We start from the raw sequence: 51463 nt of genomic DNA, 5'->3' as shown, positions 1-51463 counted from the left end.
TGACCACGCCAATGGTTCAAGCATGGAGGTCTCTCACCTATATTGTAGAACTCGTCCAGTCCTCCACCGTAGGTGGAGGTTTATCTAGGATGTAATGAAAAGACCCGGGCGCTCGCCGCACCCGGGTCTGTCGTTTCTCCCGGCCGCGTTCCTACTGGAACAGCGAGTCGTACTTCTTCAGCTTGGCAACGTAGTCGTCATAGGCCTTGTCGGCATCGATGCCGGTGGAGGCGACGGCCTTCTTCCACTCGTCGAGCATCGGCGCGGCGGCCTCCTTCCACAGCGCGACCTCCTCGTCGGTCGGCTTGTAGAGCGTGTGCTCGCCGGACTCGATCATCTTCTCCCTGCCCGCTGCTTCGTTGTCGGCCCAGCCGGTGGAGAACTTTTCCGACCATTCCGGCGTGCAATGCTCGTCGATCACTTTTCTGTCCTCGGGCGCGAGCCCGTCATAGACACCCCGGTTGATCACCAGCGTCTGCAGGGACTCGTAGAACGGCATGTCGAGGTGATATTTCGTCTCCTTGTCGATGCCGAAGATGTAGATCGAGTTCCACGGGAAGGTGATGGCGTCCGCGGCGCCCTTGGACAACGCCTCGCGCGCCTCCGGCGCCGAAACCTGAACGCTCGCCCCGCCCAGAAGATGCACGAACCGCGCGATGGTGGCGTTGGCCGGGCGCACGTTCATGCCCTTCACGTCGGCCGGCACGTGAACCGGCGTCTTGGAATGGATCGTGCCGGGGTCATGCGGGTTCATCACGCACAGCTTGACCTCGGGCATCTCCTTTTCGGCGTAGTCGAGATACCACTCGTGCATCGCCCGCGCGCCCGCCTTGGCGTTGTTGGCGAGGAACGGCACCTCGATCAGCGAGGCGATCGGGAAGCGGCCGGCATTGTAGCCGGGATTGACGTAGCCGATGTCGGTGATGCCGTCGCGGGTCATGTCGTAGTGGTCGGGCGCGGCTCCCAGCTGCTGGGCCGGATAGATGGTGATGTGGATCCGCCCGTTCGAGGCCTCCTCCACCGCCTTCACCCACGGCTCGATACCGTATTTCTGGATCGGATGGCTGGCCGGCACCCAGTGCGCGAGGCGAAGTTCCACCGCCGACGCCGTCGAAAGCGTTGCCAGCGACGTCGCCGCCGCCAGAACGGCAGGCAGAATCATCCTGTTGATCTTCTTCACGAACGTTCCCTCCTCCAGGGTATCTTGCTCTTTTGCGAGCGCAATTATGCTTTGTTAATTAACGTAACAATGGTTTTGGACAGCAGCAAGCGGGAAAATGGCCAGCATATTCCGCAGCGAAAGGCGGTCTTCATCCGCCGGGATCGCCGCCCCCGCATCCTCCCTCCCGCACTGCAAATATGCCCGTTCTTTAATCGTCCGCGGTCCGAATATTGGGCTGGCCATGGGCACCGCACCTGGCCTAGGCTTTACCAAAAGTCACAATGGAAGATGCGCCAGGCTTCCGGCGGACCCGAAGAAACAGGCCCATCGCAAGAAACAACCAGGAAAGGTTGAAGCGGGACAAGCCCGAGTTCGCACGCACGAAATCTGCCCCACTCACGACCCCATGACCAAGCCCCGCCGCCATCAGGCCGCCGGATGTTTTGGAATTTCTACCAGCGCGTGTGGACACGAATAGGATACAGCCCGCCTCAAGAAAAACTCCGGTGCCAGTCGCTGCCATAGAAACGAGACAGATATCCAAGACATTCGGATCCGGAGACAGGGAGGTTCGCGCGCTCGACCACGTCTCCCTCGAAATCCGCGAGAACGAGTTTTTCACCCTCCTGGGCCCGTCCGGCTGCGGCAAGACCACGCTGCTGCGGCTCATCGCCGGCTTCGAGGCGCCCACATCGGGCCAGCTCCTTCTCTACGGCGACGACATTTCCAACGAGCCGCCCTACCGCCGCTCGGTCAACACCGTCTTTCAGAGCTATGCGCTCTTCCCCCACCTCACCGTCGCCCAGAACATCGCCTTCGGCCTTGAGATGCTGGGAAAGCCGAAGGCCGAGATTTCCCGAACGGTCGACGAGATGCTCGCGATGGTGCGCATGGAGGCGATGGCGCATCGCAAGACCAGCGAGATTTCCGGCGGCCAGCAGCAGCGCGTGGCGCTTGCCCGCGCGCTTGCCCCGCACCCGAAGGTGCTGCTGCTCGACGAGCCGCTCTCCGCGCTCGACCTGAAACTTCGCAAGGAAATGCAGCGCGAGCTGAAGCGCCTGCAGATCGAGACCGGCATCACCTTCGTCTTCGTCACCCACGACCAGGAAGAAGCGCTGACCATGTCGGACCGCATCGCGGTGATGAGCGCGGGAAAGCCGCTGCAGATCGGCACCCCGCGCGAGATCTACGACCGGCCGGCGAACCGCTTCGTGGCAAGCTTCATCGGCGAATCCAACTTCCTCAGCGCAACCATCACCGCCGCGACCGGCGATGTCGCCCGCGTGCGGATCGGCGGCGGGATCGACATGGAGGCGGCATTGCCCGCCGAGGCGCCGCGCTCGGGCAAGGTGACGGTGGCGATCCGGCCGGAACAGGTGCGCCTTGTGGAGGCGGACGCCGCCGATGCCCTGCCCGCCACGGTGACAGATACGGTCTATTTCGGCACCGACACGCACACACATCTTCTGCTCGATAGCGGCGAGACGGTCGTCGCCCGTTTCCAGAGCACGCTTGCCCATTCGGAGGAACGCGCCAACGGAACGCGCGTCGGCGTCCAGTTCTGGGAAGGCTCGGTGCAGGTGCTGAGGGAGACGGCATGAGCGCGGTCGAGATCTCACCGGCCGCCGGCACGGATCAGGAGGCGCGTGCGGAAGCCGCGCGCACACGCCGGAACTGGCTGCTGTCGCTGCCCGCCGTCATCCTGCTGCTGTTCGCCGCCTCCGGCCCGCTGGTGATCGTGCTCATCTATTCATTCCTGACGCCGGGCGACTACAGCGGCGTCAAGTGGATCCCGACCTTCGACGCCTGGACGAGCATCCTGTTTTCCCGGGACATCTTCGACGATACGCTGCGGCTGGCCGACGCCCATCTGACGATCTTCTGGCGCTCCGCAAGCCTGTCGCTGCTGACGACGCTGATCACCTTCCTGCTCGGTTTCCCGACCGCCTACTTCATCGCCACCCGCCCGCCCCGCCAGCGCGGCCTGTGGCTCTTTCTCATCACCATCCCGTTCTGGACCAACCTCCTCATCCGCACCTTCGCGATCATGGAGGTGATCCGCAACGAAGGCCTCCTGAACAAGCTTTTGATGATGACCGGCCTGATTTCCGAGCCGCTGCAGATCCTCTATTCCGATACCGCCGTGCTGATCGGCATGGCCTATGTCTACCTGCCGCTGATGGTGCTGCCGCTCTATGCGGCTCTGGAACGCTTCGACTTCCGGCTGGTGGAGGCGGGCTACGACCTCTACGCCGGCCGCTGGATGGTGCTGCGCAAGGTGATCCTGCCGCTGGTGAAGCCCGGCATCGTGGCCGGTTCCATCCTGGTCTTCATGCCCTCACTCGGCGCCTACGTGACGCCCCGGGTTCTCGGCGGCGGCAAGCACATGATGATCGGCAGCTTCATCGAGCTGCAGTTCGGGCAGGGCCGCAACTGGCCGCTCGGCGCCTCGCTGTCGATGCTTTTACTGCTGATCGTCGGCATCGGCCTGTTCTTCTACGTGCGCGCCATGTCGAAGGAGAAGGCCCATGACTGATACCACCGCACCCAGACCGCGCCGCAAGGCCTTTTCCGTGCGCACGATGCCGGGCTTTTCCTCCATCGCCATCGTCTGCTTCCTGGCGCTCTACGCACCGATCGTGGTGATCGTGGTCTATTCGTTCAACAGCGGGAACTCGATCGCGCTGTGGGAAGGCCTGTCGCTGAAATGGTACGCGACCGCGTGGCAGAACGATGCCGTGCAGGAGGCGACCATCCGCTCGGTGATCATCGCCGCGTTCGCGTCCGTGATTTCCACGGTCGTCGCCACCATGGCCGCACTTGGAACCACCCACGGCGGCGACTTTCGCGGCCGCACGGTCATCTACCTGCTGATCAACCAGCCGCTGATGGTGCCGGAGATCGTCACCGCAGTGGCGCTGCTGATCTTCTTCTCGATGATCCGCATCGCCACCGGCTACTCCGGGCTCGCCTACCTGATCGCGGCGCATGCCGCCTTCTGCGTGCCCTTCGCCTACCTGCCGATCCGCGCCCGGCTGGAGGGCATGGACACGATGCTCGAGCTCGCCGCCGCCGATCTCTACGCAACGCCATGGAGAGCGTTCCGGCGCGTGACGCTGCCATTGATGGCGCCGGGCATCGTTGCCGGCGCCATGCTTGCCTTCGTGATCTCGCTCGACGACGTGATCATCACCGAATTCGTCAAGGCCGCCGGCCAAGACACGCTGCCCACCTACATGCTGGGCCAGCTTCGCCGGGCGATCACGCCGGAGGTCAACGCCATCTCGACCATCCTGCTGGCGATAACGGTGATCCTGCTCACCCTGTTCTTCATCCTGACCAGAAAGAGAAGCCCGAAAGCCTGACGACACCTGAAACCACAACAGGCATCAAACAGAGGAAGACCCGACATGCGCTCTCCGACCCTGCTGATCGCCGCCGGAGCATTGCTCGCGGCAACAGGCCTCGCCCACGCCGAGGGCGAGCTCAACATCTTCAATTGGGGCGATTACACGTCCCCTGAGCTGATCAAGAAGTTCGAGGAAAAATACGACGTCAAGGTCACGGTCACCGACTACGATTCCAACACCACGGCGCTGACCAAGGTGTCGGCCGGCGGCCACGGTTTCGATATCGTCGTGCCGTCCGCCAACTACGTGCCGATCTTCGTCGGCGAGGGCCTGCTTCTGGAGGCGCGGCCCGACCAGATGGAGAATTTCAAGAACGTCTCCAAGCGCTGGCGCGACGTGCCTTGGGATCCGGGCCGCCACTACACCGTGCCGTGGCAATGGGGCACCACGGGCGTGGCGGTCAACAAGACGGCCTATTCCGGCAACGTGAACACGTCGGCAATCTTCATGGACCCGCCGGAGGAACTCGTCGGCAAGGTCAACGTCATTCCGGAAATGTCGGACGTGATGGCCATGGCGGTGTGGTACGCTGGCGGCGGCGTCTGTACCCAGGACAAGACGGTGCTGAAGAAGGTGCGCGACCTGCTGGTCGCCGCCAAGCCGAAGTGGATGTCGATGGACTACGGCATGAGCGACAAGCTGTCGAACAACGACGTGCTCGCCTCGGTCAACTGGTCCGGCTCCACTTTCCGCGCGCGCCTCAATAACCCGGACGTCGTCTACGGCTACCCGCAGGAAGGCTATCCGGTGTGGATGGATTCCGTCGCCATCCTCAAGGACGCCAAGAACGTGGACAACGCCAAGCTGTTCATGAACTTCATCATGGAGCCTGAGAACGCGGCGATGATCTCGGCCTTCGCGCGCTACGCCAACGGCATCGACGGCTCGCAGGAATTCATGCCGGAGAACATGAGAACGGCGCCGGAAGTGAATGTGCCGGAGGAATTTGCGGCCGCCGGCCAGTTCCTGCCGACCTGTCCGCCCGCCGTACAGAAGATGTACACCGCGATCTGGACCGAAGTGATGAAGTGAGGGCTGAGAGTGCGGGCGCCGCAAGGCCCCGCATTCGATTTCGCCGTCGTCAGTGCGCTGATTGCCCGCGCGACAGACCAGAGGACCCTCCGGTCCGGTGCTCGGCCTCTCCAGCGTCATCCTCGGCCTCTCCAGCGTCATCCCGGGCGCGCTGCGACGTGAAACGTTGCTGCGCAGAACCGGGATCCCGGGCGGTCGGCATTGTGCCTCGATCCCGGATCTGCGAAGCGGCATTGCGCGCCGCATGGCGTCCGGGATGACACCGGATAGGTTCGTCAACCGATGATGGCGCCTAACCCGCCGCAACCATCTCCCGCACCGCCGCCGCGCTCTCCTGCTCAAGCGCCTTTTTCGCCAGAGCCTCGCAATCGGCCCGGCTCAAGCCCTTCAGCGTCAGCTTGAACTCCGCCACATCGGCGGCCGCCATGGAGAACTCGTCGAGGCCGAAGCCGAGCAGGATCGGCACGGCCAGCGGATCGCCGGCCATCGCCCCGCACATGCCGATCCAGATGCCGGCCTCGTGGGCGGCCGCGATCGACTTGGCGATCATCGACAGCACCGCCGGGTCGAACGGATCGCACAGCTTCTGCACCTTCGGATTGGCCCGGTCCGAGGCCATCACGTATTGCGTCAGATCGTTGGTGCCGATGGAGAAGAAATCGACGTGCGAAGCAAGCAGCGACGCGCGTTCGGCGGCCGCAGGCACCTCGATCATGATGCCGACCTCGATTGTCTCGTCGAACGCCTGACCGCGCTCCTTGAGCACGTCCATGACTTTGCGAACCGCAACCTTGCCGGCAGTCACCTCCTCGAGCGTGGAGACGAGTGGGAACATGATGCGGACCGGCCCGTGCGCACTCGCCCTGAGGATCGCGGCGAGCTGGGTCTCGAACAGATCCGGCTCGGCGAGCGAGTAGCGGATGCCGCGCCAACCGAGATTGGGGTTCTCCTCCTCCGGCCTGTCCATGTAGGCCACCGGCTTGTCGCCGCCGATATCGACCGTGCGCACGGTTAGAGCGCCGCCGTTCAAGCCTTCGACCATCTGACGGTAGATGTCGTACTGCTCGTCTTCGGACGGGGCCGCCTCGCGGCGCATGAACAGGAACTCAGTGCGCAGCAGCCCGACTTCCTCCGCCCCGCTTTGCGCCACCGCCGCCACTTCCTCCAGCGAGGCGAGATTGGCAGCCGCGCGAACGCGTACGCCGTCCTTCGTCACCGCAGGATCGTTCTTGACGGCCTGCGCCTCCGCGCGGCGCTTTTCAAGCCGCACACGCTCGGCCTCGATCTCATCAAGCAGCGCCTTGTCGGGCGCGACCGTCAGCTCCGCCTTGCCGCCGTCGAGCAGCACGTCGGTGCCTTCCGCGATGCCGGTAAGATCGACCCCAAGCCCGAAGACGACCGGGACCGGCAGGCCGCTTGCCAGAATGCCGGCATGCGAGGTCTTGCCGCCGTAGGCGGACGCGATGCCAAGCACCGTGTCGAGATCGAGCGTGAGGACGTCGGAGGGACGAAGATCGTCGAAGGCGAGGATTGCCGCCTCCGTTGCGCCCGCCACTTCGCCCGCATCGCCGGAAAGATGGCGCAGGACACGCAATCCGACGTCGATGACATCCTCGCCGCGCGCCTTGAGGATCGGATCGGCAAGCCCGCGGTAGGATTTCGACAGGTCCGCCACCGCATCGCGCCACAAGGAGCCGGCCGACACGCCGCGCTCGCGGATGCCCGTCTCCACCGGCTCGGTCAGTGCCGGGTCGTGCAGAAAGGCGATGTGGGCATCGAAGATCTTGCGGTCATAGGCTGCGATGCCGTCACCCTTGGCGTCAAGCGCCGCGCGAAGCTCCGTCTCGGACGCGGCAAGCGCCGCGCGGAAACGGTCGACCTCGCCGTCCCTGTCATCGACCTCCGTCGCCTCGACCTCGTCGGGCAGCGCCCGTCGGATCTGGCGGATCGGACCGTGGGCGAAGCCCTTGGCGATGGCCGCGCCCTTGAGCGTGCCGGAGGTGACGGCTTTCGCCTGAGGCGCGGCCTCGGCTTCCTGCTCCGGTTCGCCTTCCGGCACATCGGGCGCGCGTTCCGCCTCGCCGAAATTGGAGGCGACAAGATCCTCGATCGCGGCGAAGAGATCGTCGGCAACTGCCGGCTCTGCGGAAAGCCGGATCACGTCGTTGCCGCCGACCTCCGACAGCATGACGCCATTGATCGACTTGGCGTTGGCGGCCGGTTTCTTCTTGGTGAGATTGGTGATGCGAACCGGGCCGTCAAACCGGTTCACCGTCTGGACGAACAGCGCGGCCGGCCGGGCATGCAGGCCATGCACCGTCTTGATGCGGAATTCGCGCGCGGCGCCCTCTTCCGTGGCACCGTCGCTTGCGGCGCCAGCACCGCCCGCGCCATCCACGAAAGGACGCGCGGCTTCGCGCGCCTCCGCGATGGCCGCATCCATGTCGCCGCCCGAGGCGATCTGCACGGTCGCGGCCAGCACGCCCTCGACCAGCGGGGCGTCGCACAGCCGGACGTTCTTCCGCTCATCATCGTCGAGCAGGTCGAGCGCCATTTCCGCGTTGAGCTTGGCCGAGCCGAGGTCGGAGAAGACGAGGACGCCCTTGTCGCTCATCACCTCCTGGATCGCTTCCATGATGCGGATGGCGTCGGTGCCCAAAGGCGCTTCCGGGTCGTCTATGCCGCCGGCCGACGCGATGGGCACAGGTTCCTGGCTCATCGCGTCGGCAAGCTCCTTCAGACCGTCGGAGAGCTGCTTGGAGTGCGAGACGATCACGATACCGATCATCAGGCAGCCTCACTCACGGCGTCTTCGAGCGCCTTGACGATCATGTAGCTCGACGTGGCACCGGGGTCCTGATGATCCCTGGAACGTTCGCCGAGATAGCTGGCGCGCCCCTTCTTGGCGATCATCGGGATGGTGTCCTTCATGCCCTGCTCGGCCGCTTCCACGGCGGCCTTCAGCCCGGCGTCGAGGTCGCCGGCCTTGCGGAAAGCCTCCGCCGCCGGCACCAGCGCATCCAGCATGGTCTTCTCGCCGGCCTCTGCCTTGCCGCGCATCTTCACGCCCGCGACCGCGTCTTCGAAGAACTGAGCCAGTTCCTCGAAGGAAATCTCGGACTTGCCCATGAGCGGCTTGGAGCCTTGAAGGAACATCGTGCCGTAGAGCGGTCCGGCGGCGCCGCCGACCTTGGAGATCAAGGCCATCGACACCGCCTTCAGAAGCGCACCGATGTCATCGCCCTCGGGCAACTTCTCGACCACCGCCTTGAAGCCGCGGTCCATGTTGTTGCCGTGGTCGGCATCGCCGATGGCCTTGTCGAGTTCCGTCAGATAGGTGCGGTTCTCGGCCATCACCGCGGCCGTCTTTTCGATCCACTTGCGAACGGTGGCACCAGTGAGCATTTCCGTCATGCTAGTCAGACTCCCCAACGAAGCGCCGGCGTCTTGACGGGAGCGTCGTAGAGGCGAAGCAGTTCGTCATCCACCTTCTGAAGGGTGATCGACATGCCCGCCATCTCCAGCGACGTGATGTAGTTGCCGACCAGATTGCGGACAATCTTCACGCCATGGCTCCCGGCCACTTCGGCCAGCTTGTTGTACACGGTGTAGAGTTCGGACACGGGCGTGCCGCCCATGCCGTTGACGAGGGCGATGACCTCGTCGCCTTTCTGGAAGGTGATGTCGGTGAGCTCGGTGTCCACCCAGTCGCCCTTCTCCACATCCCATTCCGACAGCTTGCGGGTATAGGCCTCATCCTCGAAGATGTGCCGGCACAAGGTTTCGGTGATCTCGTCGGCCGACTTGATCTTGGTGCGTTCCACGCCGGGCTCGCCGTGGATGCCGATGCCGATCTCGATCTCGTCCTCGGCCAGTTCGAAGCTCGGCGTGCCGTTCTGCGGCGTCGTACACGGCGTCAGCGCCATGCCCATGGACTTGCCGTGGATGTTCACTTTCTTGCAAAGCGCGGTGAGCTTGTCGAGGTCGTAGCCCTCCAGCGAGGCCGCGCCGCAGATCTTCTCGGCCAGCACGGTGGTGCCGAGGCCGCGACGCCCGGCGGTGTAGAGCGAATCCTTCAGCGCCACATCGTCATCGATGATGATGTTGCGCACCTCAATGCCCTCGTCGCGCAGCATGTCGGCGGCCATCTGGAAGTTCAGCACGTCGCCGGTGTAGTTCTTGACGATCTGCAGGATGCCCTTGCCGCCGTTGATCGCCTTGCCGGCCTCGTACATCTGGTCGGGCGTGGGCGAGGTGAAGACGGGACCCGGGCAGGCCGCATCCAACATGCCCTGGCCTACGAAACCGCCATGCAGCGGCTCGTGGCCGGAACCGCCGCCGGACATGACGGCGACGCGATCCTTCACGCCGCCCGCCACGCAGACGAAATTCGGATCGAAATGAACCTCGATCTCGGGATGGGCGGCGCCAAATCCCTTCAGTTGTTCGACAACCACGTCCTCGGCATTGTTGATGAGCTTTTTCATCGAGGCTTCTCCTAATCAGACGTTTCGTCCGTGTCGTAAGCTTCGAACACGAACTTGTAATAGCCGCGGTAGAACGCACCGGCGACGAGACCGCCGATGATCGTGGAGACGGTGGGGATCCACCAGCCGCCGCGCGGTCCGGGCAGGGCCATCTCTCCCCAGCCGAAGAAGTAGGACATCACCCGCGGACCGAGATCGCGCGCCGGGTTCATCGCCGTCATGGAGATCGGAGCCTCGTAGGCGACGAGAGCGGCGACCAGCAGGCCGATGAAGAAGGGAGCGAGGTTGGCCGAAGGCGCGGCGGTGTTGTGGGGATCGGTCAGGTAGAGAACCCCGAAGACCAGAATGGCGGTGGTGAAGGCTTCCGACAGGAACCATTTCGTGAGCGACACCTGCGCGAAGGCCTCCGGGGTCGTTCCGAAGAACGCCGGATTCGGTGCGTACGTTCCAAAGCCCATGCCCGAAAGCTGGCTTCCCGGCGCACCGCGCACGAGTTCCTTGCCCGTTTCGAAAACCGCGATGATATCCGCGTAGAACCAGTAGATCGCCGCGGCCGCCAGCATGGCGCCGATGAACTGGGCGATGATGTAGGGCGCGACCTTGGACCAGGGAAAGCCCATGAAGACCGCCAGGGTGATGGTGACGGCGGGATTGATGTGGCCGCCGGTCACCTTCGCCGATACGTAGACGCCGAAGGCGACGCCCAGGGCGAACATCATGGATACCGGCCACAGGCTGAGACCTCCCGTCCAGACTGAAACCGCAACAGACCCGACGCCAAAGAGGACGAGGATGAACGTGCCGAGTCCTTCGGCCGCCATCTCGCTGATTATTCCTCGTTTCATTATGGTTCTCCTCACACTTGTCGGCAGCGGCCCGCGGGTGGGTGGGTGCAGTTCGGACCCGGATGTCGGCGAGGTGGAGCAAATGCGGAGCCGGGCATTGGGCTCAGGCAGTTGCAGAACTTCGACGCAAACCGATTGAAGCTACCGACACGGAAGGGAGCCCAACACAACTCGCAGCCTTCGGCAAAATGCCTATGTGCGGCATTCTGTCGCATAGCCTGAAATTCGCTTGTTTTCTGCCGTTCCTAACGCGCCCCAAATATATTGACGCTAAGGCAGAACCCGCACTACAAATTCCGGTTTATGAATTGTTGCAGTGCATTATCACGATTTTCGAGATGCCCCGCGAATGACTGGACACATGTGGGCGTGGGGTTGTGGGTGTGGGGCGCCCCGCCATACAGACAACATCAGTCGTACCGCACCCGGCGGACACGCCGCTTTCCGTTGGCAGCAGTTGCCCCCCGCGCGACGCAGAGAAACGTTAGCCATCCAGATCTGACATCCATACGACAAACCTGATTCTGAAGATGAATAATAATATTCAGATCTACCTTCATTTACACGAATATCCGGCCTGACCGGACCATGATTTACATCTGGACGCGACGCGTCGTCCCACAAATTTCAAGAATTTAATTTCATCGTTTCACCCCATACATTTACGACAATATGTCGGTATCATTTACAGGAATATTCCGGCATCGCTGTTGAATTTGAAAAGCGCGCTGGTATTCTCTGACCACCCTCGGTTCAGGAACGCACTGCGGAATCTCTCCGCGGCCCGGGTTTGCCGCCTTGCCGCGAATGGCAGGACGCAAGCCCGCCAGCGCTCATCATGACCGGGACCGGCCCGTTCCGACCGACATCGCGTCGGCTCGCGAACATCCCTTCAGCGCACCGGAGCGCGCACGAGACGTGCGTATCTGGAGCCTTTCGGCCGGGCGGCAAGACGTGAAGACATCCCGATTTGACCGCCGGTCCCGCCGGCGGTGCGGGGACATACGCGCCAAGTGCTTTGCGGCGGGCGCCAATACAGGTTCAAAGAGGAGACCTTCCACATGCGCACAGCGTACGCATCGCGAAACGCCGAACTTGAATTGGACGAACAGGCCTACGGTCAGGATCCGACCGCCGATCGCGAGACCGACCTCTATCGCGGCGAGTACATCATGTCCTTCGTGGAAAAGTGGGACGAGCTGATCGACTGGGATGCCCGTGCGGAGAGCGAGGGGCAGTTCTTCATCGACGTGCTGCGCGCCCGCGGCAAGGAGACCGTGCTGGACGTGGCCACCGGCACCGGCTTCCATTCCGTCCGCCTCACCCGCTCCGGTTTCAACGTGACCTCGGCCGACGGTTCGGCCGCGATGCTCGCCAAGGCCTTCGAGAACGGCCAGAAGCGCGGCATGATCCTGAAGACGGTGCAGGCGGACTGGCGCTGGCTGAACCGCGACATTCAGGGCAAGTACGACGCCATCATCTGTCTGGGCAATTCCTTCACCCACCTGCACGAGGAAAAGGACCGCCGCCGGGCGCTGGCCGAATTCTACGCCGCGCTGAAGCATGACGGCATCCTGATCATCGACCAGCGCAACTACGACGCCATGCTCGATCACGGCTTCACCTCCAAGCACAGATATTACTATGCCGGCGACAAGGTGAAGGCGGAACCGGACTACATCGACGAGGGGCTGGCCCGCTTCAAGTACAGCTTCCCGGACGGGGCCGAGTTCACGCTCAACATGTGCCCGATCCGCAAGAACTATATGCGCAAGCTGCTGTCGCAGGCCGGGTTCGAGCGCGTACGCACCTACGGCGATTTCCAGGAAACCTATGCGGAGGAAGATCCGGATTTCTTCATCCACATCGCGGAGAAATCGAGCCTCCACATGGTCCGCTGGGGCGGCGGCGGTCCGGCGGATGGCGAGAACGACATCCGCGAGGTGGCCGAGAGCTATTACGACAGCGACGATGCCGACACCTTCTACAGCCTCGTCTGGGGCGGTCAGGACCTGCATGTCGGTATCTACGACACCACCAGGAACATCCGTGAGGCCTCCGACCTGACCATCGACGAAATGGTCGGGATGCTGCCGAACCTCGGCAAGGACGCGAAGATCCTCGATATAGGTTCCGGCTACGGCGGGGCGATGCGCAAGGTGGTGGGCGAGAACGGCGGCTCCGCCACCTGCCTTAACATCTCCGAGGTCCAGAACGACACCAACCGGCACCGCAACCGCCAGAAGGGCTTCGCCGACCGGATCAGCGTCGTGCACGGCGTCTTCGAGGACATTCCCGAAAAGCCCGCCACCTTCGACGTGGTGTGGAGCCAGGACGCGATCCTGCATTCCGACCAGCGCCAACAGGTGCTCGCCGAGGTCTTCCGGGTGCTGAAGCCCGGCGGATATTTCATCTTCACCGACCCGATGCAGGCCGACGACGCGGACCCCAAGGCGTTGCAGCCAGTCTACGACCGCCTCCAGCTCAACAGCCTGGGCTCGCCACGTTTCTACCGCGAGGCGGCCGAAGCGCTGGGCTTCGAGACGGTGACGCAACGCGACATGGTCGACCAGCTCCGCACCCACTATTTCCGGGTGCGCGAGGAACTCATGGCCAATTACGACAAGCTGCGCGCCGAGGGCGCATCGGCCGAGTACCTCGACAAGATGGCCGACGGCCTGCAAGCTTGGGTGGATGCCGCCGACGCCGGCAACCTCGCCTGGGGCATCCAGCTCTTCCGCAAACCCGAATAATCCGCCACCACCCGAGGGGAGCCAGACATGTACGGCTCCCCTTATCCGTTCACTCGCCCGCCGGCGAGCGACCGCATGCACGCGTGAAGCGCGGCAGCGGACAAGACCAATCAACCGAGGGAGTTCGCCACATGGCGCAGAAATCCTGGCTCTTCACGAGTGAATCCGTTTCCGAAGGTCACCCGGACAAGGTGTGCGACCGCATCTCCGACACCGTTCTCGACGCTTTTCTCGCCGCCGATCCGCATGCGCGGGTGGCCTGCGAGACGCTGACCACCACCAACCACGTCTCCATCGCCGGCGAGGTTCGCGGGCCTGAAACCGTGCTGAAGACCGTCGACGATCTGGTCCGAGAGGCGGTGCGCGACATCGGCTACGAGCAGGACGGCTTCAACTGGAAGACGCTTGAGATCGTCAACCGGCTGCACCAGCAGTCGGCCGATATCGCCATGGGCGTCGACGAGGGCGAAAAGGGCGAGGAAGGCGCAGGCGACCAGGGCATCATGTTCGGCTATGCCTGCAACGAGACCGAAGAACTGATGCCGGCCCCGATCCAGACCGCGCACCGGATCCTCAGGCTGATGGCCGAAGACCGCAAATCCGGCAAGGAGCCGCGGCTCGGCCCCGATTCCAAGAGCCAGGTGACGCTGAAATACGAGAACGGCCGCCCCGTCGGCGTCGATGCGGTGGTGGTCTCCACCCAGCACGGCGAAGACGTGGACCAGGAGACCGTGCGCAACATCGTGCTGCCCTACATCCACACGGCGTTTCCCGAAGGCTGGAGCGTTCCGGAAGACCGCATCTACATCAATCCGACCGGGCGCTTCGTGATCGGCGGACCGGATGGCGATGCGGGCCTCACGGGCCGCAAGATCATCGTCGACACCTACGGCGGCGCGGCTCCGCATGGCGGCGGCGCGTTTTCCGGCAAGGATCCCACCAAGGTCGACCGTTCGGCCGCCTACATCGCGCGCTATCTGGCGAAAAACGTCGTGGCCGGCGGCCTCGCGGATCGCTGCCTGATCCAGCTCGCCTACGCCATCGGCATGCCGGAGCCGGTGGCCGTCTATGTCGACACGCAGGGCACCGGCAAGGTGGACGAGGCCGAGCTTGCCCGTGTGCTGCGCGAGACGGTTCGCCTGACGCCGCGCGGCATCCGCGAGCAGCTGGGTCTCTTGAAGCCGATCTACGCCCGCACCGCCGCCTACGGCCATTTCGGCCGCGCGCCCGATGCCGACGGCGGCTTCGGCTGGGAGCGCACGGACATTGCGGACGACCTCGCCCGACACTTCGGCGAACGCCGCGACGCGGCCGAGTAGCCCGCGATCGACCTTCCCCGACACAAGGGCCGCGCCGGCACGCATCGCCGGACGCGGCCTTTCGCGCGTTCACAGCTCCGCGGTCCGAGCCGTGCGCATGGCAGGAAAGACAAGGAAAACTTTAGAATGAAGGGCAGGGAAAGATGGTGGGCCCGGCAGGACTCGAACCTGCAACCAGACCGTTATGAGCGGTCGGCTCTAACCATTGAGCTACAGGCCCCCCGGAACGCCTCGCGGAAGGACGTTCCCGACGACGTCGCCGCGCCAATGACACGGGTGCGACGTCTTCCCGTTTCCTATACCAAGCGCCGTCATCGGCACAAGGGCTGCGATCGGGTAACCCACGGCACAAATTTTCTGTGTGTGCATCGTTGCCCCCTGGCGGACACTCCGCAAATGCCGCAAGGGTGCCGCAATCGGAGGCAATGACTTGACCTCACATGCCGTTACCACACAACCGGCCTCAACCAGTCGAAATCCGGAAGGAAACACCATGACGCCGTCGCTCCGCTCCACCACCGCCGCCATGCTGGTCGCCGCACTTTGTACGGTGACCGCGACGATCTTTGCCCAGGGCCCGGCTCTCGCCCAGGAAAATGACAAGGTCGCGACCATGACGCTGACCGGCACTGGCGATGTTACCGCCACACCGGATATGGCCGTGGTGACGTCCGGCGTCGTCTCCCAGGCGAAAACCGCGCGCGAAGCCCTGACGGCCAACACCGACGCGATGACCGGCCTGATCGGCGAAATCAAGTCCGCCGGGATCGAAGCCCGCGACATCCAGACCAACGGCTTCTCAATTTCGCCGCGCTATGCCGAACGGCGCGATGGCAACGGCAACTGGCAGGAAGACCGCAAGATCGTCGGCTATCAGGTCAATAACGGCGTCAGCGTGCGGGTGCGCGATCTTTCCAAGCTCGGTGCCCTGCTCGACGCCATGGTGACCAAGGGCGCCAACAATGTCGGAGGCATCCACTTCATCGTTTCCAACGCAGACGAGCGCCGCGACGAGGCGCGCACCGCCGCTGTCACCGACGTGAAGCGCAAGGCCGAACTCTACGCCAAAGCAGCCGGCGTCAAGCTCGGCCGCATCCTCTCCATTTCCGAAGGCGACACCTACCGCCCGCAGCCGATGATGATGGTCCGTTCGATGAAGGCGGAAGACGCGTCCGTTCCGATGGAAGCAGGTGAGGAGACACTGAGCGTCAACGTCACCATTACCTGGCAGCTGGAGCAGTAAGGTCCACGGGAAACCGCAAGGACAAGGAAAAAGGGGGGACCGCCGGCCGACGGTTCCCCCTGGGATGTGGCGCTTTGCCGGCCGGGCCGGGCCGGGCAGGCCGCTCAACCCGCCGTCAGATCAATGATTTCGGCTTTCGGTGCGGAACCGCCGGGCTTTGTACGGTCGGCGAAGATCAGTACGTCGCCATCGGCGCGCGCGGAGGCGACCAGAGCGGGGTCGACATCCGCAAACACCCACTGCGCGGCATCCATTTCGCCCACGGCGAGAAGCCCTGTTTCGGCAAACCCGATATCGGGGGGACAGACCACACGGGCCGCCCCGCGACTGACATCGACGGCGACCGACCATGGGGCCTTGCCCGATGTCGGCGCGGTCACGACATAACACTGGTTTTCAAGCGCCCGCGCGGCGGCACCGATAGCCACCCGGCTTGCTCCCATCACCCCTTCCGTCGTGCTCGGCGCCAGGATCAGCCAGGCGCCCGCCTCGGCCTGGGCACGCGCGATCGCAGGAAATTCCACGTCGTAGCAGATATCGATGGCGATGCGGCCGAGCGCCGTCTCGAACACCCGGATCGGCCCGCCGCCGACGAACCCCCAGCGCTCGCCCTCGAACCGGGTCATGACGATCTTCGCCTGTTCGCCACACGCGCCAGCCGGCGTGAACAGACGAGCGACGTTGCGTACCATTCCCGCCGCATCGCGCTCGGGAAAACTCGGCGCCAGAATATGCACGCCGGATTTCACGGCGAGCGCGCGCCAGTGGGCGATGAAATCGGGAAGGATCCCCCCCATCGCGTCCACCGAGGCGTCGATGTTCCCGGCAACCTCCTTGCCGAACAGCGAGGCGAGCTCCATCGATCCGTATTCCGGAAAGACCAGCAGTTGAGCGCGCTCCGACAGAGCCTGTTCAACCCAGTCCGTCGTTTTCGTCTTCCAGTCATCCAGGCTGTCGAGCCAGTCGATCGGGTATTGTGCGGCGGCGACGCGCATCCGCTTATCCTCCTGAATGTCTGAAAAGACCTTTGAACCTTGGCAAGCCCGGGTGAGCCGGGGCCAAGCTGGGAAAGGAAAGTTCTTCCCCAATAACACAGCGCCCACCCTTGCGAAAATACCCAAGGAGAGACAGTGACGCCGGCCCGGACACGCCGATATGCCCCCGCCGCTCCGGCGCAACTCTGCGTTCGCAGACGCGCGAAACCCGGAAACTGCGCCCGCTGCCGCAGCTTTGCCCCATTGTATCCCTATGGGCGGAGCTTTCCCGGCGCACAGAGACGCCCTATCGGGGACACAGTATGAAACAGCACCTGATCTTCGCGGCCGTCGCGTTTTTCGGCGCCTGTTCGCTCGCGCAGGCCGATCCCTCCGCCTGCGGCAAGGCCGCCTGGTACGAATACACGACCCGCACCGCCAGCGGCGAGATGGCCAATCCCAATGCCATGACCGCCGCCCATCGCACCCTGCCCTTTGGCACGAAGGTGAAGGTCACCAATCTGAGAAACGGCAAGAGCGTGACCGTGCGCATCAATGACCGCGGCCCCTATACGAAAGGGCGCGTCATCGACCTGACCCGGGCCGCCGCGCGAAAGCTGGGCTACATCAACGCCGGCACCGCTCCCGTTTCGCTGATCCTGGCCGACGATCCCGCCGGCAAACCCGTGCCGGGTTGCCCGCGCTGAAGCTTTGCAACGACACCGGGTCGCATTTCCGTTTGCTGCTACGTTTCGCGGCGGGATCAGGTCGATCCACCGCTGAGAAACGCCAGCCGGTTCTTCAAGTTCCTCAACACCAAGCGCGGTTTTGGCTTCATCGCGCCTGATGCCGTCCCGAAAGGCAGAAAGCTCCTGCCCGGATAGGAGACGGCGTCTCAGTCCTGCAGGAACGGATTGCTGGCCCGCTCTTCGCCGATGGTGGAATGTGGGCCGTGACCGCACAGAAAGGCGACGTCATCGCCCAGCGGAAACAGCTTTTCCTTGATGGAGCGCATCAGCGTGGCGTGATCGCCGCCCGGCAGATCCGTGCGCCCCACCGATCCCTTGAACAGCACGTCGCCGACGATGGCGAAACGCGACGGGGCGTGGAAAAAGACGACATGCCCGGGTGCATGGCCGGGGCAATGCAGCACCTGAAAAGCGACCCCGGCGATATCGACCGTATCCCCCTCGTTCAACCAGCGATCGGGGGTCATGGTGCGCACGTCGGGCAGGCCGAATTGCAGAGCCTGGTCCTTCACCCGCTCGATCAACGGCTTGTCCGCCTCGTGCGGCCCCTCGATCGGCACGCCGAGCGTCTCGGCCAGTTCAGCGGCCCCGCCGATATGGTCGATATGGCCGTGGGTGATCAGGATACGTTCGACCTTGATGCCTTCTTCCTTCAACGCCTCGAGAATGGCTTCGACATCCCCACCCGGGTCGATCACGACACCGGCCTTGGTCTCGTCGTCCCAAAGGAGCGTGCAGTTCTGGGCGAAGGGCGTGACGGGAACGATTGCCGCCTTGAGCTGGGTCATGAGGTCCTGCCGGCTTGAGAAAAGGCTGATCAGGCAGACCTGAAGCGGTTTCCGGTCGGTCATGCAGAACCGCCTGAACGACAGGAAACCGCTCCAGATCAATACGCCAGGCTATTCGTATCGATCAGATTGATTCAATTCGATCAGGATAGGCTCTAGAACACTCCGCGCCCCGGTGGAACCACCCGACGGCAAAAAGACGCGCCCCGGTTCGTGACGGATCGGCTCTGGTCGTGCGGACGCCCCCCGGCGACCTGCGGCAATATCAGCCGCCCAGCCCGCGCAGCACCTGGCGATATCCCTGCTGGCTGAGGCTGATGGTTTCCTGCACTTTTTCCACCCCCCGGCGTGCGTCGCGGTAGCCCTGCCTAATGTCACTTTCCAACCGATCCAACCGCGGAACGATCCGGTAGGCATCCTGACGCGCCTCATCGTAGGTCTCCGCCGGAAGCCCCGTGCCCATTCCCATGAGGAGGCCGACAATCACCGCCACCCCCAACTGATCATCAAATGCCCGCATAACCGGCCACCATTGGAATAAAAGTTAACAAATAATAAGCATTAATGGACCCTTACCGAACCCGTTCAAATTTGTCTCGTTGTTTCCAGATGTATACTTAACGCGCCATCCGGTGCCGTTGCGCACGATGCTTGCGAAACGCGCCGAAATCCAATCGCATATTTCCGCGCCGGGGCGCGGAGGCCGGAAAACGATTAGGGGTCAAACTATTGTTTTTAACCGATCAAACAATAATTCGCCCAAAATCAAGTCCAGCATGTCGCAATGGCGCTGAAATTGTCGCAATTGCTGAGCTATGACTTGCCCTGAGATCGAACTTAATCTTAAATGGCCGCGGTCAGGTGCGGACGTGGAATACGGAGCGCGATTGGAGGCCGAAACGGCGCGTGATGCGTTGCCGGTTCCCGGTCCATCTGCCCGGCCAGGCAGGACGTTTCCGGACAGGGTACCCCAACGGTACTCACTGGGAGGCATGGTCGTTTGCGTTGCGACTTGCGGCTTGATCGGCGCCAGTGCCGAAAAGCGCATGTCCCGACGATGCGTCAATTCGACGACGCGATGGTGAAGGGTCGAAAGTGACTGGGAAGAGGCAGCAATACAATGGCTGATTGGCGCAGCCGCAAGGGTGGCGATCCGGACATGGAAGATGAGCCGGAACGCCGCAACAAGGGACGTCGCGGGCACGGCCGCGGATCTCGCGGCTTTGACAGCCGACCGGAATTTGGCGGTCCGGATGACATGGGATACCCGGCCGATTTCGCGGGCCCCATCTTTGGTAGCGAACCAAGCGAACGAGACCACGCACCGCGCAACGACTTTGGTCGTGACCGGAGCGATGGTGGCGGGTTTGGTGATCGGCGTGGCTATGGCGGCGGCGAGAGAAGTGGCGATCGCGGCGGTTTCGCACCCGGTGGTGGCGAACGCGGCTTCGGCGGCGGACGGCCCGCCGATGATCGGCCGAGCGGCGGCTTCCGTCCGCGTCCGGACGGTCCGCGGCCCGAACGCCCGCCGGTCGATCAGGGCGCGGCCGAACGGGGACCGCGACAGAACGGAACGGTCAAGTTCTTCAAGAGCGACAAGGGCTTTGGCTTCATCACCCCGGACGAAGGCACCATCGACGTCTTTGTCCATATTTCCGCGGTCGAACGATCCGGCCTGACGGTGCTGGAGAGCGGGCAGCGCCTGTCCTTCGAAACCGAACCGGACCGGCGCGGAAAGGGCCCGAAGGCCGTCGAGCTTCGCATCGAGGAAGGCGAGGCCTGATTTTCGCCCGGGCCTTCGGCTTGGGCGGATCGCCGGGAACCGGCACACGCCCGACCGGCAAAGCGACATGCTGAAGCAAGAGATAACGGGAACGGCGCGTTCGGGGTGACCCGGACGCGCCGTTTTCCTTTCGCCGGCGCAAGGGCTCGCGCGCCCGGCAGCTCCGACCGAATGCCCTCAACCGGCCTGCATCGAGCGTGAAGAGGCCGGAGGTCTCCTCATTCCTTTCGCAGGCGAATTCCGCTACATGATGAAGCTAGCGCAATCGCGCTGCCGCCGGCACGCCGGCGCAGCAGCTTTCCGACGGATCCTATGAATTATCGCCACGCCTACCATGCCGGCAATTTCGCGGATGTGCTGAAGCACGCCGTCCTCATCGCCATTCTGGAGCACCTGAAGAAGAAGGACAAAGCCTTCCGCGTGCTCGACACCCACGCCGGGATCGGCCTTTACGACCTTGCCGACGTGAAGGCCCACAAGACCGGCGAATGGCGCGACGGGATCGGCCGGATCATCGACATCACGCCCTCGCAGCAGGCAGCTCCCCTGCTCGCGCCCTATCTCGACATCGTGCGCACCGTGAACGGCGAAGGCCCGCTCACCCGCTATCCCGGATCGCCCGAGATCACCCGTCGCCTCCTTCGGCCGCAGGACCGCCTGACGCTCACCGAGCTGCATCGCGAGGATCACGCCGTTCTGGCAGAACGTTACGCGGGAGACCATCAGGTGCGTGTCGTCGAGATCGATGCATGGCTGGCAATGGGCGGCTTCGTCCCGTTCAAGGAAAAACGCGGGATGGTGCTGATCGACCCGGCCTTCGAGGAGCCCGACGAATACCGCACGCTCGCGGCCGGAATTTTCAAGGCGACCCGCCGCTGGATGACCGGCACATACATGGCCTGGTATCCGATCAAGGACCAGAAGGCCATCGACCAGTTCTACCGGATGATGATCGACACCGGCCTGCGCAAGATGCTGCGTACGGAATTCCATGTCGCCCGGCCGACAAAGGACGGGACCTTGAAGGCGTGCGGCCTGCTGATACTCAATCCGCCGTTCACTCTGGAGGCCGAGTTGCGCGGCGCCCTGCCCTGGCTCACCCGCATCCTGGCACAAGGCGCCGGCGCGACCGGTACGGTCGATTGGCTCACGCCCGAATGACGCAGGGCTCCCCGGCAAACGACGCTGCGACCAGGAACAGTGTTCGCGTCCCGAACATTTGGCATGACGTTGGCGTGACGGGCGAGGCTTGACTGAACCCGCGGGCTAACACATCGTACATCGGCACGAATACGGGTGCCGTGCCGGGATTCGATCCTGCGGCATGGCGCTTCTGGTCGTCCGCCCTGCCGATTGCATTTGCGGTACTGAGCAACCCGAAATGGAGGACGCAATGTCCACCCAGCCTCGCCTTCTTGCGCTGGCCGCAACCTTGATGAGCCTCCTTCTCGCCCCCGCCCATGCTGGCGGCCTTCCGTCCACCGCGAACGAGCCCGTGTCCCGGCTGCCGATGTGCGACGCCCCTTCGGTGCAAGGCGCTGTGCGCCATACGATTGCGCGTGGCGAGCCGTACTATCGCGGCGGTATCGCGATCGAGAACATGGATCTCATCGATGAGACCGGCAGCGCGCGCAACGCGCCCAGTCCGGTCAACCGTCGCTACTGCCGTGCCAGAGCCTATCTCTCGAACGGACACCAGTACCCGGTCTATTACATGATAGAGGAACACGGGGGCTTCGTCGGCTTGTCATGGAACGTCGAGGCCTGTCTGCCGGGCTATGACCGTTGGCATGTCTATGACGGAAACTGCCGTGTTGTGCGCCGCTGATCCGCCAGCGAGCAGATCCACCGGGGATATAGCGCTTATCCCCCCGTTCGGCATGTCGTGACACGCCCCAGCAGCGTGCCGGCCATTTCGCGCGCGCAGACACTGGGCGCGCAGGCGTCCCTGCCGCTCCTCATTCACGACCATTCCCCGTCCCGCAGCCGGTTTCCGGAGCCCCCCTTCATGATCCTCCTTCACACCTCCCCCTCTTCCCCCTTCGGACGCAAAGTGAAGCTCGCCGCAAGCGTGCTTGGCCTCGACGCCCTCCTGCTCGCGGAGGAAACCAACACGCAGGAACCGGAAGAGGCATTTCTCAGGCAGAATCCGCTCGGCAAGATTCCGGTGCTGATCACCGAGGACGGTCTCGCCCTTTATGATTCCCGCGTCATCCTCGACTATCTCGACCATCGCGCCGGCGGCGGCAGGATCATTCCCGTCGATGCCGGCCGGTTTGACGTCTTGCGGATGCAGGCTCTTGCCGACGGCCTCGCCGACGCCGCCCTGCTGATGGTTTACGAGAAGCGCTTCCGGCCCGAGGAAATGCAGTACGCCCCATGGCTGGAACGCCAGCAGATGAAGGTCGACCGCGCCCTGGCGATGCTGGAGGCGGCACCGCCGCAGCTGACGGCCACGCTCGATGCCGGCGCCATCGCGCTCGCCTGCGCGCTCGGCTACCTCGACCTGCGTTTCGACGGCGCATGGCGCGCCACACACCCGCGCCTCATTGCCTGGCTGGACGATTTCGCGGCACGCCTGCCGGCCTTCGAGCAGACGAAAGTCGCCGCATCCTGAACGACAACGGCCCGGCACCCCAAAGGGCCGGGCCGTCATGTTTCACCTGAGCGCAAGGCGCTGGAAGCGCTTTAGAACTTGTAGCTCATGCCGACCCGGGCGATGTGCTCGCTGAGGTCGGACTTCACCGAGGTCCCGCCGAAATTGTAGGTCTCGTCGCCGAAATCCACATAGAGATATTCGGCACGTGCGGTCAGATGATCGGTGAGAGCGGTTTCAACGCCGCCACCAACGGTCCAGCCAGCCGCCACGTCGCTGTCGTCGGAACCACCACCCGACCACTTGCGGTCAGCCAGCGCGAGACCACCGGTACCGTAAACCATCATGCCGTTGTCGAACGCATAGCCCGCACGGGCACGAACAGTGGACAGCCAGTTCGACGTGGCCTTGACGCCCACTCCGCCGGGAGACGCACTGTCGGACTGATCGGTGTAGGCGATGTCGGCTTCCATGCCCAGCAGCCAGTTCGGCGTGAACATGTAGTTGTAACCGGCATGAACGCCGGCATTCACACCGTTTGAATCGAGATCGAAACTGCCGGTGGCCGGCCCGTTGGCGTCCCGATCGCCCCAACCGTAGCCCAGCGTTCCACCGAAGTAGAAGCCGGTCCAGTAGAACCGCTCCTGTGGCACCGGGGCCGGGGCGGAATAAGCCTCCGGTGCGGCGGGCTCGGGCAAGTCGGCTGCCAGGGCGGGCGCGACCCCACCGCCGATCACCACACCGGCGAGAAGAGTTCCAAGAAGGCGTTTCATGGAGAGTACTCCGAATTTGTACGCGTATACGCGAGGGATTAATGATCGTTTCCGGTTGCGATACGACCCCAACGTGGTCGCGGATTGTGGCGAGAGAAGACGGCAATTGAGGAAAATTCGCGTCAAATCGAAGGTAATTCCGCGCTTGGTTAGGGCTTCGTAAACATTTCGAACCGTAACCGGACACCGCACGCGCGATGTCCCCTCGACCGCAGCTCGCCATGCAGGTAAAACACTTTGAGGCGAGTAGAGGTTCCCTCGCCCCCACCTGGTCCCCGCCGCCCGCAGGACACGTTTTCTTACAGGCTGCCACACTCTGCGAGCCGCGATGAACCGAATACCGTTGTCGATCTTCATCATCACCCGCAACGAGGCCGACCGGATCGGAGCGACACTCGATGCGGTTCGCGACATCTCAGACGATATCGTGGTGGTGGATTCCGGATCCGACGACGACACCCGCGCCATCGCCGAAGCGAGGGGCGCGCGCGTGCTGGTGAACCCGTTCACCGGCTACGGGGCACAAAAGCGTTTCGCCGAAGACCAATGCCGGGAACCGTGGCTCCTCAACATCGACGCGGACGAGATATGCCCGCCGGATCTGGTGGCGGAGATCCGGGCGCTGTTCACGGACGGCGGCCCGTCGCATCAAGCCTATCGCGTTCCCATCGCCGAACAGTTTCCCGGCGAAGGCGCCCCGCATCGCTGGAGCTACACGATCGCACCCGTCCGCCTCTATCACCGCGACGCGGGGCGCTATTGCGCCAGCCCTGTCCACGACCGTGTCGATCTCGCGACAGGCGTCACGCCCGCGCGCCTGCGTCATCGTATCCATCACCGCTCGATCCGCTCGCTCAGCGACGAATTGCGCAAGCTCAATGCCTATTCCGACATGCAGGTCGCGGATCTGGAAGCGCGCGGAAAGAGACTGCCCGCATGGCGGATGGTGAGCGAGTTCCCCTTCGCCTTTCTCAAAGCCTACCTCCTGCGGCGACACTTCGTACGCGGGCGGTACGGGTTCCTGACAGCGATGAACCACGCCATCTACCGCCACATGCGCATCGCCAAGCACCTGGAGCGCCGCTGGCGGAACCGCTCCTGAGGCCAGCGGCCCGATGTTGTTGGGGGCGACGGGTTTCATCCGCGAAATCGAACACCTATATAGCGACCGACCGTGTCCGGATCATTCCGGGCAACCGCGCCTTGCTGGCGATGATTGGAAATGGAATAGCATGCTCGACTACATATACCTGGCCGGCGGTCTCGCAATCCTGCTCCTGGCCGGGGACGTACTGGTGCGCGGATCGGTAACGCTCGCCCGTTCTTTCGGCATTCCATCTCTCGTCATCGGCCTGACCATCGTCGCCTTCGGCACCTCGGCACCCGAACTCGTCATTTCCCTGCGCTCCGCGCTTGACGGCGTGTCAGGCATCGCGGTGGGCAATGTGGTCGGTTCCAACATTGCCAATGTGCTTCTGGTCATGGGCGTTCCCGCCCTGATCGCCACAACAGCCTGCACCGACAAGGGCGTGCGCAAGAATGCCGCCTTTCTGGTTGCGGTCACCGTCGTCTTTACCGCGATGTGCACCTTCGGCGAGATCAACCGGGCCATGGGCATCGTTCTGCTCGCCCTGCTCGGCCTCTTCCTGTTCGATTCCTACCGGGAAATGCGCTGTCACCAACGCCGCTGCCAGGACTACCAGAACGGCAACGAGGAAGCTCTGGACGACGCGCAGATCGCTGAACTTGAAGAGTTCGATGAGGTTCCTGGCGGACGGCTCGTAGCCGGCGCCCTTGTCGTTGCCGGGCTCATCGGCCTGCCGCTTGGCGGACAATTGGCGATCATGGGAGCCGTGGACATTGCACGCGACTGGGGGGTCACCGACACCGCGATCGGCCTGACCGTGATCGCACTAGGCACCTCCCTGCCGGAACTCGCCACCACTGTCATGGCGGCGATGCGGAAACAATCGGCGGTCGCCCTCGGCAACGTGCTTGGCTCCAATGTCTTCAATATTGTCGCCATTCTGGGCGTGACCGCCGTTATCGTGCCTCTTGATGTGCCTCCCGCCATCATGCGTTACGATATCTGGGTCATGATGGCGACAACGGTCCTTCTTGCCATTTTCGCTTTCATGCGCAGTCGCTTGCGTTGGCCGCTCGGACTTGCCCTTGTCGCCGGCTATTGCCTTTACATCTTCTTCGTTTTTGCCTCCGGAAAGGTGGCCTGAGATCGCAACCAGAAGACGGGGGGATACGAGGTGAGACAGCGACGGCAGGGTGCGGCTCTGGTCACCGGGGCCGCGAAACGCATCGGACGCACACTCGCCCTCGATCTTGCGCGAGACGGCTGGTCCGTCGCCATTCATGCCAACACCTCGCGCGCAGAAGCGGAAACGCTGGCGAAAGAAGTCCGCTCCGCCGGTGGCAAAGCGCATGTTCTGATTGCGGACCTGCGCGAGACGGAGTGCCTTCCCGGGCTTGTCAGCGAAGCGGTTCGTGCGCTCGGCCCGCTCCGTCTCCTCGTCAACAACGCCTCGATCTTCGAACGCGACGAAATCGGCACGCTCGACCCCGCCCGTTTCGACGACCATTTCGCCGTGCATGTGCGTGCGCCCTGCCTGCTCGCACAGGCCATGGCCAGCGCTCTCGATGAGAGCATGACCGGCAACATCGTCAACGTGATCGATCAACGGGTGTTGAAACCGACGCCCAACTTCTTTTCCTACCAGCTTTCCAAGTCGGCATTGTGGACGGCGACCCGCACGCTGGCGCAGGCGCTTGCCCCGCGCATTCGCGTCAACGCCATCGGCCCCGGCCCGGCTTTGGCCAGCCCGCGCCAGCAACAGACCGATTTCGAGGCGCAATGCGCCACCCTGCCGCTTGGCCATGGCCCGATGCTGGAGGAATTCGGCCGTGCCATCCGTTTTCTGGTGGATACACCGTCGATCACCGGCCAGATGATCACCCTGGACGGTGGTCAGCATATCGCCTGGCAGACGCCGGACGTGGCAGGGATCGTCGAATGACGGGGATAGCAGAAGCACGCGCGGCGCGGCTTTGCGTTTGCATGTTCGCCCGACTCTGACCAGATAGCGCTCATGAGCGAGACGGAAGGCCCAGACAAGGACATCACCGAAACCGCAGCGGCCGACGGCAGTGCGAACACGCGTGCCGTCGAGACGCCGCGCGGCGTGCAGGTCATTGCTGCCTTCGTGCGGCAGCTGCCCAACGCGCCCGGCGTCTACCGCATGATCGATGCCGCCGGCGACGTGCTCTATGTCGGCAAGGCGCGCAATCTGAAGAAGCGGGTAACCAACTACACCCGGCTCGTGGGGCTTTCCAACCGCATCGCGCGGATGGTCCAGTCCACAGTGACGATGGAATTCGTCACGACGCGCACCGAGGCGGAAGCGCTGCTGCTGGAGGCGAACCTCATCAAGCGGCTCAGGCCGCGCTTCAATGTCCTTCTCAGGGACGACAAGTCCTTTCCCCACATCCTGATCACCGGCGATCACGACGCCCCCGCGATTACCAAGCATCGTGGCGCGCGCAGCCGCAAGGGCGACTATTTCGGCCCCTTCGCCTCCGCCGGCGCGGTCAACCGGACGATCAACGCGCTGCAGAAGGCCTTTCTGCTCAGGACCTGTTCCGACAGTTACTACGAGAACCGCACACGGCCCTGCCTGCTCTACCAGATCAAGCGCTGTGCGGCCCCGTGCACCGGCGAGATCGACCTCGCCGGCTACGCCCAACTGGTGAAAGAGGCCAAGACGTTCCTGTCCGGCAAGAGCCAGGCGGTACACAACGAGCTGGCGGAAGCGATGGAAAAGGCATCCGACGCGCTGGATTTCGAAACCGCCGCCATTTACCGCGACCGGCTGGCCGCCCTCTCCCACGTCCAGCAACACCAGGGCATCAATCCGCAGAACGTGGACGAGGCCGACGTCTTCGCGGTGCATCAGGAGGGCGGGCAGACCTGTATCCAGGTCTTCTTCTTCCGCACCGGCCAGAACTGGGGCAACCGGGCCTATTTCCCCAAGGCGGACAAGGCGCTGGAGGCCGAGGAGGTGCTCGGCTCCTTCCTCGCGCAATTCTACGACAACAAGGACACGCCGAAACTCGTCCTCCTCTCGCATGAACCGGAGGAGCGCGAGCTGCTGGCCCAGGCTTTCTCTGAACGCACGGGCAGACGCATCGAACTGGCCGTTCCCAGACGCGGCGAGAAACGCGACCTCGTCGAGCACGCGCTCGCCAATGCGCGCGAGGCACTGGGGAGAAAGCTGGCCGAGACATCGAGCCAGGCGCGCCTGCTGACGGGCGTCGCCAAGGCTTTCGATCTGCCCCGGGTTCCGCGACGCATCGAGGTGTACGACAACTCCCACATCATGGGCACCAACGCGGTGGGCGGCATGATCGTCGCTGGTCCGGAGGGCTTTGCGAAGAACCACTATCGCAAGTTCAACATCAAGTCGCAGGACCTGGTCCCGGGCGACGACTATGGAATGATGCGCGAGGTGCTGACACGCCGCTTCACGCGCCTGCTGAAGGAACACGCGAATGAGCGGCCAGGGCCCTCGCAAGACCAACAGGGAGCGGAGGGCGCCGGCAGCGATCCCGAAGAAGTCGTGGAAAACGCCATGACCGTGCCGGCCTGGCCCGACCTCGTCCTCATCGATGGCGGACAAGGACAACTCCGGGCCGTGCGCGAGACGCTGGAGGAACTGGGCGTTACCGACGTGCCGCTCGTGGGTATCGCGAAGGGTCCCGACCGGGACGCGGGGCGCGAAAAGTTCTTCGTCGAGGGCAAGCCCTCCTTCATGCTGCCCGAACGCGATCCGGTTCTCTATTTTGTCCAGCGCCTGCGCGACGAGGCCCACCGTTTCGCCATCGGCACCCACCGCGCGCGGCGCAAAAAGGAGATGGGCACCAACCCTCTCGACGAGATCGGCGGTATCGGCCCGGCCCGAAAGCGCGCGCTGCTGCGCCACTTCGGAACGGCCAAGGCCGTTTCCAAGGCTGGCGTGGAGGATCTCACTGCCGTGGATGGCATTTCCGAAGCGACCGCCCAGGCGATCTACGATCATTTCCACGAATAGCGCGCCCCCGAACTCACGTAACGCCATGCGGGGCCCAATCGCTCTTCAATCGTAGCCGGATGTGCACTAGAGTTCGCCCTCTCGGCACACGGATCCATCCACTCAGCAAGGGACTGCGGCGCCACCGCAGGCACGGTCGATGCACGGCATGCACGCCCAGACGATGTTCCAGCGCGCGCTCGATCTCCTGGAGGTCAACCGCGTGGACGATGCGATACCGCTGCTGGAAGAGCTTCATCAGATGGAGCCGCGCGATGCCCGCGTGAACTTCGCGCTCGCCATGGCCGCCCGCGATGCGGGCGACGATTTCCGGCGGCTGGAACTGCTGAAGAAGGCCGCCCAGGTCGCAAAAAAGAAGGCGCTCGTCTTCGAAGAACTCGCCCGCGCCCATGCACGCGTCGAGGAAGAAGAAGAGGCGATCGCCGCAGCGCGCAAGGCGGTGACACTGGAGCCGAAGAACCCGGACATGCACGCTGTCCTGGGCGAGATTTACCGGACGATGGGCAGGGAAAAGATGGCCCGCCAGAGCTACGAGCGAGCGCTCGACCTCGCTCCGGACCATATCTTCGCGTTGACCGAATACGGCGAGTTGCAACTCTCGCTGGGAGAGACCGAAGAAGCGGAGAGATATTTCCGAAAAGCGACCGCATCGGATAACGGAGATTCCTCCGACGCCTATATTCCGCTTTCCGAACTTCGCAGCCGCACCCGCGATCCGCAGGATCTCGCGCGGCTGGAAGACGAAATCGCGAAGACCGGAAACCGCACGCAGAAGCAGACCGGCCGTCTTCATTTCGCGGCAGGCGCCATGTGGGACGATGCGGACGATCCCGCCAGGGCCTTTGAGCACTACGACCGCGGCCACGCGATGATCTACCCCGATTACGAGGTGGACACCTACAAGACCCGCATCGATGCAATGAAGGCACTCTTCACCTCCTCGTTCTTCGAGGAACGCAAGGAGCTGGGGTCGGACAGCGCAAGACCGGTTTTCATCTTCGGCATGCCGCGCTCGGGCACCACGCTGACCGAACAGATCATCAACCGGCACCAGAAAGCCGCAGGCTTGGGGGAGCTGAGATATTTCAACCAGCAGAGCCAGGCCCTGCGCTTCGGCATTGGCAAGTTCCGGATCTTTGAGGACAATGTGCTGGCGCTGGGCGACAGGGACTTTCGGCGCACCGCGCGCAAGTACCTCGCCCTTCTCGACAAGCTTGCCCCGGGGGCGGAGCGGGTCGCCGACAAGATGCCTCACAATTTCGAGGTGCTGTGGCTGATGGCACTCGCCTTTCCCAAGGCCACCTTCATCCACTGCACGCGCGAACCGGTCGATTGCTGCATCTCGATCTACACCAAGGCGCTGAGTTCCGGACACCGCTACAACCGCAGCCAAACCACGCTCGGCCGCTATTATCGCCTTTACCGGGAGTTGATGGAGCACTGGAAAGCGGTCCTGCCCGTGACCATCCACGAGCAGTCCTACGAGGCGATGATTGCCGACCAGGAAGGCCAGAGCCGCGCGCTCATCGCCAGGACAGGACTGGAATGGGACCCTGCCTGCCTGGAATTCTACAAGGGCGAGCGTCAGGTTCGCACCTTTTCCAAGGAGCAGGTGCGCAAGCCGATCTACACGAGTTCGGTGGCCCGCTGGAAACGGTACGAACCGCACATCGGGCCGCTTCTGGACGCCCTCGGTGACCTTGCCCCGACCCGCTGACCCAGGCTTGCAGGTCGCGTAACGTGCCCCCGCCGCGACAACTCTTTCAGGCACTTCAAGCAGAAGCGGGAAATTCCATGTGAGAATTAACCTGTTTCGTGCTAGTTAACACCCGGCTGACGGGAGATGACCTTTCGACGCAGCCTGACAAGATCGCCCTACGTCGAGCAAACGATACCATTACAGGTCAATTGGGAACGAGTTCGCGCAATGGCGGCGTGACGCGGGGAGAGCGTCTTGGTCGATAAGAACATCCTGCTTCTGCTTGCCGAAGCTCTGCTCTATTTCGCGGTAATGGCGGGTCTTCTGTATGGGCGCCGGCGTTTTGGCATCGGCCTTTTCGTCTGCGCCATCGGCGTCATGCACTTCCTGGAAACCTATCTGGCGAGCGTCTTTTATATCCAGCTTCCCTTCGGCCAGCTTTCGCCGGGGTCCACGGTTCTGTTTTCCGGCAAGCTGATGATGATCCTGATGCTCTACATCAAGGAAGACGCCGTCGTCGCGCGTCAGCCCATCTACGGTCTGCTGATCGGCAATTTTCTGATCGTCGGGCTTGTGATGCTGCTGCGCAATCACGAAGTCGCCCCGATCGCCCCCGGACGCCTGCCCGACATGAGCTTCGTCGACGAGATGGGCTGGCTGATGGTCTGGGGCACGACGCTGCTCTTCATCGACTCCATAGCGATCATCCTGCTGTACGAACGCCTTGGCAGCTGGCTGAAGCGACTGCCATTCCTGCGTCTTTTCGTCAGCGGCGCGGCAGTCCTGAGCTTCGATCAGGCTGGCTTCTTCACCGCGCTGCACTTCTATTCCGGCGCTCCGTTCGCGGCGATGATCGGTGGCTGGATGGCGAAGGTCTGCGCCGCCTTCGTCTTCAGCTTCATGATCGTCGCCTACCTGCGTTTCGTCGAGCGCGAGAGGCCGGCGGCCGAACATCCCACGGATGGCCGTCAGATAGCGGATATCTTCTACACGCTGACATTCCGCGAACGCTATGAAGACCTTCTCCGGCAGACCGGCCGCGACCCGCTGACCGGCGCCTTCAATCGCCGCAAGCTCGAATTGATGGCCGCTGAAGCGTTCGAACGCGACGTGACCACGGCCGAGCCCCTGAGCCTTCTGGCGATCGACATCGACCGGTTCAAGTCGGTCAACGACCGGTTCGGCCACAAGGTCGGCGACGACGTCTTGAACGCCCTGTCGACGACCCTTGCCCGCGGATTGCGATCCGACGACCAGCTCTTCCGTTACGGCGGCGAGGAGTTCGTGGTGCTCAGCCCCAACCTGGGGCCCGCAGCCGCAGCACTCCTGGCGGAGCGCCTGAGAGAAGCCGTCAACTCCCACTCCGAAAAGGATTTCCGCGGGTCCACGATTTCCATCGGCGTCGCCACCGCCCCGATGGAGGCAACGGACTTCGACGCCCTGTTCGCCTGTGCGGACGCACGTCTCTATGAAGCGAAGAACAGCGGCAGGAACCGAGTCGTTTCCGCCTACAGCGAACTTCGCGCACACCCGACCACATCCATCGTGTAGATCGCGGAACCGGAGACCCGCCGCTTGCGCGGATTATGCGCGGATCCGTTACCTGTCGAATTGACGGATGGCCTCGCCCCGTGCTTGTCTTGCGACGCAGCAATGCCACGTTGCAAGCGCTGCCTCCTTCCTGTAGCAAGCAACCGGACCGGTCGCATCTCCGCTCCAGGCCCTAACCGCTCCCAGCGATATGGCGACCCGCAAGGCATGCGTGCCGCCCGACCAGCACGACGAGCCGCAATGTCCGCTTCCGTTGCCTTATCCCTTCCCAATCTGCTCACATACGGGCGCATCATGGCGGTTCCCGCCGTCGCTGCCTGTTTCTACGTTCCCGGCAATGCCGCGCGCTGGACGGCTCTGGCCATCTTCGTGGCGGCGGCGATAACGGACTTCTTCGACGGGTATCTGGCGCGCATGTGGAAACAGCAATCGGCGCTCGGCCGGATGCTCGACCCCATCGCAGACAAGCTGCTCGTCTCCGTCTGCCTGCTGGTGCTGGCGGCGGAGGGCACGGTCGGCAACTGGTCGCTCATCCCGGCCATCGTCATCCTGTGCCGCGAAATCCTGGTTTCGGGCTTGCGTGAATTCCTGGCGGAGTTGCGGGTCAGCGTGCCGGTGACAAAGCTCGCCAAGTACAAGACAACCGCGCAACTGGTCGCGATCGGGTTCCTTCTCGCGGGGCCTGCGGGGGACATGGTCCTGCCGGGCACCTCGCTGATCGGGCTTGCGCTGCTCTGGATTTCGGGGCTTCTGACCCTTTATACCGGGTACGACTATTTCAAGGCCGGCATCGGCCACCTGATCGAGGAACCGTGATGAAAATCCTCTATTTCGCCTGGGTGCGCGAACGCATCGGCATGCCCGAGGAAGAGATCGCCCTGCCGGCAGAGGTTTCCACGCCGGCCGATCTCCTCGCGTTCCTGAGCAAACGCGGCCCCGAATACGAATCCGCTTTCGAGCGCCCCGAGATCATTCGCGTTGCTGTGGACCAGACCCATGTCGATCACGACATGCCCATCGGCGATGCCCGCGAGATCGCGCTCTTCCCGCCGATGACGGGCGGCTGAGCCCATGTCGATCACCGTTCGCATCCAGCCCGACGATTTCGACCCTGCCGCCGAGGTCGCACAGTTGACCGAGGGACGGCCCGAAATTGGCGCCGTCGTCACGTTTACAGGTCTGTGCCGGGACGAAGAAGGCCGGCTTGCCGCACTGGAGCTAGAGCATTATCCCGGCATGGCCGAAGCGGAGATCCTCCGCATCGCGGAAGAGGCTGGCACCCGCTGGCCGCTTGAAGGCATCACGGTCATTCATCGACACGGCAAGCTGGCACCGGGCGCCAACATCGTTCTGGTGATTACCACCTCGTCCCACCGCACCGCGGCTTTTGAAGCGGCCGAGTTCCTGATGGATTACCTCAAGACCCGCGCGCCTTTCTGGAAAAAGGAGTGGCTGGCGGACGGAACCTCGGGCGAATGGGTCGAGGCCCGGGACCACGACGATACGGCCGCAGAGCGCTGGCAGACGGCCTGAAGAAGGTGCGTCTCCCGGCAGCCCCCATTGCGCTTCCGCGGCATCTGGTCGCGGCGCAATCGGCTGCTGTACATTAAGGCGATTCCCGATCCCGGTCCGACATCGAAAGCGGTGTCGGCCGGCCTTCTCACGCCCCGCCAAACGGATCCGGATCCGTTCTTGCAAGGACTTCCAGATGAGTTCGACACAATCGGACGCCCACGCGCGCCTCGGTATTCCCTACGCCGAATTCATCGCGTTCATCGCATCGCTGATGATGCTGAATGCGCTGGCAATCGATATCATGCTTCCCGCGCTGCCCGATATTGGCCGGGATCTCGGCGTGACGGACGAAAACGAGCGTCAGCTCATTCTCTCTGCCTATCTCATCAGCTTCGGCTTCGCGCAACTCATCTACGGCCCGCTCGCCGACCGCTTCGGCCGCAAGCCCGTCCTGCTGACCGGGCTCGCGGTGTATTTGCTGGCGAGCATTGCCGCCGCCATGGCACCGTCATTCGAGATGCTGCTGCTCGCCCGTTTCCTTCAAGGCATGGGCGCCGCGGCACCGCGCGTCCTCGCTTTCGCCATCGTACGCGACTGTTTCGAGGGCCGGCAGATGGCGCGGGTCATGTCGTTGACCATGATGGTGTTCATCCTGGTTCCGGTCATTGCCCCCAGCGTCGGCCAGTTGATGATCATGGCGGGCCACTGGCGCTGGATCTTCGGCTTGCTGACGCTTGGAAGCGCCGCCGTCATCGGATGGACGGCGCTGCGCATTCCCGAAACGCTGCACCCGGAAGACCGTGGCCGGCTGTCCATCGGCTCGATCCTGACCAACTACCGCATCACGCTGACGACCCGCCAGACACTCGGTTACATGATCGCGGTTGCGCTCATGTTCGGCGGCATGTTCGGATTTCTCAATTCCGCGCAGCAGATCATGGTCGATGTCTACGACACCGGCACCGCCTTTCCGCTGGTCTTTGCGGCGATCGCGCTTTCCATCGCCGTCGCCTCGATGCTCAATTCCCGCTTTGTCGTACGCCTCGGCATGCGTGTGATCGCGCATTACGCCCTCGCGTGCATGGTGGTCATCTACGTGATCCACGCCCTGATCGCCAATCTCGGGCTCGATTCGATCTGGACCTTCGCCCCCCTCATGGCGGCGGCCATGTGCTGTTTCGGCCTTCTGATGGCCAATCTCAACGCGCTTGCCATGGTACCCGTCGGACATATCGCCGGTTCCGCAGCCGCCGTGATCGGCTTCGTCGGGACGACCGGTGGCACCATTCCAGGCTATTTCATCGGCCAGGCCTTCAACGGCACCGTCATCCCCTTCACAACGGGCTTCGCGGTCCTGTCGATCCTGGCGTTCATCGTCGTCATGATCACCGAACGCGGGCGCATGTTCCGCCCCGGCGACAACCCGCATTCGTGAAACCCGCCTTGCCAAAGCAAGGCCTGCGAACGAAAAAATGGCCGTCCACGGTTCCCCGTGGACGGCCATTTTCGTTTTCGTGTGCCGTCGGCCAGTGGCCGCAGGGCGTTGTTATTCGGCCGCGATCGCGGCGGCACCGGCCGCGCGCACGCAGGCCTCGTAATCGTGCATCAACTGCTCCGAGATCCGGCCCGGCTTGAAGTGGTAGGGGCCAACCTCTGACACCGGCGTCACCTCTGCGGCCGTACCGGTCAGGAAGCACTCCTCGAAGCCTTCCAGCTCCTCCGGTGCGATCGCGCGCTCGATCACCTCGATGCCGCGAGCGCGAGCAAGACCGATGACCGTGCGGCGGGTGATCCCGTCGAGGAAGCAATGCGGCGTCGGCGTGTGAACGGCACCGTCCTTCACGAAGAAGATGTTCGCGCCCGTCGCCTCGGCGACATTGCCCTCCCAGTCGAGCATCACCGCATCGGCATAGCCCTTGTGTTCCGCAGCATGCTTGGACAGCGTGCAGATCATGTAGAGACCGGCGGCCTTGGCCTTGCACGGGATCGTGCGCGGATCAGGGCGGCGATATTCGGCAATATCAAGACGGATGCCCTTCAGCTTCTCCTCCGGCTTGAAGTAGCTCGGCCATTCCCAAACCGCGATCGCGATGTGGATCTTGTTCTGCTGGGCCGACACACCAAGCGCCTCGCTACCGCGCCAGGCGATCGGACGCACATAGGCTTCGGTCAGCTTCTCGCGCTTCAGCAGCTCGTTCGTGGCGGCGTTGATCTCGTCAGCCGTGAACGGGATTTCAAAATCCAGAATTCGGGCCGAGTTAATCAGACGCTCGGTGTGCGCCTCAAGCTTGAATACGTGGCCGGAATAGGCACGCTCGCCTTCAAACACAGCGCTCGCGTAGTGAAGTCCATGCGTCAGCACATGGATTTTCGCATCCGCAAACGGGATAAATTTCCCGTCGAACCAGATCTCACCGTTCATTTGGTCGAATGCAGGCCCGGCCATTTCCTCTACTCCAACGTTCTTAGGTTGTTACGGCCCTTGCGAGCCTGACTGCGTTGCAATGTCCGCCCCGACATCGGCGCTAAAGGCGTCCCCACAGGTGGCAGCTTTGCGTCGCAGCGAAAGTATCGATATCTTCTCCCCGTGCTGATCCGCCCGAAAGCAACGGATCGAACCATGGCGCGGGGGAAACGTTCATTCGTTTCGTCGAGGCCGCCTTCTGTGTAACAATCGGTCCAAAATAAGTCAATATGGCTGACGTAAATTTCAACGCGACTAAAACTTGGGCGAACGCCGCCCTGTCCGAAGGCACGGGAAACGGCCCGCAGGATCCCGAGCAGCTGCACTACGAGCTGATCGAACTGCTGTTTTTCGCGTATCGTGACTTCGTGTCGGATCCGGATGCGATCCTGGCCAAATACAATTTTGGACGGGCGCATCACCGCGTCCTCCATTTCGTCTCTCGCAATCCCGGCATCCGGGTCACCGAGCTGCTGGACATATTGAAGATCACCAAGCAGAGCCTGGGCCGCGTGCTGAAGCAGCTGGTCGATGACGGCTTCATCGAACAGCGCACCGGTTTGCAGGACAGGCGTCAGCGGCTACTCTATCCCACGCAAAAGGGAGAGACCCTGAGCCACCAGTTGTCGGTTCCGCAATCGTTGCGGTTGGAAAAGGCCATGAGCGAGCTGCCGGAGGGAGGACGCGAGATAGCGCGGCAGTTCCTGTATCGCATCATCAACGAACCGGAACGCCCGCACGTCGCCCGCCTTGCCGGCAAGAAGTGACCCGGCAGACGCGCGAGGAAAACAGAAAACGATGCAAGCGCAAAACCGTTCCGTCCCCGCTGACGATGCCGCCCATCTGCTGATCGTCGACGACGACAACCGCATCCGCACGCTCCTCTCGCGGTTTCTGGCGGAGCACGGCTACCGTGTGAGCCTCGCCGCGTCGGCCGCGGAAGCACGGGGGCGACTGCGTGGGCTCGATTTCGACCTGCTGATCCTCGACGTGATGATGCCCGGCGAAAGCGGCTTCGATCTCGCCCAGGCCATTCGCCAGAGCTCCCAGGTCCCGATCCTCATGCTGACGGCGCGCTCGGAATCAGACGATCGCATCCACGGTCTCGAACTTGGCGCCGACGATTATCTGGCGAAGCCCTTCGAGCCTCGGGAACTTCTGCTTCGCATCAACAATATCCTGAAGCGCGAGCGCTCGACCGACCCCGAGCCGCTGCGGGAGATCCGCTTCGGCCCCTACGTCTTCCAGACCGACCGCATGGAGTTGAAGTGCGGCGACGAGCTCGTGCGCCTGACGGACCGCGAAAAGCAGATCCTGACGATATTCGCGGAAAGGCGGGGCGAGACGGTTCCGCGCCACATGATCGTTGGAGGCGAGATCGGCAAGGGCGAACGCACCGCCGACGTGCAGATCAACCGTCTGCGCAGAAAGATCGAGACGGATCCGTCCAACCCGTTGTATCTCCAGACGGTGCGCGGGATCGGTTACCGCCTCCTCATCGATTGACCCATTCATGAACCCGGCCGGCGACAGCACCAAGATCGCGGAAAGATTACGTGCATTCGCCAGCGCCGCACGTCGGATGAACGTCCTGCCCTCCCTGCTCCGCCCCTATCGCATCTTCGCGCAATGGCTGCGCCGCCACATGCCCAAGGGCCTGTTCCCGCGCACCATCCTCATCATCGTCGTACCGATGCTGCTGCTGCAGTCTCTAATGGCGTTTCTGTTCATGCAGAAGCACTGGGAGACAGTCACCGAGCGCCTGTCGCAGGCGGTCGTGGGGGAGATCGCGTCGGTGATCTCGGTCATCGAGTCCTATCCCCAGGACCCTGACTTCGAGACCATCACCCGTATCGCGGGCAAGGACCTGAAGCTCTCCATCTCCGTCCTGCCGCCAGCCCCCCTGCCTTCTCCCCGGCCCAAGCCCTTTTTCTCGCTTCTGGATCGCGCGCTCAGTGAGGAAATCCGGATACAGATCGGCCGCCCGTTCTGGATCGATACGGTGGGCCGCTCGCAGTTCGTCGAGATCCGCATCCAGCTCAAGCACAACGTGCTGCGGGTGATCACGCGGCGCAGCCAGACCTATGCCTCCAACTCCCACATCTTTCTGGTCTGGATGGTTTCGACGTCTCTCGTGCTGCTGACGGTCGCCCTGCTGTTCCTGCGCAACCAGATCCGCCCGATCCAGCATCTCGCCAACGCAATGGAAAGCTTCGGCAAGGGACATTCGGTGGAGAGTTTCCGGCCGCGCGGCGCGGAAGAGGTGCGACGCGCTTCCGCCGCCTTCCAGCGCATGAGCCGGCGTATCGAGCGCCAGATCGAGCAGCGCACGATCATGCTGGCCGGCGTCAGCCACGACCTGCGCACCATCCTGACCCGTTTCCGTCTGCAACTGGCGCTGATCGGAGACAACGAGGAAACAGAAGACCTCAAGCGCGATATCGAGGAAATGAACTCGATGCTGGAGGCCTACCTCGCCTTCGCCAGGGGCGACGGAGACGAGATCCCGTCCGAGGTGGACATAGCGCTGATGATCGAGGATCTGGAGGCGGATGCGGAGACTGCGGGCGCCAAGGCCTCATCGAGCTTCACAGGCAAGCCGGTTGCCCGGGTGAAGGCCAGCGCCTTTCGCCGTTGCCTGACGAACCTCGTCGCGAATGCCGCACGCCACGGAAAATGCGTGGAGATTTCCGGCTGTCACGAGCATGGCTGGCTGACCATCACTGTTGATGATGACGGCCCGGGCATTCCCGAAGAGGATCGCGAAAACGCCTTCAGGCCCTTTCACAGGTTCGACGAGGCACGCAACCTCGATGCGACGGGCACGGGGTTGGGGCTGACGATCGCCCGCGACATCGCGCGCGGTCACGGCGGAGACCTGACGCTAAGGGAAAGTCCGATGGGCGGCCTGCGCGCGGAGCTTCGCGTACCCGACTGAGGCGGCAGCGGGCGGTCAGACCTCGGCCGCGGCCCCGGGTTCGTGCCTGGCGGCCCTTGATCCCGCGTCCGCCCGTTTGCCGCGCTGCGCGAAGGCGCGCCTGAAGGGCGCGAACCAGCGGTCTGCCCGATCGATCCGTCCGAGAATGTCTGCGCCCCGCTTCAGTTCGCGATCGAGCGCCGCCATGGTGCTGGCCTTGCCCGGATCCTCATCCTTGAGCCAGACGCGCATAACCTTGAGATAGGCCACGACCAGAGCCTGGGTGAGAGCAAGTCCGCGTACACCGCTTGCGTTGATACCGGCGGCCGTCAGCATCCAGCGCTGCGACGTCAGGGCGAGTGAATTGAGCTCCGCGGCAAAGACCGGATCCCTGCGGGCGGAGCGCCCGATCGCTTGCAGCGCGTTCTTGTAGGGCTCCAGCGCATCGAGCCGACGCATCAACACGTCGAACAACCGGTCGAGCGCCGGTTCATCGGCGATCTCGGGATCGCAACCGTCGAGCACCTCGGCGTCGATGCGGCGATAAAATTCGGCGAGGATCGCCATGCGCCCGTCATAGGCCTTGCGCAAGGCGGACGGCTTGATGCCGGCGCGCTCGGCCACCGCCGCCATCGTCACTTCCGGCCAGGGCCGCTCTGCAACGAGCCCCATGAAAGCTTCGAGAATGGACTTGCGCGTCTTTTCCGTCGTCATGGCAGGCACCTCCGTTTGTCCACAGATAGGCCCGCACCATGACGATTGAAAGGCTTTGCCGAAAACGGAGGCCTCAGCCCAGTTCGCGCGACCGCTCGGCCGCAGCCTTGACCGCCGCGTCGAGCAGCGGCTGGAAACCGTCATCCGCCATCAGCACGGAAAGCGCCGCAGCCGTGGTGCCGCCCGGAGACGTCACGTTCTTGCGCAAGGTGCCGGCATCCAGATCGGAGCGATACAGAAGTTCACCGGCACCGGCGACTGTCTGACGGGCGAGCGTGTCGGCGAGATCGGCGGGAAGGCCCGCCTTGCGTCCGGCTTGCGCCAGGCATTCGGCCAGAAGAAAGACATAGGCCGGACCGGAGCCGGAGACCGCCGTAACGGCGTCCATTTCGCCTTCATCGTCAAGCCAGGCGACCGCGCCGATACCCGAAAGGAGCTCCTCGACGAGATGCTTCTGGTCGGCGGATACGGCAGGATTTGCGAAAAGCGCCGTCATGCCGCGAGCGACCTGTGCCGGAGTGTTGGGCATGGCACGCACCACCGGCACCGCGCCGAAGGCCGCTTCGAAGGTCGCGATCGCCTTCCCCGCGGCAATGGAAACGACGAGTGTTTGCGCCCCGACAATCGGCTTCAACGGCCCCAGCACATCGGCCATCATCTGCGGCTTGACCGCAATGAGGACGACACCCGGCGTCAGGTCGCCCGAGGCGGCCGCGATGTGACGGATGCCCTTTGCGGCGAGAAGTGCCGCCATCTCATCGCAAGGCCTGGGATCGCAAACGACGATGGCGGCAGGGTCGATCCCCTGCTCGATCCACCCCGAGAGCATGGCGCCGCCCATCTTGCCGGCACCGACAAGAAGCAACGGACTGGTTTTCGTGAGTTTCATGCTTCGCCGACTGTCTCGAACATGACCGACTCCAGCGCCTCCCCGGCGCTCTTGCCGGCCCAAACAACAAACTGGAACGCCTGATAGTAGCGCTCGCAGGACTCTAGCGCGTTGGATAACAGACCCTCGATCTGCTCCGCCGTCGCCTCCGCGCCCCCCGCCAGAAGCAAGGCCTGGCGGAAGATGACAACGCCTTCCCGGTTCCACAGATCGAAATGCCCCATCCAGAGCTGTTCGTTGACCAGTGCGAGAAGACGGACGACTTCCGTGCGCCGCGCTTCCACGACCTTCAGATCGAAGGCGCACGCCAGGTGCAGGGCTTCCAAATCCTCCATCCAGGAGAAGGAAACGTGGTAATCGCACCAGTGGGCGGCCACCGAGATCGTGATCTCATCCTCACCGGAGCGCTCGAACGCCCAGTCGTTGATCGCAGCGATCTGTTCGATGGTGTCGACGGGATTGGATTGCCGGTCGGCTTCGATTTCGATCAGGCTCATGAGCGGTCCTCGCGCCTGGCGTCTGAAAGGGCCAACTCGTGCCGCCATAGCGGGCTTGAGTGCCCAGTCAGGCTGAGTTTGGAAGATATCAACCTACAGGGCCGAAATCATTCCGGGTGATCCCGCATCGCTTTTCATCGTGCGAATTATGACAATCGTACGACTATATCTGCGAATCTACCTTTGAAATCAGTATAGATCGATAATGGCGCACTGCGAAATCATTCATTTCAAGAGCACGCGGGATAAATTGTGGAGAAGCTTCGCGGCAACCGGCGCGACGCTCAGGACGCCTCCGCGTCCTTGCCGCCGGAACGACGCGTCGACGATGTCTTGGCGGCCGTCTTGCCCGCTGCCTTCGCCGCCGGATCCCCGGCCTGACCAAGAGTCTTTTCCAGAGCTTCCACGCGCGCGGAAAGCGCATCCGCTTCCTCGCGGGCCCGGGCGGCCATTTCCTTCACCGCTTCGAATTCCTCGCGCGAAACGACATCCATGTCGGCGAGAAAACGTTCGGCCTGTGCGCGGAAGGCGGTTTCCACCTCACGCCGCATTCCTTGGGCGACGCCGGCGGCATCCGTCATCATCTTGGCAAAATCATCAAAGAGACGATTGTTGGACTGGGTCATGGCGGGCTCCTTGGCCTTCGGCGATGCTGTCCGGGCCACGTACCTGGATCTCCAAGCGGAGATCACCGGATCGGGCGCGCCGGACCTGTTCCTGAACGAGTTCGCTAATAGGTAAGTCTGTTTGCATCGCACTGCAACAGCCGCTTACTTGTCGAAATCCCGCCACGACCGTCCGCCAGCTCTCTTGACGAGGCCGCTTCGAATGACCAACGTCCCGCGCGAACCGGACGGGAGCCCCCGCCGGACACCCCCGCCGGCCGCCAAAGGCAGATGACGCCCGATGCCCCTGTTCGTCCTCCCCTATCCCGCCATCGATCCGGTTCTTGTCGAACTCGGCCCCTTTGCCATTCGCTGGTATGCGCTGGCTTACATCGTCGGCATCCTGCTCGCCTGGCGTTACATGACGCGCCTCGTCCACAACGACCGCCTGTGGCAAGCGACGCCCCGTCCTTCCGCCGCCGACATCGACGATTTCGTTCTCTGGGCGACATTCGGCATCGTGTTGGGAGGGCGCCTGGGCTACGTGCTGATCTACAACCTGCCCTATTTCATGGAGCACCCGGCCGAGATTTTTCACGTCTGGCAGGGCGGCATGTCCTTTCACGGCGGGTTTCTCGGCACGGTCGTGGCGATGGTCGTGTTCGCGCGGCTGCGCAAGGTCCCGATGCTCACGCTGTTCGATCTCGCCGGCACGGCCGCCCCGATCGGCCTGTTTTTCGGGCGTATTGCAAACTTCATCAATGGCGAACTCTGGGGACGGGTCACCGATGTGCCATGGGCAATGGTGTTTCCCGGCGCAGGCCCCCTGCCACGCCACCCCAGCCAGCTCTACGAGGCCACGCTGGAAGGCATCGTTCTCTTCCTCGTGATGCGGCTTCTGAGCCACCGCTTCGCCATGCTGCAAAAGCCGGGCTTCATCGCCGGCGCCTTTGCCGCGAGCTATGGCATCGCCCGCCTGATCGGCGAACGTTTTCGTATGCCCGACGAGCAGATCGGCTTTCTCTCCTTCGGCACGACCATGGGCATGCAGCTTTCCCTGCCGATGATCGTCGCCGGCGCGGCGCTGATGCTCTGGGCCATTCGGCGACGCCCGACACCCGACAATCGCGCAAAGGAGAGGAAAGCGTGAGCGAGACACCGCTCAAGGCACGCATCCGCGCCCTTGTCGAGAAGACGGGGCCGATCAGCGTCGCGGACTATATGGGCATATGCCTCGCCGATCCGGAACACGGCTACTACATGCGCCGCGAGCCATTCGGCGCGAAGGGAGACTTCACCACGGCCCCCGAGGTGAGCCAGATATTCGGCGAACTGATCGGCGCGTGGAGCCTTGAGACGTGGGCAGGTCTAGGTCGCCCCGCCCCGGTCAATCTCGTGGAGCTTGGTCCCGGCCGCGGCACGCTGATGGCCGACATGCTGCGGGTTGCCCGCCTCGATCCCGGCTTTTGCGCGGCGGCGCGCGTCCATCTCGTGGAAACGAGCCCGCGCCTGAGGACAACGCAGGAAGAGACCCTCGCCGGAGCCCCCTTGCCCGTCACCTGGCACGAGAACCTCGCAAGCGTGCCGCAAGGCCCGATGGTCCTTGTCGCAAACGAGTTCTTCGATGCCCTTCCGATCCATCAATACGTCCTCACGCAGGGCAGCTGGCACGAACGCGTCGTCGGGCTGGATCCGGCCCGCGATGACCTCGCTTTTGCCGCAGGGCCGGGCCGGCTTGATACCGTTGGCCTCGACGGCAGGATCGCCAACCCGGGCGCCCATGGCGTCGGCGATGGCGCCATTCTGGAAACCCAGCCGCTCGCCAACGCGATCGCCATGGAGATCTCCACCCGGCTCAGGCAAGGCGGCGGCGGCGCCCTGGTGATCGATTATGGCTACGAACGCACAGAGATTGGCGACACCCTGCAAGCGCTGGAACGCCATACCTTCGCCGACCCGCTCGCCCACCCCGGCGAGGCGGACATCACCGCCCATGTGAACTTCGAGGCACTGGCGCGCGCCGCGCGCGAAGCAGGAGCCGCCCCCCACGGCCCGATGACCCAGGGCGATTTTCTCATCGCGCTCGGCTTGCTGGAACGCGCCGGCCACCTCGGCGCGGGCAAGGATACGACCGTTCAGGAACGCATTCGCGACGATGTCGAGAGGCTCGCCGGCCCCGACCAGATGGGAACCCTCTTCAAGGTACTGGCGCTCACCTCCGGCTGCGCGACACCCCGCCCCTTTCCAAACTAGCTCCCCAGAAACCCGCAGCGTTTGACAGCGACCGCATCGCACCGCAGGATCGCTGGCCGCGGTTTTTTCAATTATCGAGAGGCCATCGATGATTTCCGCAACCGACCTTGCCGACCTGCCTGGCATCGACCACGGCTTTTTCACCCGCAATGGCGGGGTCTCGGACGGCGTTTACCAAAGCCTGAATATCGGTCTCGGCTCCGACGACGAGCGTGCGCGGGTGGAGGAAAACCGTGCGCGCATCGCCCGCACCTTCGATCTCGCCCCGGAAAGGCTCGTCAGCCCCTACCAGCATCATTCGGCGGATGCGGTGACCGTGCGCGAGCCATGGGCGCCGGGCAAAGGTCCGAAGGCGGATGCGATGGTCACCGACGAGCCCGGCATCCTGCTCGGCATCTCCACTGCCGACTGCGGCCCTGTCCTCTTTGCCGACCCGCATGCGCGCGTCATCGGTGCCGCCCATGCCGGCTGGCGCGGTGCGCTCACCGGCATCCTCGAAGCGACGATAGAGGCGATGGTGGCGCTCGATGCCGAGCGCGACCGCATCATCGCCGTCCTCGGCCCGACGATCTCGGCAACGGCCTACGAGGTCGGCGCGGAATTCGTCGAGCGCTTCACGCAAGCCGGTGACGGCAACAACATCTATTTCAAGCCGAACGGCAAGCCGGGGCACGCTCTGTTCGACCTGCCCGGCTATATCGTCGACCGGCTGGAGCGCTCGGGCATCGCGCGGGCGTCATCGCTCGGCCGATGCACTTACATCGAAGAGGAAGATTTCTTTTCCTATCGCCGCATGACCCATCGCGGCGAAGGCGACTACGGTCGGCAGATCTCTGCGATATGTATCCGGGAGGGCTAGAAGATGGCGCTGCATTTCGAGCGAAGCGAATTCGGCGATCGCCTCCAGAAGGTGCTCATCGAAATGAAGGCGCGGAAGTTCGATGCAATGCTGCTCTTCGCTCCGGAAAGCCATTTCTGGCTGACCGGCTATGACACGTTCGGCTTCTGCTTCTTTCAATGCCTGATCTTGAAGAAGGACGGCAGCTTCGTGCTGCTCACCCGGGCACCGGACCTGCGCCAGGCACACCACACCTCGATCATCGATGACATCCGCATATGGGTGGATCGCGGCGAGGGCTCACCCGTCGGCCAGTTGAAGGACCTGCTTTTCGATCTGGACCTGCTGGGCTCGGAGCTGGGAGTGGAATACGACACGCACGGACTGTCGGGACGCAATTCCCGCCTGCTCGACGAATCGCTGCGCTCGTTTGCCGAACTCCATGACGCATCCGATCTCATCCCCCGCCTGCGCGTCGTCAAGAGCCCGGCCGAGATCGCCTATGTCCGCAAGGCGGCGGAGCTTGCCGACGAAGCCTACCGGGCGGGCGAAGCCGAGATCAGGGCCGACGCCGACGAAGGCCGGATTCTGGCCGCCATGCAAGGCGCGGTCCTGGCCGGCGGCGGCGACTATCCGGGCAACGAATTCGTGATCGGCTCCGGCATGGATGCACTTTTGTGCCGCTACAAGAGCGGCCGGCGTCAACTCGGCGCGAAGGACCAGCTCACACTGGAATTTGCTGGCGTCTACCGCCACTACCACGTCGCGCTGATGCGCACGGTGCTGACCGGCGAAGCGACACCACGCCATATCGAACTGCATGAAGCCGCGACTGCCGCCCTGCGGAAGGTGGAAACGGTCATGCGCCCGGGCAACACATTCGGAGATGTCTTCGAGGCCCATGCAAGCGAAATGGACCGGCGGGACCTGATGCACCACCGTCTGAACGCCTGCGGCTATTCTCTGGGTGCCCGCTTCGCGCCGTCCTGGATGGACTGGCCGATGTTCTATCGGGGCAACAAGGTGGAAATCGTGCCCAACATGGTGCTGTTCGCGCACATGATCCTGATGGATTCGGAGACAAATACCGCGATGACACTGGGTTGTACCTACCTGACAAGCGACGACGCTCCGCTGCCGCTGTCCGAGCTCTCGCGCGATCTGACGATACGATAGGCAAGCTGTGGCTGGATTCCTCCGTCAAATGCGGCTAGAGCAGACCCACGAAGTCCTCCGGATCGGATGATGGAAACGGTTGCTCAACCCTTTCGCAGGCATCTGGGACGCGGGTTGATGCGACGGCGGGCGAGGCAGACAGATGACAGGTTGCGAGCTGGTATGAACGAGCGACGTTTCTTTCCGTTCCTGCGCACCACGGCACTGCTTGCAGGCCTTCTGGCGCTCGCCGGATGCGGCGGCACCGTACCGCCGGCTCTCGTCGGCACCGCAGCCGCCCCCCAGAGCCACAGCTCCCAGACCGGCCGCCCGGCAGCCCCCCCCGTTCCCGCCAGCCAGGCGACCTTCGCCTTTGAGCCTTTCGTCGGCGTGCCGGGCAACACCGCCGATTCGCTTTCCCGCCGTATCGGTGAAGAAGCCAAGGCACAGGGCCTGACGATCGTGCGCCGCATCGGCGCACCTGCGACCTACCGCGTCAAAGGCCATCTGTCGGCGGTGGGCGACAATTCCTCGTCAACCGTCATCTACGTATTCGACGTCTACGACGCCAACGGCAACCGTCTCCACCGCTTCTCCGGTCAGGAGACCTCCAACGAAACAAGTGCCGACCCTTGGAGCGGTATCGATGGCAACGCGCTCGACTTGCTCGCCAAGCGCACTGTCATGGCGCTTCAATCGTGGTTGACGAGCGCACCTGACGGACAATAAGCCAGATGTCCTGCCTGATGTCCTGAACGCATCGCGCGATGCGCAGTCCCTGGTCCGGGAAACGTTTTGCGCAAAAACCGCTGCTGACGGCCATCCGGCAGTTGTCGCGGCGCGTCGGCGTTGCTAAAACGCCGCCGCCCGGACAGATCGCAAGCCGCCGTCGGGCCCGCTGACCCGATCCGCTCGAGCGACAAGCGCCCTGAGCCGTAATCGTATTTCCCGCCTGTTCGAATACAGGCGTCCTGGACCTCGAATTTAGCGTAACAAGAAGGAACGCGAGCATGAAACTCGTCGCGGGCAACTCCAACCGGGCATTGGCGGAAGAAATTTCCGGCTATCTCGACGTCCCGTTGGCGCAGTGCCAGGTACGACGCTTTGCCGATCAGGAAATCTTCATCGAGATCCAGGAGAACATGCGCGGCGAGGATGCCTTCATCCTCCAGTCGACAAGCTATCCCGCGAACGATCACCTGATGGAACTGCTGATCCTGATCGATGCACTGCGCCGCTCCTCCGCGCGCCGCATCACTGCGGTTTTGCCCTATTTCGGCTACGCCCGTCAGGATCGCAAACCCGGCCCGCGCACGCCGATCTCGGCCAAGCTCGTCTCCAACCTGATCACACACGCCGGTGCCGACCGCGTTCTCACCCTCGATCTCCATGCCGGCCAGATCCAGGGTTTCTTCGACATCCCCACCGACAACCTGTTCGCCGCTCCTGTCATGACCCGCGACATCAAGGAGCGCTACGTGCAGGGCAACCTGATGGTCGTCTCGCCCGATGTGGGCGGCGTGGTCCGCGCGCGCGCGCTTGCCAAGCGCATCGATGCGCCGCTGGCCATCGTCGACAAGCGCCGCGAACGTCCAGGTGAGTCGGAAGTCATGAATATCATCGGCGATGTCGCCGGTCGCGACTGCATCCTCGTCGATGACATCGTCGATTCCGGCGGCACGCTGTGCAACGCCGCCGACGCGCTTCTCGCCAAGGGCGCGACCTCGGTCACCGCCTACATCACCCACGGCGTGCTTTCGGGCGGCGCGGTGGCGCGCATCGCCGCCTCGCGGCTGAAAGAACTGGTCATTACCAATTCCATCGAGCCGACGGCTGCCGTCGTGTCCGCCCCCAACATCCGGGTGATCTCGATTGCGCCGCTGATGGGCGAAGCGGTCAATCGCACGGCATTGGAAAAGTCGGTTTCCAGCCTGTTCAACTGACCAGACGCCCCGCGGCGCGACCGCGGGGCCGCCGGGGCGTTGAACCCGCGCGGATGCTTGCCCTTTCGGCTGCGCTCCTGTATAGCAGCGGCCACGCGCCTACCCCCCTGGAGGAAGCGCGGAACGGAGGCCGATCGTTCGGCCTCTTTTTCTTGAAAGAACCACTTGAGGAGACGAGCCATGGCTCAGACCTATGAGCTTCAGGCCACGTTGCGCGAGCGTGTGGGAAAGGGGTCCGCACGGGCACTTCGCCGCGACGGCAAGATTCCGGCCGTGATTTACGGCGGCAACAAAGATCCCCTTCCGATCGCGATCGATTCCAAGGAAACCACGCTGAAGCTTCACAGCGGCGGTTTCATGACGCAGGTCGCAACCATCGATGTCGACGGCAAGAAGGAACGCGTCCTGGCACGCGACTACCAGCTTGACCCCGTCCGCGACTTCCTGGTCCACGTCGACTTCCTGCGCATCAGCGCGAGCACGCGCCTGACCGTCGACGTGCCGGTGCACTTCATCAACGAAGAGACCTCGCCCGGCATCAAGCGCGGCGGCGTTCTCAACGTCGTGCGCCATACGGTCGAACTGGAGTGCCCGGCTTCCGATATTCCGGAAGCCATCACGATCGACCTTGCGGGTCTCGACATCAATGACTCCGCGCACATTTCGTCGGTCGACCTGCCGAAGAACGTGACGCCGGCCATCACCGACCGCGATTTCACGATCGCCACGATCGCCGCACCCGCAGGTCTCAAGGAAGAGCTGAAGGGCGAGGGCGGCGAAGAAGCAGGCGAAGCAGAGGCCGAATAAGCCCTCGCGCCTACCTGTCGCAAAGATCGAACACGTTCCGAGGGGCGGCCCGCCGCCCCTCGTTGCCTTTTCAAAACGGCTTCGTTTCGGGCCGTTGTGACAAGGGAACGCGCGGCACTCTCGCCCGCCGGCACCGGATATCCACCGATCCAGGGAGACAGCCATGCTTGTCATTGTCGGGCTCGGCAATCCCGGAACCCAATACGCGAAGAACCGCCACAATATCGGTTTCATGGCGGTCGACGCGATTCATCGCCGCAATCCCTCGTTCACCCCGTGGCGCAAGCGCTTCCAGGCGGAAACCTCCGAAGGCAATCTCGCCGGCGAGAAGGTCATCCTCCTCAAACCGCAGACCTACATGAACGAAAGCGGTCAGGCGGTCGGCGCCGCCATGCGCTTCTTCAAGCTCTCCCCGTCCGATATCACGGTGCTCTACGACGAACTCGATCTCGTTCCCGGGAAGGTCAAGATCAAGGTCGGCGGCGGTTCGGGTGGCCATAACGGCATCAAGTCGATCGATGCGCATATCGGCAAGGACTACCGCCGCGTACGCCTTGGCATCGGTCACCCAGGCTCCAAGGAACGCGTCACAGGCTATGTTCTGGGCGATTTCGCGAAGGTTGATCAGGACTGGCTGGAGCCGCTGCTCGACACGGTGGCCGACAACGCGGACCTCCTCGTTCACAGCAATGACGGCGAGTTCATGAACCGCGTCCACAAGGCGGTGACGGGCAAGGGCGACAACATGCCGGAAGGCTCCACGCCTGCCGGAAGGCCAAAAGCGGCCAGGACCGGCCAGAGCCACATCCGCCAGGCGCGGACGAAAGCGAAACCGGAAATGCCGAAGGAAGGCCCGCTTGCGGCCATGCTCAAGGGGCTGCTGGGCTCCAAGGACAGCAATTAGAGAAAGACGAAACGATGGGTTTCAAGTGCGGTATCGTCGGGCTCCCGAATGTGGGCAAATCCACCCTGTTCAACGCGCTGACCAGGACAGCCGCAGCGCAGGCGGCGAACTATCCCTTCTGCACCATCGAGCCGAATACCGGCGACGTGGGGGTGCCAGATCCGCGCATGACAAGCATCGCGGCAATCGCCGGTTCTGCCAATATCATCCCGACACGGCTTTCCTTTGTCGACATCGCCGGCCTCGTGCGTGGCGCCTCCAAGGGAGAAGGGCTCGGCAACCAGTTCCTCGCCAATATCCGCGAGGTCGACGCCATTGCCCATGTGCTGCGCTGCTTCGATGACGGCGACATCACCCATGTGGAAGGCCGCATCGACCCGGTAGCGGATGCCGATACCGTGGAAACGGAGCTGATGCTCTCCGATCTCGAGAGCCTGGAGCGGCGTGTCGTCCCGCTGCGCAAGAAGGCCCAGAGCGGGGAGAAAGAAGCGAAAATTCAGGTCACACTGATGGACGCGGTGCTCGAGCTGCTGCGCGAAGGCAAGCCCGCCCGGAGGCTCGACGTGTCGAAGGAAGACCGGCCGGCCTTTGACGCCCTTAACCTGCTGACCTCCAAGCCGGTGCTTTACGTCTGCAACGTCGATGAGGCGTCCGCCGGCACCGGCAACGCCTATTCCGATGCGGTCAGGGCAAAGGCTGAAGCCGAGGGCGCCGGCGCCGTCATCATATCCGCAGCCATCGAGGCGGAAATCGCCCAGCTCGATGACACCGAAGCACGCGAGTACATGGAGAGCATGGGGCTCCACGAGCCCGGCCTCGACCGCCTGATCCGCGCCGGCTATGAGCTGCTTGGCCTGATCACCTATTTCACGGCCGGTCCGAAGGAGACGCGGGCCTGGACGATCACGGATGGCACAAAGGCGCCTCAGGCCGCCGGCGTCATCCATACGGATTTCGAACGCGGCTTCATCCGCGCCCAGACCATCGCCTTTGACGACTACGTCGCCTGCAAGGGCGAAGTGGGCGCGAAGGATGCCGGCAAGGCCCGCGACGAGGGCAAGGAATACGTGGTCAAGGACGGCGACGTGATGCTGTTCAAGTTCAACACGTAAAAATGCCGGCCGGTTTCTTGTCGTAGGAACGCAAGCCTGCGATCACGGCCAGGGCCCGTTTCGCGCGACCGCTTTACGGATAGCGACGGCTTGCGGTCGCGCGCGCCAGCACCTTGCCCGCGGCGTCGCGAGCCTCGGCCGTCCATTCGTAGGTGTGCCGGCCGCCCGGCGGGCATGGGCTCAGATACCTGAACGCCCCGGCCGCGATCGTCGCCTTGCCCGAATAGCGCACCTTGCCACCCCCGTGGGGATAGGCGGGCACGGCCAGATCCTTCATGCGAAACCGGATCGTCGCGGTCCCTTTGGGCACGCTGCGCAGCTTGAATATCGGACTGGGCACAGAACCGGGGCGCCCTGTGGTGCATTTCGGGATATGGCCCCAGTTGAAGGAAAAATCGAAGGCCGAAGCCTGACCGGCCCACAAGACAGCGACGGCGGTGACAAGCGATGCGGCAACGCGCATGGGGCAATTCCTCCGGCAGGCAGCACATGAAGTCAGTGACCTCCACCCGAGGTGGAGGTTTGAAACGCTGCGCTTGAACCACTGGAAGTGGTTTTGTTAGCGCCTAGTAGCTACGATTGAACAG

Annotated in this window: 49 protein-coding genes and 1 tRNA gene; 34 read left to right on the top strand and 16 right to left on the bottom strand. The window is 63.4% G+C overall.

Annotated elements, in window-relative coordinates; genetic code table 11:
• Positions 1-151: 151 nt before the first annotated feature.
• Positions 152-1180 (bottom strand): TRAP transporter substrate-binding protein, encoded by a 1029-nt coding sequence (locus C8N35_RS23375; protein WP_245926962.1) that lies wholly within the window; start codon positions 1178-1180, stop codon positions 152-154.
• 488 nt (positions 1181-1668) lie between these two features.
• Between C8N35_RS23375 and C8N35_RS23370 the strand changes: the two genes are divergently transcribed.
• The 4 genes from C8N35_RS23370 to C8N35_RS23355 are packed head-to-tail and all read left to right on the top strand — an operon-like array spanning position 1669 to position 5604.
• On the top strand, positions 1669-2763 hold the full coding sequence (locus C8N35_RS23370; RefSeq protein WP_107992163.1) for an ABC transporter ATP-binding protein: 1095 nt from the start codon (positions 1669-1671) through the stop codon (positions 2761-2763).
• Positions 2760-3698 (top strand): ABC transporter permease, encoded by a 939-nt coding sequence (locus C8N35_RS23365; protein ID WP_107992162.1) that lies wholly within the window; start codon positions 2760-2762, stop codon positions 3696-3698. The genes C8N35_RS23370 and C8N35_RS23365 overlap by 4 nt, the downstream gene beginning before the upstream one ends.
• Positions 3691-4527, top strand: coding sequence for an ABC transporter permease (locus tag C8N35_RS23360; RefSeq protein WP_107992161.1), 837 nt, complete (start codon positions 3691-3693; stop codon positions 4525-4527). The genes C8N35_RS23365 and C8N35_RS23360 overlap by 8 nt, the downstream gene beginning before the upstream one ends.
• Before the next feature lie 45 nt (positions 4528-4572).
• Positions 4573-5604: an extracellular solute-binding protein gene (locus C8N35_RS23355; protein ID WP_107992160.1), complete on the top strand. Its 1032-nt coding sequence runs from the start codon at positions 4573-4575 to the stop codon at positions 5602-5604.
• A gap of 292 nt (positions 5605-5896) precedes the next feature.
• Here the strand turns inward: C8N35_RS23355 and ptsP are convergent, their stop codons facing one another.
• The 4 genes from ptsP to C8N35_RS23335 are packed head-to-tail and all read right to left on the bottom strand — an operon-like array spanning position 5897 to position 10936.
• Entirely contained in the window at positions 5897-8392 is a 2496-nt protein-coding gene (gene ptsP / locus C8N35_RS23350; protein WP_107992159.1) for a phosphoenolpyruvate--protein phosphotransferase, read from the bottom strand.
• Positions 8392-9018, bottom strand: coding sequence for a dihydroxyacetone kinase subunit DhaL (gene dhaL / locus C8N35_RS23345; protein WP_245926960.1), 627 nt, complete (start codon positions 9016-9018; stop codon positions 8392-8394). Before dhaL ends, ptsP begins: the two co-directional genes overlap by 1 nt.
• Positions 9019-9023: 5 nt before the next feature.
• Positions 9024-10091: a dihydroxyacetone kinase subunit DhaK gene (gene dhaK, locus C8N35_RS23340; protein WP_107992158.1), complete on the bottom strand. Its 1068-nt coding sequence runs from the start codon at positions 10089-10091 to the stop codon at positions 9024-9026.
• 11 nt (positions 10092-10102) lie between these two features.
• Entirely contained in the window at positions 10103-10936 is an 834-nt protein-coding gene (locus C8N35_RS23335; protein WP_107992157.1) for an MIP/aquaporin family protein, read from the bottom strand.
• Positions 10937-11997: 1061 nt separating this feature from the next.
• On the opposite strand from C8N35_RS23335, the gene C8N35_RS23330 reads away from it, so the two are divergent.
• Positions 11998-13689, top strand: coding sequence for a glycine/sarcosine N-methyltransferase (locus C8N35_RS23330; RefSeq protein ID WP_107992156.1), 1692 nt, complete (start codon positions 11998-12000; stop codon positions 13687-13689).
• Positions 13690-13820: 131 nt separating this feature from the next.
• Entirely contained in the window at positions 13821-15008 is a 1188-nt protein-coding gene (gene metK, locus C8N35_RS23325) for a methionine adenosyltransferase (protein WP_107992155.1), read from the top strand.
• 144 nt (positions 15009-15152) lie between these two features.
• Here metK and C8N35_RS23320 read toward each other — a convergent pair.
• Positions 15153-15228, bottom strand: a tRNA-Ile gene (locus tag C8N35_RS23320).
• Positions 15229-15501: 273 nt separating this feature from the next.
• On the opposite strand from C8N35_RS23320, the gene C8N35_RS23315 reads away from it, so the two are divergent.
• Positions 15502-16251, top strand: a complete 750-nt coding sequence (locus C8N35_RS23315) for an SIMPL domain-containing protein (RefSeq protein WP_107992154.1) — start codon at positions 15502-15504, stop codon at positions 16249-16251.
• Between the two features lie 104 nt (positions 16252-16355).
• Here C8N35_RS23315 and C8N35_RS23310 read toward each other — a convergent pair whose 3' ends face one another.
• On the bottom strand, positions 16356-17246 hold the full coding sequence (locus C8N35_RS23310) for a carbon-nitrogen hydrolase family protein (RefSeq protein WP_107992153.1): 891 nt from the start codon (positions 17244-17246) through the stop codon (positions 16356-16358).
• Between the two features lie 302 nt (positions 17247-17548).
• On the opposite strand from C8N35_RS23310, the gene C8N35_RS23305 reads away from it, so the two are divergent.
• Entirely contained in the window at positions 17549-17932 is a 384-nt protein-coding gene (locus tag C8N35_RS23305; protein ID WP_107992152.1) for a septal ring lytic transglycosylase RlpA family protein, read from the top strand.
• Positions 17933-18120: 188 nt separating this feature from the next.
• Here C8N35_RS23305 and C8N35_RS23300 read toward each other — a convergent pair whose 3' ends face one another.
• Positions 18121-18762, bottom strand: coding sequence for an MBL fold metallo-hydrolase (locus C8N35_RS23300; protein ID WP_107992170.1), 642 nt, complete (start codon positions 18760-18762; stop codon positions 18121-18123).
• A gap of 265 nt (positions 18763-19027) precedes the next feature.
• Positions 19028-19282, bottom strand: a complete 255-nt coding sequence (locus C8N35_RS23295; RefSeq protein ID WP_107992151.1) for a hypothetical protein — start codon at positions 19280-19282, stop codon at positions 19028-19030.
• A 600-nt stretch (positions 19283-19882) separates the two neighbouring features.
• On the opposite strand from C8N35_RS23295, the gene C8N35_RS24420 reads away from it, so the two are divergent.
• From C8N35_RS24420 to C8N35_RS23275, 4 genes are all read left to right on the top strand, one after another.
• Positions 19883-20545, top strand: coding sequence for a cold-shock protein (locus tag C8N35_RS24420; protein ID WP_281261787.1), 663 nt, complete (start codon positions 19883-19885; stop codon positions 20543-20545).
• Positions 20546-20857: 312 nt separating this feature from the next.
• The gene (locus tag C8N35_RS23285) at positions 20858-21706 is read left to right on the top strand and encodes a 23S rRNA (adenine(2030)-N(6))-methyltransferase RlmJ (protein WP_107992150.1); all 849 of its coding nucleotides are present in this window, start codon (positions 20858-20860) and stop codon (positions 21704-21706) included.
• Positions 21707-21938: 232 nt separating this feature from the next.
• Positions 21939-22373, top strand: coding sequence for a cytoplasmic protein (locus C8N35_RS23280; RefSeq protein ID WP_107992149.1), 435 nt, complete (start codon positions 21939-21941; stop codon positions 22371-22373).
• A gap of 180 nt (positions 22374-22553) precedes the next feature.
• On the top strand, positions 22554-23162 hold the full coding sequence (locus C8N35_RS23275; RefSeq protein WP_107992168.1) for a glutathione S-transferase family protein: 609 nt from the start codon (positions 22554-22556) through the stop codon (positions 23160-23162).
• A gap of 71 nt (positions 23163-23233) precedes the next feature.
• On the opposite strand, the gene C8N35_RS23270 is transcribed toward C8N35_RS23275, so the two are convergent.
• Positions 23234-23914 (bottom strand): outer membrane protein, encoded by a 681-nt coding sequence (locus C8N35_RS23270; protein WP_107992148.1) that lies wholly within the window; start codon positions 23912-23914, stop codon positions 23234-23236.
• 328 nt (positions 23915-24242) lie between these two features.
• Between C8N35_RS23270 and C8N35_RS23265 the strand changes: the two genes are divergently transcribed.
• From C8N35_RS23265 to C8N35_RS23220, 10 genes are all read left to right on the top strand, one after another.
• Positions 24243-25016 (top strand): glycosyltransferase family 2 protein, encoded by a 774-nt coding sequence (locus tag C8N35_RS23265; RefSeq protein ID WP_107992147.1) that lies wholly within the window; start codon positions 24243-24245, stop codon positions 25014-25016.
• Positions 25017-25146: 130 nt separating this feature from the next.
• Positions 25147-26145 (top strand): calcium/sodium antiporter, encoded by a 999-nt coding sequence (locus tag C8N35_RS23260; protein ID WP_107992146.1) that lies wholly within the window; start codon positions 25147-25149, stop codon positions 26143-26145.
• A gap of 30 nt (positions 26146-26175) precedes the next feature.
• Positions 26176-26943: an SDR family oxidoreductase gene (locus C8N35_RS23255; RefSeq protein ID WP_107992145.1), complete on the top strand. Its 768-nt coding sequence runs from the start codon at positions 26176-26178 to the stop codon at positions 26941-26943.
• A gap of 72 nt (positions 26944-27015) precedes the next feature.
• On the top strand, positions 27016-29013 hold the full coding sequence (gene uvrC / locus C8N35_RS23250; protein WP_107992144.1) for an excinuclease ABC subunit UvrC: 1998 nt from the start codon (positions 27016-27018) through the stop codon (positions 29011-29013).
• Between the two features lie 148 nt (positions 29014-29161).
• Complete coding sequence (locus tag C8N35_RS23245) at positions 29162-30730, top strand: tetratricopeptide repeat-containing sulfotransferase family protein (RefSeq protein ID WP_170122225.1); 1569 nt, start codon at positions 29162-29164, stop codon at positions 30728-30730.
• Positions 30731-30967: 237 nt separating this feature from the next.
• Positions 30968-32263 carry a GGDEF domain-containing protein gene (locus C8N35_RS23240; RefSeq protein ID WP_210203668.1) on the top strand — a complete coding sequence of 432 codons (1296 nt, stop codon included), beginning with the start codon at positions 30968-30970 and terminating at the stop codon, positions 32261-32263.
• A 240-nt stretch (positions 32264-32503) separates the two neighbouring features.
• A complete protein-coding gene (gene pgsA / locus C8N35_RS23235) occupies positions 32504-33079 on the top strand; it encodes a CDP-diacylglycerol--glycerol-3-phosphate 3-phosphatidyltransferase (protein WP_107992142.1) in 576 nt (191 codons plus the stop codon).
• Positions 33079-33330, top strand: coding sequence for a molybdopterin converting factor subunit 1 (gene moaD / locus C8N35_RS23230; RefSeq protein ID WP_210203667.1), 252 nt, complete (start codon positions 33079-33081; stop codon positions 33328-33330). The genes pgsA and moaD overlap by 1 nt, the downstream gene beginning before the upstream one ends.
• 4 nt (positions 33331-33334) lie before the next feature.
• Positions 33335-33796, top strand: coding sequence for a molybdenum cofactor biosynthesis protein MoaE (locus C8N35_RS23225; RefSeq protein ID WP_107992140.1), 462 nt, complete (start codon positions 33335-33337; stop codon positions 33794-33796).
• A gap of 175 nt (positions 33797-33971) precedes the next feature.
• The gene (locus C8N35_RS23220; protein ID WP_210203666.1) at positions 33972-35213 is read left to right on the top strand and encodes a multidrug effflux MFS transporter; all 1242 of its coding nucleotides are present in this window, start codon (positions 33972-33974) and stop codon (positions 35211-35213) included.
• 111 nt (positions 35214-35324) lie between these two features.
• On the opposite strand, the gene C8N35_RS23215 is transcribed toward C8N35_RS23220, so the two are convergent.
• Positions 35325-36224, bottom strand: a complete 900-nt coding sequence (locus tag C8N35_RS23215; protein WP_107992139.1) for a branched-chain amino acid aminotransferase — start codon at positions 36222-36224, stop codon at positions 35325-35327.
• Between the two features lie 248 nt (positions 36225-36472).
• Between C8N35_RS23215 and C8N35_RS23210 the strand changes: the two genes are divergently transcribed.
• From C8N35_RS23210 to C8N35_RS23200, 3 genes are read left to right on the top strand one after another with little or no spacing between them, the layout of a single operon-like run.
• A complete protein-coding gene (locus tag C8N35_RS23210) occupies positions 36473-37009 on the top strand; it encodes a MarR family winged helix-turn-helix transcriptional regulator (protein ID WP_107992138.1) in 537 nt (178 codons plus the stop codon).
• A 31-nt stretch (positions 37010-37040) separates the two neighbouring features.
• The gene (locus C8N35_RS23205; RefSeq protein ID WP_107992137.1) at positions 37041-37748 is read left to right on the top strand and encodes a response regulator; all 708 of its coding nucleotides are present in this window, start codon (positions 37041-37043) and stop codon (positions 37746-37748) included.
• A 7-nt stretch (positions 37749-37755) separates the two neighbouring features.
• Positions 37756-39180: an ATP-binding protein gene (locus C8N35_RS23200; RefSeq protein ID WP_428977136.1), complete on the top strand. Its 1425-nt coding sequence runs from the start codon at positions 37756-37758 to the stop codon at positions 39178-39180.
• Positions 39181-39195: 15 nt separating this feature from the next.
• Here the strand turns inward: C8N35_RS23200 and C8N35_RS23195 are convergent, their stop codons facing one another.
• The 4 genes from C8N35_RS23195 to C8N35_RS23180 form a co-directional block, all read right to left on the bottom strand.
• Complete coding sequence (locus C8N35_RS23195) at positions 39196-39873, bottom strand: TetR family transcriptional regulator (RefSeq protein WP_107992135.1); 678 nt, start codon at positions 39871-39873, stop codon at positions 39196-39198.
• A gap of 73 nt (positions 39874-39946) precedes the next feature.
• Complete coding sequence (gene proC, locus C8N35_RS23190; protein ID WP_107992134.1) at positions 39947-40762, bottom strand: pyrroline-5-carboxylate reductase; 816 nt, start codon at positions 40760-40762, stop codon at positions 39947-39949.
• Positions 40759-41259, bottom strand: a complete 501-nt coding sequence (locus C8N35_RS23185) for a type III secretion system chaperone family protein (protein ID WP_107992133.1) — start codon at positions 41257-41259, stop codon at positions 40759-40761. The genes proC and C8N35_RS23185 overlap by 4 nt, the downstream gene beginning before the upstream one ends.
• A gap of 284 nt (positions 41260-41543) precedes the next feature.
• Positions 41544-41885 carry an accessory factor UbiK family protein gene (locus tag C8N35_RS23180; protein ID WP_107992132.1) on the bottom strand — a complete coding sequence of 114 codons (342 nt, stop codon included), beginning with the start codon at positions 41883-41885 and terminating at the stop codon, positions 41544-41546.
• 280 nt (positions 41886-42165) lie between these two features.
• Here C8N35_RS23180 and lgt point away from each other — a divergent pair, with 280 nt between their 5' ends.
• From lgt to ychF, 9 genes are all read left to right on the top strand, one after another.
• Positions 42166-43014, top strand: a complete 849-nt coding sequence (gene lgt / locus C8N35_RS23175) for a prolipoprotein diacylglyceryl transferase (RefSeq protein WP_107992131.1) — start codon at positions 42166-42168, stop codon at positions 43012-43014.
• On the top strand, positions 43011-44117 hold the full coding sequence (locus C8N35_RS23170) for a class I SAM-dependent methyltransferase (RefSeq protein ID WP_245926957.1): 1107 nt from the start codon (positions 43011-43013) through the stop codon (positions 44115-44117). The genes lgt and C8N35_RS23170 overlap by 4 nt, the downstream gene beginning before the upstream one ends.
• An 88-nt stretch (positions 44118-44205) precedes the next feature.
• Entirely contained in the window at positions 44206-44976 is a 771-nt protein-coding gene (pgeF, locus tag C8N35_RS23165) for a peptidoglycan editing factor PgeF (RefSeq protein WP_107992130.1), read from the top strand.
• A gap of 3 nt (positions 44977-44979) precedes the next feature.
• On the top strand, positions 44980-46131 hold the full coding sequence (locus C8N35_RS23160) for a M24 family metallopeptidase (protein WP_107992129.1): 1152 nt from the start codon (positions 44980-44982) through the stop codon (positions 46129-46131).
• A gap of 162 nt (positions 46132-46293) precedes the next feature.
• Positions 46294-46839, top strand: a complete 546-nt coding sequence (locus tag C8N35_RS23155; protein WP_107992128.1) for a hypothetical protein — start codon at positions 46294-46296, stop codon at positions 46837-46839.
• 281 nt (positions 46840-47120) lie between these two features.
• Positions 47121-48053 (top strand): ribose-phosphate pyrophosphokinase, encoded by a 933-nt coding sequence (locus C8N35_RS23150; RefSeq protein ID WP_107992127.1) that lies wholly within the window; start codon positions 47121-47123, stop codon positions 48051-48053.
• Between the two features lie 180 nt (positions 48054-48233).
• The gene (locus C8N35_RS23145) at positions 48234-48860 is read left to right on the top strand and encodes a 50S ribosomal protein L25/general stress protein Ctc (RefSeq protein ID WP_107992126.1); all 627 of its coding nucleotides are present in this window, start codon (positions 48234-48236) and stop codon (positions 48858-48860) included.
• 163 nt (positions 48861-49023) lie between these two features.
• On the top strand, positions 49024-49764 hold the full coding sequence (gene pth, locus C8N35_RS23140) for an aminoacyl-tRNA hydrolase (protein WP_107992125.1): 741 nt from the start codon (positions 49024-49026) through the stop codon (positions 49762-49764).
• 14 nt (positions 49765-49778) lie between these two features.
• Positions 49779-50876: a redox-regulated ATPase YchF gene (gene ychF, locus C8N35_RS23135; RefSeq protein ID WP_107992124.1), complete on the top strand. Its 1098-nt coding sequence runs from the start codon at positions 49779-49781 to the stop codon at positions 50874-50876.
• A gap of 73 nt (positions 50877-50949) precedes the next feature.
• Here the strand turns inward: ychF and C8N35_RS24325 are convergent, their stop codons facing one another.
• Positions 50950-51339 (bottom strand): phospholipid-binding protein, encoded by a 390-nt coding sequence (locus tag C8N35_RS24325; RefSeq protein ID WP_245926955.1) that lies wholly within the window; start codon positions 51337-51339, stop codon positions 50950-50952.
• Between the last annotated feature and the right edge of the window lie 124 nt (positions 51340-51463).

It is taken from the genome of Breoghania corrubedonensis (assembly GCF_003053845.1).
Lineage (GTDB): Bacteria > Pseudomonadota > Alphaproteobacteria > Rhizobiales > Stappiaceae > Breoghania > Breoghania corrubedonensis.
The sequence above is the reverse complement of the archived record's forward strand: the minus strand, read 5'-3'. Positions and strand labels throughout refer to the sequence as shown.

Bases quoted from the DNA above. Each gene is read 5' to 3' on its own strand.
- C8N35_RS23365 (WP_107992162.1), top strand. From the start codon at position 2,760: ATGAGCGCGGTCGAGATCTCACCGGCCGCCGGCACGGATCAGGAGGCG.
- C8N35_RS23360 (WP_107992161.1), top strand. From the start codon at position 3,691: ATGACTGATACCACCGCACCCAGACCGCGCCGCAAGGCCTTTTCCGTG.
- C8N35_RS23355 (WP_107992160.1), top strand. From the start codon at position 4,573: ATGCGCTCTCCGACCCTGCTGATCGCCGCCGGAGCATTGCTCGCGGCA.
- ptsP (WP_107992159.1), bottom strand. From the start codon at position 8,392: ATGATCGGTATCGTGATCGTCTCGCACTCCAAGCAGCTCTCCGACGGT.
- dhaL (WP_245926960.1), bottom strand. From the start codon at position 9,018: ATGACGGAAATGCTCACTGGTGCCACCGTTCGCAAGTGGATCGAAAAG.
- dhaK (WP_107992158.1), bottom strand. From the start codon at position 10,091: ATGAAAAAGCTCATCAACAATGCCGAGGACGTGGTTGTCGAACAACTG.
- C8N35_RS23335 (WP_107992157.1), bottom strand. From the start codon at position 10,936: ATGAAACGAGGAATAATCAGCGAGATGGCGGCCGAAGGACTCGGCACG.
- C8N35_RS23330 (WP_107992156.1), top strand. From the start codon at position 11,998: ATGCGCACAGCGTACGCATCGCGAAACGCCGAACTTGAATTGGACGAA.
- metK (WP_107992155.1), top strand. From the start codon at position 13,821: ATGGCGCAGAAATCCTGGCTCTTCACGAGTGAATCCGTTTCCGAAGGT.
- C8N35_RS23315 (WP_107992154.1), top strand. From the start codon at position 15,502: ATGACGCCGTCGCTCCGCTCCACCACCGCCGCCATGCTGGTCGCCGCA.
- C8N35_RS23310 (WP_107992153.1), bottom strand. From the start codon at position 17,246: ATGCGCGTCGCCGCCGCACAATACCCGATCGACTGGCTCGACAGCCTG.
- C8N35_RS23305 (WP_107992152.1), top strand. From the start codon at position 17,549: ATGAAACAGCACCTGATCTTCGCGGCCGTCGCGTTTTTCGGCGCCTGT.
- C8N35_RS23300 (WP_107992170.1), bottom strand. From the start codon at position 18,762: ATGACCCAGCTCAAGGCGGCAATCGTTCCCGTCACGCCCTTCGCCCAG.
- C8N35_RS23295 (WP_107992151.1), bottom strand. From the start codon at position 19,282: ATGCGGGCATTTGATGATCAGTTGGGGGTGGCGGTGATTGTCGGCCTC.
- C8N35_RS24420 (WP_281261787.1), top strand. From the start codon at position 19,883: ATGGCTGATTGGCGCAGCCGCAAGGGTGGCGATCCGGACATGGAAGAT.
- C8N35_RS23285 (WP_107992150.1), top strand. From the start codon at position 20,858: ATGAATTATCGCCACGCCTACCATGCCGGCAATTTCGCGGATGTGCTG.
- C8N35_RS23280 (WP_107992149.1), top strand. From the start codon at position 21,939: ATGTCCACCCAGCCTCGCCTTCTTGCGCTGGCCGCAACCTTGATGAGC.
- C8N35_RS23275 (WP_107992168.1), top strand. From the start codon at position 22,554: ATGATCCTCCTTCACACCTCCCCCTCTTCCCCCTTCGGACGCAAAGTG.
- C8N35_RS23270 (WP_107992148.1), bottom strand. From the start codon at position 23,914: ATGAAACGCCTTCTTGGAACTCTTCTCGCCGGTGTGGTGATCGGCGGT.
- C8N35_RS23265 (WP_107992147.1), top strand. From the start codon at position 24,243: ATGAACCGAATACCGTTGTCGATCTTCATCATCACCCGCAACGAGGCC.
- C8N35_RS23260 (WP_107992146.1), top strand. From the start codon at position 25,147: ATGCTCGACTACATATACCTGGCCGGCGGTCTCGCAATCCTGCTCCTG.
- uvrC (WP_107992144.1), top strand. From the start codon at position 27,016: ATGAGCGAGACGGAAGGCCCAGACAAGGACATCACCGAAACCGCAGCG.
- C8N35_RS23245 (WP_170122225.1), top strand. From the start codon at position 29,162: ATGCACGCCCAGACGATGTTCCAGCGCGCGCTCGATCTCCTGGAGGTC.
- pgsA (WP_107992142.1), top strand. From the start codon at position 32,504: ATGTCCGCTTCCGTTGCCTTATCCCTTCCCAATCTGCTCACATACGGG.
- moaD (WP_210203667.1), top strand. From the start codon at position 33,079: ATGAAAATCCTCTATTTCGCCTGGGTGCGCGAACGCATCGGCATGCCC.
- C8N35_RS23225 (WP_107992140.1), top strand. From the start codon at position 33,335: ATGTCGATCACCGTTCGCATCCAGCCCGACGATTTCGACCCTGCCGCC.
- C8N35_RS23220 (WP_210203666.1), top strand. From the start codon at position 33,972: ATGAGTTCGACACAATCGGACGCCCACGCGCGCCTCGGTATTCCCTAC.
- C8N35_RS23215 (WP_107992139.1), bottom strand. From the start codon at position 36,224: ATGGCCGGGCCTGCATTCGACCAAATGAACGGTGAGATCTGGTTCGAC.
- C8N35_RS23210 (WP_107992138.1), top strand. From the start codon at position 36,473: ATGGCTGACGTAAATTTCAACGCGACTAAAACTTGGGCGAACGCCGCC.
- C8N35_RS23205 (WP_107992137.1), top strand. From the start codon at position 37,041: ATGCAAGCGCAAAACCGTTCCGTCCCCGCTGACGATGCCGCCCATCTG.
- C8N35_RS23200 (WP_428977136.1), top strand. From the start codon at position 37,756: ATGAACCCGGCCGGCGACAGCACCAAGATCGCGGAAAGATTACGTGCA.
- C8N35_RS23195 (WP_107992135.1), bottom strand. From the start codon at position 39,873: ATGACGACGGAAAAGACGCGCAAGTCCATTCTCGAAGCTTTCATGGGG.
- proC (WP_107992134.1), bottom strand. From the start codon at position 40,762: ATGAAACTCACGAAAACCAGTCCGTTGCTTCTTGTCGGTGCCGGCAAG.
- C8N35_RS23185 (WP_107992133.1), bottom strand. From the start codon at position 41,259: ATGAGCCTGATCGAAATCGAAGCCGACCGGCAATCCAATCCCGTCGAC.
- C8N35_RS23180 (WP_107992132.1), bottom strand. From the start codon at position 41,885: ATGACCCAGTCCAACAATCGTCTCTTTGATGATTTTGCCAAGATGATG.
- lgt (WP_107992131.1), top strand. From the start codon at position 42,166: ATGCCCCTGTTCGTCCTCCCCTATCCCGCCATCGATCCGGTTCTTGTC.
- pgeF (WP_107992130.1), top strand. From the start codon at position 44,206: ATGATTTCCGCAACCGACCTTGCCGACCTGCCTGGCATCGACCACGGC.
- C8N35_RS23160 (WP_107992129.1), top strand. From the start codon at position 44,980: ATGGCGCTGCATTTCGAGCGAAGCGAATTCGGCGATCGCCTCCAGAAG.
- C8N35_RS23155 (WP_107992128.1), top strand. From the start codon at position 46,294: ATGAACGAGCGACGTTTCTTTCCGTTCCTGCGCACCACGGCACTGCTT.
- C8N35_RS23150 (WP_107992127.1), top strand. From the start codon at position 47,121: ATGAAACTCGTCGCGGGCAACTCCAACCGGGCATTGGCGGAAGAAATT.
- C8N35_RS23145 (WP_107992126.1), top strand. From the start codon at position 48,234: ATGGCTCAGACCTATGAGCTTCAGGCCACGTTGCGCGAGCGTGTGGGA.
- pth (WP_107992125.1), top strand. From the start codon at position 49,024: ATGCTTGTCATTGTCGGGCTCGGCAATCCCGGAACCCAATACGCGAAG.
- ychF (WP_107992124.1), top strand. From the start codon at position 49,779: ATGGGTTTCAAGTGCGGTATCGTCGGGCTCCCGAATGTGGGCAAATCC.
- C8N35_RS24325 (WP_245926955.1), bottom strand. From the start codon at position 51,339: ATGCGCGTTGCCGCATCGCTTGTCACCGCCGTCGCTGTCTTGTGGGCC.